The sequence below is a fragment of the Novosphingobium piscinae genome (assembly GCF_014230355.1).
Classification (GTDB): Bacteria; Pseudomonadota; Alphaproteobacteria; order Sphingomonadales; family Sphingomonadaceae; genus Novosphingobium; species Novosphingobium piscinae.
Window position 1 is genome coordinate 1 of record NZ_JACLAX010000009.1, and the last position, 57,671, is coordinate 57,671.

The 57,671-nt window shown below is 63.5% G+C and carries 48 protein-coding genes and 1 pseudogene (1 of these 49 running past the window's edge); 29 read left to right on the forward strand and 20 right to left on the reverse strand.

Annotated elements, in window-relative coordinates; all coding sequences use genetic code 11:
* Positions 1-455 precede the first annotated feature (455 nt).
* From H7F53_RS10225 to H7F53_RS10260, 8 genes are all read left to right on the forward strand, one after another.
* Positions 456-917 (forward strand): transcriptional regulator, encoded by a 462-nt coding sequence (locus tag H7F53_RS10225; protein ID WP_185679388.1) that lies wholly within the window; start codon positions 456-458, stop codon positions 915-917.
* Between the two features lie 45 nt (positions 918-962).
* Positions 963-1,205, forward strand: a complete 243-nt coding sequence (locus tag H7F53_RS10230; RefSeq protein WP_185679389.1) for an AlpA family phage regulatory protein — start codon at positions 963-965, stop codon at positions 1,203-1,205.
* A gap of 191 nt (positions 1,206-1,396) precedes the next feature.
* Positions 1,397-1,822, forward strand: a complete 426-nt coding sequence (locus H7F53_RS10235; protein ID WP_185679390.1) for a VOC family protein — start codon at positions 1,397-1,399, stop codon at positions 1,820-1,822.
* Between the two features lie 408 nt (positions 1,823-2,230).
* Positions 2,231-3,385, forward strand: a complete 1,155-nt coding sequence (locus H7F53_RS10240; RefSeq protein WP_185679391.1) for an LLM class flavin-dependent oxidoreductase — start codon at positions 2,231-2,233, stop codon at positions 3,383-3,385.
* 50 nt (positions 3,386-3,435) lie between these two features.
* Positions 3,436-4,530, forward strand: a complete 1,095-nt coding sequence (locus H7F53_RS10245; RefSeq protein ID WP_185679392.1) for an LLM class flavin-dependent oxidoreductase — start codon at positions 3,436-3,438, stop codon at positions 4,528-4,530.
* 76 nt (positions 4,531-4,606) lie between these two features.
* The gene (locus H7F53_RS10250; protein WP_185679393.1) at positions 4,607-5,692 is read left to right on the forward strand and encodes a zinc-binding dehydrogenase; all 1,086 of its coding nucleotides are present in this window, start codon (positions 4,607-4,609) and stop codon (positions 5,690-5,692) included.
* Between the two features lie 16 nt (positions 5,693-5,708).
* Entirely contained in the window at positions 5,709-6,953 is a 1,245-nt protein-coding gene (locus H7F53_RS10255; protein WP_246438816.1) for a cytochrome P450, read from the forward strand.
* A 33-nt stretch (positions 6,954-6,986) separates the two neighbouring features.
* Positions 6,987-7,787: an SDR family NAD(P)-dependent oxidoreductase gene (locus tag H7F53_RS10260; protein ID WP_185679394.1), complete on the forward strand. Its 801-nt coding sequence runs from the start codon at positions 6,987-6,989 to the stop codon at positions 7,785-7,787.
* Here the strand turns inward: H7F53_RS10260 and H7F53_RS10265 are convergent, their stop codons facing one another.
* Positions 7,788-8,447 (reverse strand): carboxymuconolactone decarboxylase family protein, encoded by a 660-nt coding sequence (locus H7F53_RS10265; RefSeq protein ID WP_185679395.1) that lies wholly within the window; start codon positions 8,445-8,447, stop codon positions 7,788-7,790. It abuts the gene before it with no gap.
* A gap of 98 nt (positions 8,448-8,545) precedes the next feature.
* Here H7F53_RS10265 and H7F53_RS10270 point away from each other — a divergent pair, with 98 nt between their 5' ends.
* The 9 genes from H7F53_RS10270 (at position 8,546) to H7F53_RS10310 (ending at position 16,904) form a co-directional block, all read left to right on the forward strand.
* Positions 8,546-9,052, forward strand: a complete 507-nt coding sequence (locus H7F53_RS10270) for a nuclear transport factor 2 family protein (RefSeq protein WP_185679396.1) — start codon at positions 8,546-8,548, stop codon at positions 9,050-9,052.
* 84 nt (positions 9,053-9,136) lie between these two features.
* Positions 9,137-11,608 carry a TonB-dependent receptor gene (locus tag H7F53_RS10275; RefSeq protein WP_185679397.1) on the forward strand — a complete coding sequence of 824 codons (2,472 nt, stop codon included), beginning with the start codon at positions 9,137-9,139 and terminating at the stop codon, positions 11,606-11,608.
* An 87-nt stretch (positions 11,609-11,695) separates the two neighbouring features.
* Complete coding sequence (locus tag H7F53_RS10280) at positions 11,696-12,148, forward strand: nuclear transport factor 2 family protein (RefSeq protein ID WP_379542785.1); 453 nt, start codon at positions 11,696-11,698, stop codon at positions 12,146-12,148.
* A gap of 6 nt (positions 12,149-12,154) precedes the next feature.
* Entirely contained in the window at positions 12,155-12,991 is an 837-nt protein-coding gene (locus tag H7F53_RS10285) for an enoyl-CoA hydratase/isomerase family protein (RefSeq protein WP_185679398.1), read from the forward strand.
* Positions 12,992-12,994: 3 nt separating this feature from the next.
* Positions 12,995-13,765 (forward strand): enoyl-CoA hydratase-related protein, encoded by a 771-nt coding sequence (locus H7F53_RS10290; protein ID WP_185679399.1) that lies wholly within the window; start codon positions 12,995-12,997, stop codon positions 13,763-13,765.
* A 1-nt stretch (position 13,766) separates the two neighbouring features.
* The gene (locus H7F53_RS10295; protein WP_185679400.1) at positions 13,767-14,297 is read left to right on the forward strand and encodes a flavin reductase family protein; all 531 of its coding nucleotides are present in this window, start codon (positions 13,767-13,769) and stop codon (positions 14,295-14,297) included.
* 6 nt (positions 14,298-14,303) lie between these two features.
* Positions 14,304-15,101, forward strand: coding sequence for a DUF2889 domain-containing protein (locus H7F53_RS10300; RefSeq protein ID WP_185679401.1), 798 nt, complete (start codon positions 14,304-14,306; stop codon positions 15,099-15,101).
* A complete protein-coding gene (ribB, locus tag H7F53_RS10305) occupies positions 15,098-16,198 on the forward strand; it encodes a 3,4-dihydroxy-2-butanone-4-phosphate synthase (protein ID WP_185679402.1) in 1,101 nt (366 codons plus the stop codon). Before H7F53_RS10300 ends, ribB begins: the two co-directional genes overlap by 4 nt.
* Before the next feature lie 55 nt (positions 16,199-16,253).
* Positions 16,254-16,904 carry a TetR/AcrR family transcriptional regulator gene (locus tag H7F53_RS10310; protein ID WP_185679403.1) on the forward strand — a complete coding sequence of 217 codons (651 nt, stop codon included), beginning with the start codon at positions 16,254-16,256 and terminating at the stop codon, positions 16,902-16,904.
* A gap of 1 nt (position 16,905) precedes the next feature.
* On the opposite strand, the gene H7F53_RS10315 is transcribed toward H7F53_RS10310, so the two are convergent.
* From H7F53_RS10315 to H7F53_RS10325, 3 genes are all read right to left on the reverse strand, one after another.
* Positions 16,906-18,543 (reverse strand): class I adenylate-forming enzyme family protein, encoded by a 1,638-nt coding sequence (locus H7F53_RS10315; protein WP_185679404.1) that lies wholly within the window; start codon positions 18,541-18,543, stop codon positions 16,906-16,908.
* A 92-nt stretch (positions 18,544-18,635) separates the two neighbouring features.
* A complete protein-coding gene (locus tag H7F53_RS10320; protein WP_185679405.1) occupies positions 18,636-20,273 on the reverse strand; it encodes a flavin-containing monooxygenase in 1,638 nt (545 codons plus the stop codon).
* A 207-nt stretch (positions 20,274-20,480) separates the two neighbouring features.
* The gene (locus tag H7F53_RS10325; protein WP_185679406.1) at positions 20,481-21,239 is read right to left on the reverse strand and encodes a TetR/AcrR family transcriptional regulator; all 759 of its coding nucleotides are present in this window, start codon (positions 21,237-21,239) and stop codon (positions 20,481-20,483) included.
* Positions 21,240-21,738: 499 nt separating this feature from the next.
* Between H7F53_RS10325 and H7F53_RS10330 the strand changes: the two genes are divergently transcribed.
* The 5 genes from H7F53_RS10330 (at position 21,739) to H7F53_RS10350 (ending at position 27,204) form a co-directional block, all read left to right on the forward strand.
* Positions 21,739-22,821, forward strand: coding sequence for a 3-hydroxyisobutyryl-CoA hydrolase (locus tag H7F53_RS10330; protein WP_185679407.1), 1,083 nt, complete (start codon positions 21,739-21,741; stop codon positions 22,819-22,821).
* Positions 22,818-23,600, forward strand: coding sequence for an enoyl-CoA hydratase-related protein (locus H7F53_RS10335; RefSeq protein WP_185679518.1), 783 nt, complete (start codon positions 22,818-22,820; stop codon positions 23,598-23,600). Before H7F53_RS10330 ends, H7F53_RS10335 begins: the two co-directional genes overlap by 4 nt.
* 302 nt (positions 23,601-23,902) lie before the next feature.
* The gene (locus H7F53_RS10340) at positions 23,903-25,132 is read left to right on the forward strand and encodes an NAD(P)/FAD-dependent oxidoreductase (RefSeq protein ID WP_185679408.1); all 1,230 of its coding nucleotides are present in this window, start codon (positions 23,903-23,905) and stop codon (positions 25,130-25,132) included.
* Between the two features lie 647 nt (positions 25,133-25,779).
* The gene (gene tnpA / locus H7F53_RS10345; protein WP_185679409.1) at positions 25,780-26,073 is read left to right on the forward strand and encodes an IS66-like element accessory protein TnpA; all 294 of its coding nucleotides are present in this window, start codon (positions 25,780-25,782) and stop codon (positions 26,071-26,073) included.
* 67 nt (positions 26,074-26,140) lie between these two features.
* Positions 26,141-27,204, forward strand: a protein-coding gene (locus H7F53_RS10350) for an IS630 family transposase (RefSeq protein WP_185679410.1) whose coding sequence is annotated in 2 segments (ribosomal slippage) — positions 26,141-26,632 and positions 26,635-27,204 — 1,062 coding nt in all. Because the reading frame shifts where the segments join, the coding sequence is not laid out codon by codon here.
* Positions 27,205-27,547: 343 nt separating this feature from the next.
* On the opposite strand, the pseudogene H7F53_RS10355 reads toward H7F53_RS10350, so the two are convergent.
* Positions 27,548-27,724 (reverse strand): annotated as a pseudogene (locus tag H7F53_RS10355) (transposase); the annotation flags it as partial.
* Positions 27,725-28,330: 606 nt separating this feature from the next.
* On the opposite strand from H7F53_RS10355, the gene H7F53_RS10360 reads away from it, so the two are divergent.
* A complete protein-coding gene (locus H7F53_RS10360) occupies positions 28,331-29,467 on the forward strand; it encodes a helix-turn-helix domain-containing protein (protein WP_185679411.1) in 1,137 nt (378 codons plus the stop codon).
* 133 nt (positions 29,468-29,600) lie between these two features.
* Entirely contained in the window at positions 29,601-31,529 is a 1,929-nt protein-coding gene (locus H7F53_RS10365; protein WP_185679412.1) for a S41 family peptidase, read from the forward strand.
* Between the two features lie 84 nt (positions 31,530-31,613).
* Here H7F53_RS10365 and H7F53_RS10370 read toward each other — a convergent pair whose 3' ends face one another.
* From H7F53_RS10370 to H7F53_RS10395, 6 genes are all read right to left on the reverse strand, one after another.
* Entirely contained in the window at positions 31,614-32,441 is an 828-nt protein-coding gene (locus tag H7F53_RS10370) for an SDR family NAD(P)-dependent oxidoreductase (protein WP_185679413.1), read from the reverse strand.
* On the reverse strand, positions 32,438-33,274 hold the full coding sequence (locus H7F53_RS10375; RefSeq protein ID WP_185679414.1) for a sugar phosphate isomerase/epimerase family protein: 837 nt from the start codon (positions 33,272-33,274) through the stop codon (positions 32,438-32,440). The genes H7F53_RS10370 and H7F53_RS10375 overlap by 4 nt, the downstream gene beginning before the upstream one ends.
* A gap of 49 nt (positions 33,275-33,323) precedes the next feature.
* Positions 33,324-34,349: a zinc-dependent alcohol dehydrogenase gene (locus H7F53_RS10380; RefSeq protein ID WP_185679415.1), complete on the reverse strand. Its 1,026-nt coding sequence runs from the start codon at positions 34,347-34,349 to the stop codon at positions 33,324-33,326.
* Positions 34,350-34,494: 145 nt separating this feature from the next.
* Complete coding sequence (locus H7F53_RS10385; protein ID WP_185679416.1) at positions 34,495-35,355, reverse strand: helix-turn-helix transcriptional regulator; 861 nt, start codon at positions 35,353-35,355, stop codon at positions 34,495-34,497.
* A 90-nt stretch (positions 35,356-35,445) separates the two neighbouring features.
* Positions 35,446-37,746, reverse strand: coding sequence for a serine/threonine-protein kinase (locus tag H7F53_RS10390; RefSeq protein WP_185679417.1), 2,301 nt, complete (start codon positions 37,744-37,746; stop codon positions 35,446-35,448).
* Positions 37,747-37,776: 30 nt separating this feature from the next.
* The gene (locus H7F53_RS10395) at positions 37,777-38,352 is read right to left on the reverse strand and encodes an ECF-type sigma factor (protein WP_185679418.1); all 576 of its coding nucleotides are present in this window, start codon (positions 38,350-38,352) and stop codon (positions 37,777-37,779) included.
* 300 nt (positions 38,353-38,652) lie between these two features.
* On the opposite strand from H7F53_RS10395, the gene H7F53_RS10400 reads away from it, so the two are divergent.
* Positions 38,653-39,381 (forward strand): PEPxxWA-CTERM sorting domain-containing protein, encoded by a 729-nt coding sequence (locus H7F53_RS10400; protein ID WP_185679419.1) that lies wholly within the window; start codon positions 38,653-38,655, stop codon positions 39,379-39,381.
* A gap of 90 nt (positions 39,382-39,471) precedes the next feature.
* On the opposite strand, the gene H7F53_RS10405 is transcribed toward H7F53_RS10400, so the two are convergent.
* The 4 genes from H7F53_RS10405 to H7F53_RS10420 all read right to left on the reverse strand — a co-directional run bounded on the left by H7F53_RS10405 (position 39,472) and on the right by H7F53_RS10420 (position 46,541).
* A complete protein-coding gene (locus tag H7F53_RS10405; RefSeq protein WP_185679420.1) occupies positions 39,472-41,958 on the reverse strand; it encodes a TonB-dependent receptor domain-containing protein in 2,487 nt (828 codons plus the stop codon).
* A gap of 504 nt (positions 41,959-42,462) precedes the next feature.
* The gene (locus tag H7F53_RS10410) at positions 42,463-43,929 is read right to left on the reverse strand and encodes an aldehyde dehydrogenase family protein (RefSeq protein ID WP_185679421.1); all 1,467 of its coding nucleotides are present in this window, start codon (positions 43,927-43,929) and stop codon (positions 42,463-42,465) included.
* Between the two features lie 11 nt (positions 43,930-43,940).
* Positions 43,941-45,266 (reverse strand): type I glutamate--ammonia ligase, encoded by a 1,326-nt coding sequence (locus H7F53_RS10415; protein WP_221773686.1) that lies wholly within the window; start codon positions 45,264-45,266, stop codon positions 43,941-43,943.
* 9 nt (positions 45,267-45,275) lie between these two features.
* Positions 45,276-46,541 carry a cytochrome P450 gene (locus H7F53_RS10420; RefSeq protein WP_185679422.1) on the reverse strand — a complete coding sequence of 422 codons (1,266 nt, stop codon included), beginning with the start codon at positions 46,539-46,541 and terminating at the stop codon, positions 45,276-45,278.
* 146 nt (positions 46,542-46,687) lie between these two features.
* Here H7F53_RS10420 and H7F53_RS10425 point away from each other — a divergent pair, with 146 nt between their 5' ends.
* Entirely contained in the window at positions 46,688-47,560 is an 873-nt protein-coding gene (locus tag H7F53_RS10425; protein WP_185679423.1) for a 3,4-dihydroxyphenylacetate 2,3-dioxygenase, read from the forward strand.
* A 95-nt stretch (positions 47,561-47,655) separates the two neighbouring features.
* Here the strand turns inward: H7F53_RS10425 and H7F53_RS10430 are convergent, their stop codons facing one another.
* Positions 47,656-48,504 (reverse strand): type 1 glutamine amidotransferase, encoded by an 849-nt coding sequence (locus H7F53_RS10430; RefSeq protein WP_185679424.1) that lies wholly within the window; start codon positions 48,502-48,504, stop codon positions 47,656-47,658.
* A gap of 17 nt (positions 48,505-48,521) precedes the next feature.
* Positions 48,522-49,529, reverse strand: coding sequence for an AraC-like transcriptional regulator QhpR (gene qhpR / locus H7F53_RS10435; protein WP_185679425.1), 1,008 nt, complete (start codon positions 49,527-49,529; stop codon positions 48,522-48,524).
* Between the two features lie 205 nt (positions 49,530-49,734).
* Here qhpR and H7F53_RS10440 point away from each other — a divergent pair, with 205 nt between their 5' ends.
* Positions 49,735-50,922, forward strand: a complete 1,188-nt coding sequence (locus H7F53_RS10440) for an MFS transporter (RefSeq protein ID WP_185679426.1) — start codon at positions 49,735-49,737, stop codon at positions 50,920-50,922.
* A gap of 255 nt (positions 50,923-51,177) precedes the next feature.
* Positions 51,178-53,496: a TonB-dependent receptor gene (locus tag H7F53_RS10445; protein ID WP_343062018.1), complete on the forward strand. Its 2,319-nt coding sequence runs from the start codon at positions 51,178-51,180 to the stop codon at positions 53,494-53,496.
* 54 nt (positions 53,497-53,550) lie between these two features.
* On the opposite strand, the gene H7F53_RS10450 is transcribed toward H7F53_RS10445, so the two are convergent.
* Genes H7F53_RS10450 through H7F53_RS10460 form a run of 3 tightly spaced genes read right to left on the reverse strand, consistent with a single transcriptional unit; the run spans position 53,551 to position 56,912 of the window.
* Positions 53,551-54,558, reverse strand: coding sequence for an AraC family transcriptional regulator (locus H7F53_RS10450; RefSeq protein ID WP_185679428.1), 1,008 nt, complete (start codon positions 54,556-54,558; stop codon positions 53,551-53,553).
* A gap of 30 nt (positions 54,559-54,588) precedes the next feature.
* On the reverse strand, positions 54,589-56,016 hold the full coding sequence (locus H7F53_RS10455) for an aldehyde dehydrogenase family protein (RefSeq protein ID WP_185679429.1): 1,428 nt from the start codon (positions 56,014-56,016) through the stop codon (positions 54,589-54,591).
* 5 nt (positions 56,017-56,021) lie between these two features.
* A complete protein-coding gene (locus tag H7F53_RS10460; protein ID WP_185679430.1) occupies positions 56,022-56,912 on the reverse strand; it encodes a fumarylacetoacetate hydrolase family protein in 891 nt (296 codons plus the stop codon).
* Between the two features lie 129 nt (positions 56,913-57,041).
* On the opposite strand from H7F53_RS10460, the gene H7F53_RS10465 reads away from it, so the two are divergent.
* A protein-coding gene (locus H7F53_RS10465; protein ID WP_185679431.1) for an acetoacetate decarboxylase family protein crosses the window boundary here: on the forward strand, positions 57,042-57,671 show its 5' portion. It continues 177 nt past the right edge of the window; the window shows 630 of its 807 coding nt (coding positions 1-630); its start codon is at positions 57,042-57,044; the stop codon falls past the right edge of the window.

Below are 57,671 nucleotides of genomic sequence, written 5' to 3' on the forward strand. Positions count from 1 at the left end.
TGGGCGGCGCTGGCGGCGAGCGCCGCGATCGTCAGCGGCACGACAATGTCGAGGGCCTTGCCGAGGGGCAGGGCGGATCGCCGGGGGAGGGTGAGAGAGGTCATGGGGATGCTCCAGCTGGAGGGTGTTCACAGCGCCTTGCTGTCGCTGCGAGATCCACATGAATCTAGGAAACGAGTGTAGGAAATAGTATGCTGCTATCGAGCGTGCCAGGCGGATCGATGCGGACTTATCCTTTGTCCCTTGTCGCACCTCATCAGCGCATAAGCTGGTAAAATCGTTCCAAAGAGACGACGTCCGCCATGCTCGGCGACGGTATTCTCCGTCGACTCGCAGGTAGGACGTGATTCGTTTTTTACCGAGATGTTCCGTTATTGTTCTTTCTTGTTTCCTACGCACCGCCGCCTGCGATATTCTCTCGACTCGAACCGGATCAGCCGACGAGGAGCACAGACATGACCGCAGCATCTCCCCCTGCAGACCTGGCGAACCAGGCCCTGGCCCGCGTGTTGACCCACGCGATTGCGGCCTCGGGCCGGCCCCGCCACATCATCGCGACCGAGTGTGGCATGCACCGCGAAACCCTGCTGCGTGTTGCGCGCGGCGACCGCGCGATCGGCCTCGACGAAGCGGCCCGCGTGCTTGGCGCCTGCGGCGCCTGGCCGCGCGCCAGCCTGATCCTGCTCCTCGCGGGCGAAGAGGACCTTGCGCGCGAATGGATGCACGGAGCGATGGGCGAATTTCTCGAGGAGTTCCTCGCTGGCCTTGCAGGTCAACTACAGCGGGTGCTTGGTCGGCGCGTCGAGGAAATCCGGCCCAAGTGGGCAGGGGGCACCGCGCAACTAGTATCTAGGTTGCTTGCCAAACACATCGACGATGTCGGTAGCCGCGATATCACCACGTTCTTGAATCGCTAGGCCACTGAGTTCGGAGGTATCGTATCTTCTGAATCGAGGATCAAAATGCAAGAGATCAACCACCTAAACAGTTCGAATGCAGCGGCAGGCGGCGGGCTCGGGCCCGCGCGTCTCCTCCGACTCCCCGAAGTCATTTCGCGTGTGGGTCTGGGGCGTTCCGCTATTTATCAGCGCATGAGCGAAGGGCGCTTCCCGAAATCACGATCACTTGGACCCAAATGCGCGGTCTGGGTTGAGTCGGAGATCGATGACTGCATACGCTCGGTCGCTTCGTCAAACCGTTCATAAAGGCACACTGAATCAGAGGGATTGGTGTGCACATTAAAATGGGTGGAATCTGCGGTCGTTCCGAAAGCGACTTTGAATAAATCAAAACAAAAATTTGCATAAAAATGAATTATAATGTCAATATTTGGAAAAGTTGTAATGAAAAAGTACAATTTTGTAAATAAAAATCAAATATATTGAGTAATATATTTATGACTAAACACAATATACCATTTAGTGTGACTGGATTAGACCATGTTGTGCTTCGAGCGCAGGATGCGCCAGGGCTGGTTGCATTCTACATCAATTGCATAGGCTGTAAGCTGGTCTGGGAACGCCCCGATCTGGGGCTGTGGCATCTCGGCATTGGCAATGCGATGCTCGATATAGTCAGTTTTGCAGGTCCTCTCGGTCAGTCTGGAGTTTCTGCTCCCGCCGGTCTTGGAAGGAATGTAGATCACATCTGCGTGACAATCGACAAATTTGATTTTGATAAAATTAGTAAACACTTCGCATGCTTCGGTATAGAGATTGACTATCCAAAATCACGTTATGGGGCCAAGGGCTACGGTGATTCAATTTATATACGAGATCCTGAGGGGAACGGAGTGGAGCTAAAGCGGGACACATTTGTTTGAATGTTTATTTGCAAAAGTCACCTCGAAATAATACGGCTGTAATATATAAATATGCAATAAGATCTATAATCTGATAAAATGTTTGGTTACGATCTATGTGATTTATGTGAATGGGGGATTCTGAAATATTAGCATACGGCGTGTGTTCGAGCGATAGATCTACGCGCTTCGATGATGTTCTGCCCATGCACTTTGCCTCTGGAAACCGCGATTATTTCGGCGTTGTCCTGACTTGCGCCGCGGTACGCGTCGGGAAGGCTGTCGCGCGTTTCGGCGATCTGGGCTCGAGCGAAGTCTACATCTTGCTGCGCTGGTAAGCCCGGTTCGCTTGCGCGATCGGCATTGACAAAGGTCGATGCGCCCCCCTATCAACGTCGGTGTTGATAAAAGAGTCTGGGGATCGAGGCGATGAAGTTTCACCTGATGCAGACGGGCGTTGTCGGGCGCCGCCACGAAATCGAAGCGGGCATGGCTGGCCAGCGCAACGACCTCTATCAGCGTTTTCTGGAGGAGGTTCGAGGGTATGTCCGGCTCGCAGATGATCTCGGATACTATGGCTATTGCCAGCCTGAGCATCATCTCCAGATCGAAGGCTTCGAGGCCAACAATCACCCCGGCATGTTCAGCCTTTTCGTGGGTCAGAACAGCAAGCGGTTAAAGGCCGGGATCATGGGCTACACCATGACAACGCACAACCCGGTCCGTGTCGCCGAGGAAATCGCCACTCTCGACCACATGCTTCAGGGCAGGTTGTATTGTGGCTTCACGCGCGGATACCATGCACGCTGGGTTGACAGTTATGCGGCGAAGGAAGGCGTGAGCGCCACTACCCCGGATAACGTCAAGGCCCGGGATGAGCAGGATGCGCGCAATCGCTCGATGTTCGAAGAAGGTGTCCGGGTCGTCAAGAAGGCCTGGACCAACGACGTGTTCAGTCACAAGGGTGAGAACTGGGAGTTTCCGCCGAACGGGGGCTCTGCTGGTCATCCCGCTTACGCCAAGTTCGGGAAAGGGCAGGACGCCGACGGCGTCGTTCGGGAGATCGGCATCGCCCCCCGGTGCTTCCAGGATCCCCATCCACCCATCTACGGCGGCTTTGCAGCGTCGGGGCGGACGATCGATTTCTGGGCAGAAGAGGGGGGCAAGCTGATCGTGCTCTCGGACAACCTCGATTTCTGCGAGTCGCTTAACAACCGCTACATCGCGTCAGCGGCCAAGGTTGGTCGCGAGGTGACCAACACTCAGGCGTCCGCCTGGGGAGGGTTCCTCATGCTGACCAGCGACAAGGACCGTGCAGCCAAATTGATGGAAGAGCACATGTGGTTCTGGGATGAGTGGTTCATCCCGATGGGGCAGCGGCCGCCGAACGTTCTGATCGGATCGGCTGACGAGATCGCCGACCGGATCGGCCAGGCTCACGATCGCCTTGGCTTCGACGAACTCTTTCTGATGTTTGGTCAGGGTCATCTTGAACCTGAGGAAAACCAAGAAGAATTGGAAAAGTTTATCAGCAAGGTCGCACCCCGCTTTTCGACGAAAAACGACGAAGGCGTGTTCGTATGATATCGCGTTGATAATTTGAAATATCTTTCGTTGGGAGAAATAGAATGTCCATGCAGTGCGGAATCTTCATGACCCCTTACAATCCGCCGAGCCGCACGCCGCGGCAGGTGTTTGATTGGGCTGTCGATATTGCGCGCATCGCCGATGAAGCCGGCTACGCAGACTTCATGATCGGCGAGCATTACACCCTCGGCTGGGAAAACATTCCCATGCCGGAGGCGATCATCGCGGCCTGCGCTCAGACCACCAAGCAAATCCGTTTCGCGCCGATGGCCCACCTCCTGCCGTACCACGATCCTGCCACTCTGGCCGTCCGTATCGGCTGGCTCAGCCAGGTCATGGAAGGCCGTTATTTCCTTGGCGTCGCGCCCGGGGGACATCATACGGATGCGATCCTGCATGGATTTGACGGGATCGCAGAACTCCCGCCACGCCAGCTCGAGGCTTTGGCGCTCATGGAACGTGTCTGGGAGGGCAAGCCGTTCCTCGAGAAGGGCAAGTATTTCCAGGCTGGTTTTCCGGGTCCGGACACCATGCCCGAGTACAACGTCGAGATTGCGAACAACGGCCCCTATGGCGGGCGCGCAGCGCTCGAGTTGGCGGTGACCGGCCTGTCGCAGAAGTCATCGTCGATGAAGTTTGCCGGAGAGCGCGACTATTCACCCATCTCGTTCTTTGGTGGCACGCCCCAGATGAAGGCGCACTGGGACACCTGGGCCGAGGCCATGGAGTCCAAAGGGCATACCCCGGACCGCAAGCGCTACCGGGTCTGCCGCGATGTTTTCATCGCAGACACCGATGCCGAAGCACAGCGCCTTGTTCGCAAGACTGGGATGATGAACACCTGGCACCTGTATCTCAAGGAAATCTACGTCAAGTTCGGCCTGTTCGACGGCATCATTCACGACAGCGGCGTGGACATCACGCCCGATGGCATCGATGAGCAGTTCCTGATCGATCACGTCATCCTGTGCGGCTCGCCCGAGACGGTCATTGAAAAGCTTGAAAAGCTGGCCGACCAGGTCGGCGGCTGGGGGCAGATCGTGGCCAACCAGCACGACAGCATCGAAGATCCCAAGCCCTGGGAAGAATCGCTCCGTCGGCTTGCAACGGAAGTCTGCCCGAAGGTGCGGATGCCCAACTGACCCTGCCGGACTGCCGGTGCTGGCGCGAACTATCGTGCCAGCACCGGATTTTTGCCCGAAGGGCAGAGGAGGCCTTATGAGCACTGCACGTGCCTGCGTTCTTGTTGAACCCAATCGCGTGGAGATCTGGGATGTCCCCGTGTTCGACCCGGAGCCGGGCGGAGCACTCGTCCGCATTGTGGCTGGCGGTGTATGCGGCAGCGATGTTCACATCATGTCCGGTGAAGCAGGCACCATGCCGTTTCCTATCATCCTCGGCCATGAAGGCGTCGGGCGGATCGAAAAGCTGGGCGCTGGTGTAACCACGGATTACGCTGGCGTAGATGTCAAGCCTGGAGACCTGGTGTACTGGGCGCCCATAGCACTCTGCCACAGGTGTCATAGTTGCACGGTGCTCGACGAGACGCCCTGCGATAACTCGCAATTCTTCGAAGACGCGAAGAAGCCAAATTGGGGCAGCTATGCTGACTTCGCCTGGCTTCCCAATGGACTGGCCTTCTTTCGTTTGCCTGACGGAGCCTCGGTCGATGCAGTGATCTCTCTTGGCTGCGCCTTGCCGACGGTACTGCGAGGCTTCGAACGGTGCGGTTCCGTCCGGATGGGCGATACGGTCGTGGTGCAGGGGGCGGGACCAGTAGGTCTTTCGGCAATCCTGGTTGCCAAGCTTGCTGGCGCACGCGAGATTATCGCCGTCGACATGCATGACAACCGTCTTGCCATCGCACGTGCGCTCGGGGCAACCGCTACCATATCGCTAAAGGACAGTCCGGGAGAGCGGCGTCGACAGGTTTATGACCGGGTTGCCGTCAATGGTCCCGACATTGTCGTCGAAGCAGCCGGCGTGCTGCCTGCTTTTCCCGAGGGCGTCGATCTTGCCGGAAACCATGGGCGCTATATCATTCTCGGTCTTTGGGGAGCCATAGGAACGCAGCCAATTTCGCCTCGCGACCTCACCATCAAGAATCTTACGATTGCCGGCGCAACATTCCCCAAGCCCAAGCACTACCATCAGGCGCTGCATCTGGCTGCAAGGATGCAGGCCGACTATCCGCTCGCCGCGATCGTCAGTCACCGCTTTGGAGTCAGTCAGGCACGTGACGCACTGACCGCGACAGCGTCCGGCTCGGTGATCAAGGCCGTTATCGATCCCGACCTTAATTGAATACGGAGTACAGACCATGACCAGCACGGCTGTTCCTGACGCACGCGTTCGCGCCGTTCGCCCGGCGCATGTACCGCAGGAGCTCGAGCGCGATATCGACATGTATGCTCTGGATGGCATCGCCAACGGTTATCACGAAGCGTGGAAAGCCCTTCAGACAGTCGACATGCCTGAACTCGTGTGGACACCGCTAACCGGCGGCCATTGGATTGCCACGCGCGGAGACGTGGTAAAGGAAGTCTACAGTGATCCAACGCGGTTCTCCAGCGAAGTCATCTTCTTGCCAAAAGAGGCGGGTGAAAAGTATGCCATGGTTCCAACTCGCATGGATCCTCCTGAGCATACGCCTTATCGCAAACTGCTCGATAGCGGGCTGAACCTTGCACAAATCCGCAAGGTCGAAGAACAAGTCCGACAGGCAGCTATCGATTTGATTGAACCGCTCGTCGCTAAGGGTCAGTGTGATTTTGCTGCTGACTACGCTAATGTTTTCCCGGTTAAGGTCTTCATGGCAATGGCAGATCTGCCAATGTCGGATGTTCCCAAGCTTTCCGCTCTGGCCAAGGACATGACCCGTCCGGCGGGAAATTCACCGGAAGAAATGGCGGCCACGCTCGAAGCGGCAAACGAGGGGTTCTTTGCCTATGTCGATCCGATCATTCGCGAGCGTCGCGGTAAGGATGGCACAGACCTGATATCGGTGATGGTCAACGGCCGCATCAATGATGAGCCGATGCCACACGATAAAGCGCTGGGTTTGATTTCGCTTCTGCTGCTTGGCGGCCTTGACACTGTGGTCAACTTCCTCAGTTTTTCGATGATCTACCTGGCACGGCACCCGGAGAAAATTGAAGAAATCCGGTTTGATGAGTTGAAGCTCCGCCGCGGCGTAGAAGAGCTATTCCGGCGATTCCCGGTGGTATCTGAGGCGCGCATGGTCGCGGTAGACCAAGTTTACCGCGGAGTGGAGCTTAAGCGCGGCGATATGATCCTGCTCCCAACCGCTTTGCACGGTCTGGACGAATCCGCCAACGCCGACCCGTGGGATCTGGATTGGGAGCGCAAAGCTCCGCAGCACAGCACATTTGGTGGCGGTCCGCACCGCTGTGCTGGGCTGCACCTGGCCAGACTGGAAGCGACAGTCACACTGCAGGAATGGATCAAGCGCATTCCAACCTTCCGCCTCGCAGAAGGTGCGAACCCCGTTTATCATTCGGGCATTGTCGCAGCGGTCGAGAACGTCCCGCTGGTATGGCCCTGACCCCCAAAAAAGTCACAGAATGAGGATAGTGTAATGGCCAAGCGGCTCGAAGAACGCGTCTGTGTTGTCACCGGCGCTGCACAAGGTATGGGCCGCGCAAGTGCCCGTGAGATGGCCCGTGAAGGCGCCAAGGTCATCGTCGCGGATATCAATGAGGCGGCAGGGCGGGACGCTGTTGACTTGATCATCAGTGAGGGAGGTACCGCTCAGTTCATCAAGGTCGATCTGCGCAGCAGCGAGTCCATTCGCAACCTAATGGACCAGACAGCCAAGCTGTACGGTGGGATCGATGTGGTGCACGCGAATGCAGCGATACATGAGACTGATCTCACCCCCAACACCTCTATCGAGGAACTTCCCGAGGAAATTTGGGATGTCGTGAACGACATCAATCTGAAAGCTGTTTGGCTCTGTACCAAGTATGCTGTCCCCTACCTCAAAAACTCGGAGGCGGCGGCAATCGTTAATGTAGCGTCGACCGGTGCAACCGTGGCCTATCCCATGGCAGCAGCATACTGTGCGACGAAGGGCGGTGTCGAAATGCTGACCAAGGCAAGTGCAACCGACCTCGCGAAGTTCGGCATCAGGGTCAATTGCTACTGTCCTGCAGCGATCCGGACGCCGATGCTGGAAAAGTACATCAGCGCGGCCGATGATCCTTCTGCAGTGGAGGCATTCCTGCGGGGCGCGCACCTGCTGCCACGTTTGGGCGAACCTGAAGAGGTTGCAAAACTCGCAGTGTTTTTGGCGTGCAGCGACAGCTCGTTTATTACAGGTGCCGCCTATCTGATCGACGGCGGCGCACTAGCTTGGCGTGGCCTCAACGCAGCGTGATCAATCGGTGCCGCGGTGCTCTGGTGCCGCGGCAGCGATATCCATAGCCTGCATGATCGCCAGACGGCCAACACCGAGCCCGACCGCATTCTTAAGGTGGACTCGAAAGCCAGGACGAAACCGGTGACTTGGCGCCGCATCGCAGGCCAAGGCAGATAGCTCCTTGATCCGGGCACGGACCGTACCGCTACGCCAAGGGATGGCACAGTATTCGAAAAAGCCCGTGAACATGTCCGGCGACAACCTCAGCAGCGATTCAAGGAACCCGGGCAATTCGCTCGAAAACCCCTCCCAAAACGGATCGTCGCCGACATATTGGTTCCATAGGTCCTGGCTTTCCGGTTCCAGAGGCGCTTGAGGGTCGAGCAGTCCCCGCTCTGCTGCCGCATCAAGTACCGCTGTCGCTGTCACCATAAGGGAATGCACACCTAAACCAGAGGTTAGCGCGATAATCTCTTGGACCTGCGCGACCGACGCGCCAGCATCGAGGCAGCGTTCGATTGCTGCGCCGACTTCGGCACGGTCAAGCGCTGTAACAGACGAACTGACTGCAAGGGTAACGAGGGCGGCAGATAGGGCGTCTAGCGGCTCTCCATCGGCGAGGTCCCGCGTGTAGCGCTCAGCTTCATCGCGCAATGCGGCAATGGTTACATCGGTCATGAGGTAACTTTGGTACCGGCTACGCATTCTGTCAACTTAGGTGTTGACCGTCACGGCCTGCTCGTCATACACACGATCTGGGAAGAGGAGAGTCGGCTGTGGCGTCGCTTGAAGAGCGTATCAAGAGGCTGGAAGATCGCGCTGAAATCCAGGATTTGGTTGCAGGATACTTCCGTGCTTCCGACGATGACGACTTCGATGTCCTTGCGACCTGCTTCACCCATGACGCCCGTTTCGAAGCTTCTGGTTTCGACGATGCTTCTGGCCCTGCGGCAATTGTTGGTCTGATCAGAGCCGCGAGATCTGGCATGGGCCAGACCGTGCATACGCCCAATTACGTGCACATCAGCTTTACGGGGCCAGATTCTGCCGACGGGACTGCCTGCGCCCATCTTGAATTAGGCCTTGGTGCCGAAACCTATTTTGGCGCCGTGCGGTACCTCGACAAGTACGTCCGCGAGGATGGCGTGTGGCGTATCGCTGTACGAGCCATGAAGGTGGTGCACATAGGGCCATGGTCTGAGGCGGGACAGTCGTTGACCTCCGAGCTTAATGTCCGTTGGCCTGGGGCTGAGCCTGCACGCAGTGATTTTCCAAGGCTGTAAGGGCGGCAGATTTTTTTTGCCCAACCAGTCAACGTTAATGTTGAACCACAAGGTGCCGATGAGCGCCAAGACGGGAGAAAAGTGATGAAATTCACCAACCAGCGTGCGCGTTCGTCTGTGTTGTTTGCTGGGGCCTCCTTGGCTGCCTTGTTGGCCGCTCAGCCTGCAGTGGCCGCAGAGGCGCCGGAGCAGCCTGCCACGCCGCAGGCAAGCGACAGTGCTGATCAAGGTAGTGCCGACGCGATCGTGGTGACCGCCCGCCGTAAGGCGGAAAAGCTGGCCGATGTCCCAGTCTCGGTAGCCGCGCTCGGTGCCGGTGAGCTGACCGAGCGTCGGATTTTCTCTGAATCGGATCTGCAGACCGCTACTCCTGGCCTTACTGTTCGGCAGACCAACTCGTCGAACCAGATCAGTTTTTCGCTGCGTGGTCAGTCGCTGGATGCGTTCTCGTTCGCCTCGCCTGCGGTGCTGAACTATATCAATGAGTTCAATGCCCAGTCGACGTCTTCCAGCGCGTTCTACGACCTGCAGTCGATCCAGGTCCTGAAGGGCCCGCAGGGCACACTGTTCGGCCGGAACGCGACTGGTGGCGCGGTGCTCTATGAAACACGCAAGCCCGACGCGAATTTCGGTGGCTATGCCCGTCTCAGCTACGGCAACTACAATAACGTAGTCGCGGAAGGTGCTATCAATGTGCCTGGCGAGGTCATTTCCGGGCGTGTAGCGGCGCAGTACCAGAAGCGCGACGGCTATCAGCGGAACCTTCTGCTCGGTACGCGCAACGCGTCGATCGATAACTTCTCGGTGCGTCCTACAATTCAGATCAAGTCCGGTGGATTCACCAATACTACAGTCTACCAATATGCCTTCACAGGGGGCGTCAGTGCCGGCCTGCGTGCTACCAACTACTATGGCGTGAACGGCAGTTCGGGCGCCAACACCGATGCCAAGAACAACTTTGTGAATGGTCAGCCTTACGCTGGGCAACTCGGCTTCGGTCTTCCTTCGGCCACGCTCTATCCTGACGGAATCGCACCCAATCTTGAATATGGAGCACAATTTGCGAAGTTTGGTTTCAGCGGACTGCCGAGCTTCATCAATGCGCAGAAAAACTTCGGCTTTTACGATATTTTCAACAATCAGACCGGAGCCCATCAGGGGCGCCAGCACCTTCTGACCAACACCACAACATACGAGTGGGACAACAATCTTCAGTTGAAGAACGTGTTCGGCTTCAACCACTCGAAATCGCGAGATCGAACTGACGTGGATGGTACGCCGTTCGAGCCGCTCAACATCGGGTTTGATGGCGGCACGTCGGCGACCAATTTCGGCAATCCCAAGATCGGTGGTCCGGGTGCTGAAGGCTATACTTATGTTCAAAGGCAGCTGTCCGATGAGCTTCAGCTGTCAGGCAAGTCCGGTAGGCTGACCTACATCGGTGGCCTATACTACTTTGAAGGCAAAGATGCCCAGCGCCTTCCTCTCGTGTTTGCTCCAGACTACGTCGCTGCTCTTGGCGACAACTTGGGCAGCTTTCTCCGTGAATACCAGGTCGTATCAAAATCCAAGGCGGTTTACGCCCAGATGACCTACGCGCTGAGTGATCAGCTGAATGTCACGGGTGGTGCTCGCTACACTTGGGAGCAGACCAACTACACGCCCGCAAGGCGTACTGCAGGCTTCAATCCTTTCCTCGATGACTTCAACGTTGGGCAGGGAGTCGGGCCGGAGGAGCTGAAGGCCAGCAAGCCAAGCTGGACGGTTTCTCTGGATTACAAGCCGACCAGCAGTCTCCTCCTGTATATCACGCACCGTGGCTCGTGGCGCACTGGAGGGTTCAACGGCACCGCGACGTCGGTGAACTCAGCCGGCAAGACGGTTGGTAATCGCTTCCTGCCTGAGACCACCTACGACTTTGAAGTCGGTGCGAAGTTCAATGGCGAAATCGGTACCATGCCAGCTACGCTCAACATCGCTGCCTACGACCAACATATCAGCAATGTCATTCGCGCCGTCTATCTGGGTGTCGCCGCCGTCAGTGGTAACGTCGAGAAGGCTCGCGTCACCGGGCTCGAGGCGGATGCATCTCTGCGGGTGTCGCCATGGTTCCAGATTGGCGGGACGCTGGCTTACACCAACGCGCGCTATACGAAAAACACGGCTATCGTGGGTAACACCGTGGTCAAGTTCGGTCCCTATGGCGACGTGCCTGAATGGACTGGTTCGGCCTACGCCAAGGTGGAGCACGAAATTGCCTCGGTTGGTACAGTGTCACTGCGTGGCGATATGTATAGCCAGTCGGCATTCTACTACTCGAATGCCGCGGCAACCATTTTGCCTGGTACGCGGATCGACGGATACACTCTGTTCGATCTTCGCGCCGAACTCAGCAATGCTTTCGGAACCGGCGCCACCGTCTCCGCCTATGTCAAAAACCTGACGGACAAGAAGTACAATGTGGGCGGTTTCGCACTCGGTGCGGTCAACGCTATCAATTCGGTCCTGCCGGGTCTGCCGCGCATGTACGGCGTGGAAATCAAGTACGACTTCTGATCGGCGACCAAGCTGCCCCGTGAGCATCGCGTGACCGCATCAAAGATGCTGCACGGGGCAGGCGTTCAACTGCCAAGGAGAATGACTGTGGACCCTGTTATTAGGATCGCCGAGGAGCGCGAAATCGAGCGCATCGTATTTGACTACGCCTACTACCTCGACATGAACATGCCGGAAAAAATGATCGAGCTTTTTACCGAGGAGTGTGAAGTCAGCTATGCCCCAAACTTCGGGGCAACTGGCATTGAGGCCTATGCCAAGACGCTTGACGGGATCGGAACATTCTTCCGCGCAACGTCGCACCACGTCTCAAACATCGTGATCGACTGGGTGAGCGACACCGAAGTTGTGCTTCGGGCCGCCGTTCTGGCCATTCACCGCTATACCAAGGATCGTCCAGATGGCATCCTCTATGGTCAATACCACGATGTCATCGTCAAGCGTGATGGCCAGTGGAAGTTCAAGCGGCGGATTCTCAAGACTACGATGACCACCGACTACCACGTCAAGGCGTCGAACCCGATCGGCCGTCTGGAGTAAATTCACATGCGAGGCGACTACACCAGCATCCGGATCGAGCATGAGGAGGCACTCAGCTGGATCGTGCTGGATCGCCCTGAGGCGGCGAACGCGCTCTCGCCCCAGCTGCTCGACGAGTTTGCAGATGCGCTGGAGCGGCTCAAGCGAGAGGGCGGTCCCGTCATCGCCATCCGCGGCGAGGGCAGGGGCTTCTGTGCCGGGATGGACCTGTCCAGCTATGGAGCGGGCGACAATGGCCCGGCCGATCCAATGCTGGACCATGAACGTCTTCGGTCGAACGTCGCGCGCTGGCTGATGATGTGGGACCATCCCAAGCCCGTCATCGCCGCGGTTCATGGCTTCTGCCTTGCTGCCGCAGCGCAGATGTGCGTCTTCGCGGATATCACTGTCGTCGCGGACGACGTGCGCATTGGCGAGCCGACCATCCCGATCGGCGGCGGCTTCATCGCCCCCACCTGGGTCAGTCTGGTAGGACCGAAGCGCGCCAAGGAGTTCGCCTTTGTGCCCGGTAACTGGATCGATGGCCCGACAGCCGTCGCCTGGGGATGGGCCAATCATTGTGTTCCCGCAGCGGACCTGATTCCCGCGGTTCGCTCGCTCGCCCAGCGCGTCGCCATGACCCCGCCCGACGTGCTGCGGCTGAAGAAGCTATCCATCAATCGCGCAACCGAGGCAGCAGGTTTCCGCCAGGCGCTGTCCGGGATCGCCGATATCGATGCGCTGCTCCATCTCGCACCCGCAGTGCTCGAGGTCAGGCAACGCATGAAGGACCAGGGCCTCAAGGCCGTGATCCAGCAATTCAAGGTTGCGCCGACGAGCCCGCTCGTGGCGCCGAAGGAGTAGTTCATGGCAGACGTAGAGTTTTCAATCAAAGGGCATGTCGCCCATGTTCGGCTGAACCGCCCGCAGGGTCTCAACGCAATCACCCAGGAGATGGACGACCTGCTGTTCGATGCGTGGTCGACGATCAACACCAACCCCGACATCTGGTGCGCCGTCCTGTCCGCCGAAGGCGAGAAGGGCTTTTGTATCGGGGCGGATGTGTCTGGCGGCGCCGAGCGCAAGGTGCGTATGGCGCTGGGCGGCGGACTTACCGGGATCGGGGGGCCGTTGGTGACACTGCGCAAGCCGCTCATTGCTGCAGTGCAAGGCTTCTGCGTCGGGGGCGGCTTCGAACTCGCGATGTGCGCGGATATCATCGTCGCTGCTGAAACCGCACAATTCGGCCTGCCCGAAACCAAAGTCGGCATTATCGGGGAATGCGGAGTCGTTCACCGTGCGATGCGGCAGTTGCCTCACCACATTGCCATGGGCATGATCCTTACCGGAGAGCGGATCAAAGCTGACGTCGCCGAAAGGTTCGGGCTGGTCAACGAAGTCGTGCCCTTCGCAGATCTGTCCCAGGCCGCGCAGAAATGGGCGGACAAGATCAACGCCGCATCCCCGCTGGCCAACCAGGCGGCAAAGGCTGCCGCGCTCGGCCGCCTGGGCCACCCACTCGAAGTCGCTTTGATGACGCGCTTCGAGGAGATCGAGCAGTACGCGGAAAGCCAAGACAAGCGGGAGGGCGAACTGGCGGGGGCCGAGCGGCGCAAGCCGGTCTGGACCGGTCGCTGAGATGGCGGTCGATGGCGCGCCCGGATCCGTAGAAACCGATATCCGGGTGGAGATCGATCCGGGCCATTTCCGCTCGGTGCTCGGCAACTATCCGACCGGTGTCTGCGTAATCACGGGCATCAACCAGGATGGAGAAGCTGCCGGCCTGGTGGTTGGATCGTTCACTTCGGTGTCGCTCAACCCGCCGCTCGTCGCGTTCTTCCCCGACCGCTCGTCCAGCAGCTGGCCGCTGGTCAGGGCCGGTGGGTACTTCTGTGTAAACGTGCTCGCCGAAGACCAGCTGGAGCTTTGCCGCCGGTTCGCTTCACGCGGCGGAGACAAGTTCGCCGGCACGTCGCACCGCTTGTCCGCCCGCGGCATCCCGCTGCTCGACGATGTCGTTGCCCATATCGAATGCGTTATAGCCGACGAGATCGAAGCAGGCGACCACACGATCGTGCTGGGCCGGGTGGAACACCTGGTCGTGGAACGCGCGGCCGGCCCCTTACTGTTTCTGAAGGGCGCCTACGGCCGGTTCACCGAATCAAGCTGACAGACATTGTCTGCCGATCTGCACCACTATCCGCCCAATCCCGACTACGGGGGGGGCGTGTTCCGGCGGCGGATAGCCTATGAGCGCAAGGCGTGCGGGGCACAGATCTCCCTTCTCGACGAGTATCACGACATGGCCATGGCCATCGTCCTGGCGGAGGGTGTCATCTCTGACGTGCGAGCCAGAATGGACCGGTACCCCAAGACTAGCTGCCAAGGCGCCATGGCTGCGCTTGGAATGCTGAAGGCGCAGCCGGCGGCAGCCGCTCTCGGTTCGCTTTCAGCTTTAGATCGCAGCAGCCATTGCACCCACCTTGTGGACCTCGCCCGGCTCTGTCTCGGTTGGCTACTTCGCGACGAACCCGACGCGGTGATCGAGGTGGCCCTGACCGATCGTGACCCGGGTGGCTGCCAGCGGCTTGACGTCAGGAAGAACGGAACGGTTGTTGTCGCCTGGGTGCTTCAGGACGAGATCTTGGCAGAGCCTAGAGCGTATCAGGGGCAAAGCCTCTTTGGTGGGTTCTCGCGGTGGGTCACGGAGCAGTTCGATGCAGCCGAAGCGGAGCTGTGGCGGATCGCCCAGATGGCGGTCTTCGTCGCGCGCGGACGAGCCTATATCGTCGACAGCCCGGTGCCGCGCCGGGTGTCAGAGGAGCCTCTGCGGCGCGGTGCCTGCTACAGCTTCAGCGGAGCCCGGTTCGAGACCGCTTACGACAACATGGACTACGTGCGCGACATGAGCGACGGGCTGCCGCCGCTGGAGGCGGCGACGTCGCCCTGTGCGAGAGAAGGGGAAGCGCAATGACCGCAATCGCCAGCATCGACGACATCATCGACGAGGCGCGCAATGCGCGACCGTTCATTCTGGTCGATGCCGACGACCGTGAGAACGAAGGCGACATCATCGTTCCCGCCCAGTTCGCAACGCCCGACCGGATCAACCAGATGGCCATCCACGCGCGGGGCCTCATCTGCCTGGCGATAACGGCACAGCGCGCAAGCGAGCTGGAACTGCCCTTCATGTCGAGCGACAACCGGTCTGGGCATGGAACGGCGTTCACGGTGTCGATCGAAGCTCGGGAAGGGGTGACTACCGGGATCTCGGCCTATGATCGTGCGCGGACGATTTCTGTCGCGGTGAATGCCGCTTGCGGACCACAGGATCTCGTTTCACCCGGCCATGTGTTCCCGCTGGTTGCCCGCGACGGCGGCGTGCTGGTAAGAGCCGGGCATACCGAGGCAGCCGTGGACATCGCCCGCTTGGCGGGGCTGATCCCGGCGGGGGTGATCTGCGAAGTCATGAACCCTGACGGGACAATGGCCCGCTTGTCCGATCTTGTTCCGTTTGCCGAAAAGCACGAGATGAAGATCGGCACGATTGCCGACCTAATCGCGTGGCGCCGGCGGACCGAATCCCTTGTCGAACGGGTCGCCAGTGGCCCTTTCGAAAGCCACTATGGCGATAGCTGGACCATTCACGTTTACCGCGACCGGGTCGACCAGGCAGAACACGTCGCTCTGGTGCGCGGCGCGATCAGTCCGGGGTGCGACACACTCGTCCGCGTTCACCAGTTCGATCTCACCGCGGACTTGCTGGGCTATCGCAACGCGCACCCCGATTATGTTCCTTCAGCGCTTCGCCAAATGGCCCAGCATCACGGTCCTGCAGTGGCGGTTTTTGTCCAGGACCCCGACCGCTCGTCAATCTCGCGCCGCGTGCTTGGCGGGCGGGGCGAATATGCGCGCGTGTCCAGCGAACGCGATTACGGCATCGGTGCGCAGATTCTAAAGGATCTCGGCGTCGGCCGGATGGCTCTACTCACCTCCAGTCGCCGCAAGATGGCGGCGCTGGAAGGATTCGGGCTGGAGGTGGTCGACCGCCGGGCGATAATCGGGAGCTGACGTTCTGTCTGGACCTGCCTTGTCATCGCTGCCCGAGATGGATAGGCCACAGCACATGGCAACGACCAGCAACATATCCAAACGCCGCAAGTCTGCACTTGAAGAAGGCAGTGCCGACTATCTGGCCAAACGCGCGGAACTGGTCGAGATCGCGGGCCGGCAGTTCAAAGTTCACGGCTTCAAGGCAACAACGCTGGCCGAAATTGGCCACAAGGCAGGACTCGATCGCGCCACTGTGTATTACTACTTTGGCAGCAAGGAAGAACTGTTCCGCGAGTGCCTCAGGGTCGGCGTGGAAGCGAATATTGCCGCATGCGAGGCCATTTTTGCGGACAAAACGCTCGAGCCGGCACAGAAGCTGAGGTCAGTGATAACCCAGCTGATGTCCGCCTACGACCAATACTATCCCCACATGTACGTCTACATTCAGGAGGAAATGAGCCGGATCACGAGCGAAAAGAGTGCCTGGGCTCAACGCATCGTGACCAAGACCCGCACCTTTGAACGAATTGTGTTAAGCCTGATCAGCGAATTGATCAGCAGTGGGGAGATGCGTAGCGACATCGCAGTTTCGGTGGCGGCCAATGCCGTGTTCGGCATGCTCAATTGGACGCATCGATGGTATCAACCCGGCGGTGCGCATTCGGCGCCCGAGATATCCGACGCTTTCTGCGAGATATTCTTCAGCGGGATGCAAAAGCGGTAACTCAGCCGCCCGATTGAAGCCGCGCCCGCAAGACCCGTTTGTCCACCTTGGTCGCCGACATCGGCCATTCGCCGTCGGAAACAAAGAGCACCGCTCTAGGCACCTTGTAGCTCGCGATCTGGCCTTGGCAAAATGCGATGAGTTCAGCTTCGCTGGCATTACATCCAGGACGCAGTTCTACAAATGCCACGGGGACCTCATCGAGACGGGGATCGGGACGACCAACCACCTCGGCCAGCTTTACAGCGGGATGGCCGCAAAGATAGGCCTCGACCTCGATTGCTGCCACGTTCTCGCCGCCTACTTTCAGCATATCTTTGGCGCGGCCATGGAATGACAGTTGGCCATCGGGGGCGCGAGCATAGAGGTCGCCGGTGTGCAGCCACCCCTCGCCATCGAGCGCCTCCGCGGTCTTTTCAGGTGACCGGTGGTAACCGTCCATCACGCAGTATCCGCGAACCAGAATCTCACCCACTTGATTGGCAGCGAGTTCCACGCCGCTGTCGGGATCGACTATCTTCACCTCGACACCCGGCACGGCTTTTCCCTGGCTGACGGTGCGCTGCTCGGGTGTTTCATCGGGCGAACACAAGGCGAAGATGCCCGCGGTCTCGGTCATGCCGCAAGCTTGCATGAACTCGGCCTTTGGGAATGTGCGTTGCGCGCGGTCGACCAAGGCTGGGGGAGCGATGAGGAGCACCTTGCGCAGCGCCGCCAAGCGGCCAGGATGAAACTCCGGATGGTCGAGCAAGGGCTGCAGGATGGCAGGAAACCACGGCCATGCCACGCTGACCCGCTCACGCTCCATCAACTCGAGGGCGCGGCCCGCATCGAACATCACATCGGTCACGTAGGTCCCGCCCGTACCGATTACGCCGATGAACGGCGCAAGCGAGCCGATGTGGAAAAGCGGGCCGCCTCCCCAGGTCACATCGTGCTCCCGGGCGCGGAAGCGTCGCCCGGCTCGCTCTACCGGCCCACGCGTTACGGCTTCATGGCTGAGTAGGCAGCCCTTCGGATTTGCAGTTGTACCAGAAGTATAGATGATCAGAGCCGTGTCGCGCAGCCGTGTCGCGCGGCGTGCTGCATCGACTCGGGCGAAAGGCACGCTGTGGGCCGCCTCGATCAGCGCCGATCGGGTCATGAACCCCGCCGGCGCATCGCCTTCTAGCACTACGATGGCGCGCAGCAGGGGAGCTTCTGCAAGCGACAGCGGAGCATCTGCGCTGCTCGCAGCCAACGATGGCAACGCATTCGTCAGGACTTCGCGGAAGTCGACGTACCGCGTATCTGCTGCTGTCGTAAGGATCAGCGCAAGGTCGGCATTCTCGATGATGTAGCCGAGTTCTAGGCTCTTGTGTCTGGCATTGAGCGGTACCGCCACGCAGTTGGCGAGGGCGGTCCCGAAAAGGGCTGTCACGAGTTCCCGGCTGTTGTTCGCTAGGATACCGACCTTGGCCCGAGCGCTGAGACCCAGGCCGAGGATGCCGCGCGCGATCTCCGTCGAGGCCTCGTACAGTTCGGCATACGTCAAGGCCAGCCCGGGCATGACGAGCGCACTGCGGTCGGGGTGCGTGGCTGCGCTGCGAACAAGCAGGTCCGCTAGCGGCGAAACCTCAGACCACTCGGTTGCTAACAAGGCGAAACTCTCCCGCGCGATCGCTTGTTGGTTTCAACATGTAGATTGATGCCCACGCTGTCAACGGTAATGTTGATTGTATATGTGGAGGCTCACGCCAGTTCGAAGCCCGCATAGTCATGATAGGCAACCTGCTCACAGCGCTTGCGGTATTCTGGCCCGCCGCCCACGTGGACCAGCGTGCGCCTGACGACGGTACCGTCCGGTTTGGTCGTGGTCCTGACCCACCAAGCATTCGCTTCGGCCAGCAATGTCCGCGAGAACTCTTGGTAAATAGACTCGGTCCACTCTTCCTCGGCAGCCTGCGAGGGTTCGGAGAAAGTGAGCCCTTTGGCTGAAAGATAGATGAGCATTTGCGTGACCCATTCCGCCTGCAGTCCCCCGCAGACGCCGACGTTGCAGAACGCCGATCCGTTGTGCGGCCCGACCAACGTGAAGAAATTGGGGAAGCCGCGCGCCTGCAGGCCAAGGTAGGTGGAGGGTCCCTCCGCCCAGGCCTCCTTCAGGGGGCGGCCACTCTTACCGCGAATGTCAATGCGGTCGAGCGAGCCTGTCACCGCGTCAAAGCCGGTCGCGAAGATGATGACATCAAGCTCATAGAACCCGTCGGCGGTCTGAATGCCAGTCTCCGTGATCCGCTCGATCGGTGCCTCCCGGATATCGACGAGGCGCACGTTGTCCTTGTTGAAGGCCTCGTAGTAGTTGGTCTCCATCGGCACGCGCTTGCCGCCAAACGGATGGTCCTTGGGGATCAGCTTCTCGGCGACTGTTTGGTCCTTAACCCGTTGGCGGATCTTGCCGGCGATGAAGTCAGCGAGGAACTTGTTTGACTCCTTGCTGACGAGAAGGTCACGGAAGCCGCTGAGCCAGATGCCGTAGCCAGGCTGGTTGTAGAGTTCCTCGAAGAACGCTTCTCGCTCCTCGGCAGGCACGTCGATCGCCTTGCGGCGGTCGCGGTGATACGGAAAGGCCGTGTCGGTGATCTTCACGTATTCGAGGATGCTGGGGAACCGCGCCTTGATCACCGACATCTCTTCCGCGCTGATCGGCGTGTTACCAAGCGGCGTGCACCAGTTGGGCGACCGCTGGAACACGAAAAGTTCGCCCGCGCTCTCTGCCACGATCGGGATGATTTGCACCCCGGTGGCTCCGGTCCCGATGATCCCGACGCGCTTCCCGGCAAAGTCGATGTCTCGCGGCAGGCCAGCATCATCGACCGGCCAGCGCGATGAGTGGAAGGACTCGCCCTTGAACAAATCGATCCCGACGATGTCGGGCATGCGCGTCGCCGAGAGGGGCCCCGTCGCGGAGATCAGGAAGCGGCAAGTGATGACTTCCGACGTGTCGAGGTTCACGGTCCAGACGTTGGCCTCATCCTGATAGTGAGCGGCCACAACCTTGGTATTGAAGCGGTACAGTCTACGCACATCCATGGCATCAGCTGCGCGATTGGCATAGCGCAGCATCTCAGGCTGGGCGGCGAACCGCTCCCGCCAATCCCAGTCGGGGATGATGCCCTTCAGGGCGAAGTAGCCATAGGCATAGCTCTCGGTGTCGAGCCTGCAGCCCGGATAGCGGTTCCAGAACCAAGTTCCTCCCACGTCTGCGCCAGCTTCAATTCCGCAAACGGAAAGGCCGGCCTGCTCCAGCAGGTAAGTCTGGTAGATGCCGGTGACCCCGGCGCCGATGACAACAACATCGAACTGAGGCTTCTGCTCACCGCTTACCATTGGACCACCTTCGCGATTCCGTCAGCGGAACGGCCCGCTGCGTCAAAAATACTCTAACGAATATGGATATTCGGTCAAGAATAAAATTCCGCGCGTCATGCCCGCCGCAGCACCGCATGGCGCGGGCTAGGTGTACTCAGCGTGAGGAGTCAGCCAGACGACCTCAGGCAGGTTAGCAGAAAAATAAGGTGACCCTGGCGCCCTGGGTCAGGGAGAACCCGCAGCGTGCACTGCCGAGGGATCGCTGACGCCTACTGTTCTGAGCGCCAATACCGCCAGTTCAGCCGCTACCGCTTCGGCATCCCAACGGCCGTCCGGTTGAAACCAAGTGAACGCCCAGGACGCCATCCCCCCCAGTGCAGAGGCTGCAAGCGAGGGATCGGAAAGCGCAAATTGTCCGCTGCTTGCGCCCTCGGTCAGCAACCCTCGCAGCATGCGGTGGAAATGGTGTTTAGACTCGTTGATGGCATCGCCTTCCGCAGCAGGTAGACTTTTGGCCTCCCTAAAATATAGTGCGACTTCACGGCGATGCTCGATCTGTAGCTTCACGAAATAGCGTATGACTTGCGCCAGACGAGCTGCAGGGTCGCCGATGAGCGTCGTGCTGTAGGCAACGGTCTTGTCTGCAGCCGTAGCTCCTGCCCGGCACACGTGCACGAGCAATTCCGCTTTGTTGCGGAATCGCGAATAAATGAACTGTTTCGTGACACCGAGCTCTTCTGCGATCGACTCAAGTGAGGTTGCGTCATAGCCCTTCTCAAAGAACTGTCGCACAGCCTCCTCGAGGATCCGGCGTCGCTTGATCTCGTCGACTTCCGCCTTGATAGGATTAATCTCAACTGTGGGCATGGGAAGGCTTCTCGACATTGGGCCCAGCGCAAACCAGTTTGCGTGTTTAGATTGGCGCAGACCAGTAGGGCTTATCCAGGGCAGCTGACAACTGCCGAGGATCGTCTTGGCGGTCAAGCGACTCAGCGAAGCGCGACAAGTTTGTTCCGTGCAAGGGCTGGGCTTTCGCTGAAAAAGGCAGGAGCGCGTCTTCAAGGCAATTCATGGAAACAAGTGGACGGCCTACCATTCCAGCCGGCCGGTACCGCGGCTGCTAACCGAGACAGGTCTCTGCCGGCCAGGTAGACAGCCCGAGACCTGCGTTGCTGTTCGTAGCTTTAGGCTGTTGACGCTCGCTGTATCGCTGGGGACTTCGGCGTAAATCCAGGCGCAAGCTGATGGCTATGCTAAGCAGGCCATATCTCGCGCAAGCCCGCAGACAATGGTATTCTTGACAGAATATATTTATTCTCGTACGAATTTTATCTGATTGGATGCGATGTGGCTGAAACGGACCCCGGCGCGCTACGGAAGCCGGAAGCCGGAAGCCGGAAGCCGGAAGCCGGAAGCCGGAAGCCGGAAGACGGCAGCCGGCAGCGGGCTGGCTGGTCGGTTGAGATTTGCAAGGGCTAGCAAAGTGAGCGAAGAGGTTCTTGCGCTTGTTGACGGAGCTGTTGGGCGAATATCTCTAAACCGACCCCGTGCTCTTCACGCGCTAACAACCCGTATGGTGAAAACGATCACGAACGCCCTGCTGTGCTGGCGAGGGCGCACAGATATTCAGGCGGTGCTGATAGACCATTCCGCGGAGCCCGATGATGACGCGAAGCGCTCACGCGGGTTCTGTGCCGGCGGCGATATCAATCTGCTCCGTCGCAGCGCGATCGAGGACAACGGCAGGGAAGGTCGTCGATTCTTCTTTGACGAATATCGTCTGAACCATCTCCTTTACATGTACGAGTCCGGCTTTGGTGGGCAGCCCATCGTCGCGTTCATGGACGGTGTCACCATGGGTGGCGGCGTGGGTATCTCGCAGCCGGCCCGGTTCCGCGTGGCTACGGAGAATACGCGCCTTGCCATGCCGGAAAGTGGCATCGGTTTATTCCCTGATGTCGGCGGCGGATGGTATCTGTCTCGCCTGGCGGGCCGGCTTGGACAATACCTTGCGCTGACCGGAGCTCGCCTCGATGGCGCCGAATGTATGTGGGCAGGGCTTGCCAGCCACTACCTCCCGGCCGAGCAGATCGAAGTAGCTAAGGCACGTCTAGTCTTTGGTGAAACGCCGGAAAACGTGCTCGGGGATCTGTCAGTAAACCCGCCTGAGCCTGCGCTGGCGCGCTATGCCGGTGACATTGAACGCCTATTTGCCAGCGACCAACTTGATGAGATCATCGCTACGACTGCAGCTGAAGGTGGAGCCTTTGCCGCGAGCATTCTCGACAAGCTTAGGGCCAAGAGTCCGACGTCGTGCAAAGTCGCGCTGAGGCAGCTGGCGACCAGTCTGAAGCTCCCAGACTTCGCTGCAAACATGGCCATGGAATATCGGTTAGCTGCGCGCGTGCTCGTCATGCCGGATTTTGCCGAAGGGGTCCGCGCGATGATTGTCGACAAGGACAACGCTCCACTTTGGTCGCCCTCGACCTCAGAAGCGGTGAGCCCCGCCACGCTTGATGCAATCTTCAATCACCTGCCACAACATGAAGAATGGACTCCGCTGTGACTTATGAAACTATCTTGGTTGAGACATTTGGCGCAGTGACGCTTATCACGATCAATCGCCCCAAGGCCCTGAACGCGCTCAATTCCCAAGTCTGTGCCGAGCTCGTGAGAGCGTTTGCGACATTTGAGGCTGACGAAGCCCAAGGGTGCGCTGTGCTGACCGGCAGTGGCGATAAGGCATTCGCTGCGGGCGCGGATATCAAGGAAATGGCGGACAAGCGCGCGGCGGAATTCTTTCTCGCAGACTTCTTCGCCGATTGGCAGTCGCGTTTAGTCAAGTCGACGCGCAAGCCATGGATCGCCGCAGTGAATGGCTTCGCGCTCGGTGGCGGATGCGAGCTCGCCATGATGGCCGACTTTATCATTGCGGCCGATTGCGCCAAATTTGGTCAACCCGAGATCAAGCTAGGTGTTGCTCCGGGAATGGGCGGGTCCCAGCGGCTCACTCGCGCCGTTGGTAAAGCTAAGGCGATGGAGATGTGCTTGACGGGTCGGATGATGGACGCCGCAGAAGCCGAGCGGAGTGGCCTAGTAACGCGGGTCGTGCCCCTGAAGGAGCTTGCAGAAGATGCACTTCGCACCGCAAATCTTATCGCCAGTATGCCGCGCATGGCTGCGATGGTGAATAAGGAAATGGTCAACACCGCGTTCGAGACCACTCTGGAACAGGCCTTGGTTAGCGAACGGCGCCTGTTCCAGATACTGACCGCTACACAAGACAAGGCGGAAGGCATGGAAGCATTCATCAAGAAGCGTCCAGCAGTTTGGCAAGGCCGCTGAGCGTCGCGAGCCTTTATCGATTGTCACGTGCGCACCGGAAACAAAGTGCCCCTAGGCTGCTCCCAAAGCATGACAGCGTCGGATGCTTACACCAGGCAAGCGTTACCTGACGCCTGCCTGGTGGTGAAAATTTGGGCTGCTGGACGCATCAGTGGCCGCATGCAGACTCTAGAGAACGGGTTCGAGTTTGCTTCCGAGAAACAAGTCATTCTCGAGCTGTGAACCACCAGCCCAAGCTTCAAACGGCAGCGAGTTACGCCGGTGCATACATGTTGGTACCGAACCGAAAAGAGGGTCGAATCATGAGCGGAGCGGAAGTGGTCATCGTCGGGGCCGGCCATGCCGGCGCCCAGGCGGCGCTGGTGCTGCGCCAGGCGGGCTTCACCGGCTCGGTAACCATGATCGGGCGCGAGAGCGAGCCGCCCTATGAGCGCCCGCCGCTGTCGAAGGAATACTTCGCCCGCGAGAAGACCTTCGACCGGCTCTACATCCGCCCGCCGCAGTTCTGGGGCGAGAAGGACGTGGCGCTGAAGCTGGGGGTCGAGGTCACCGCGGTCGATCCCGCGGGCAAGGTCCTGACCCTGTCCGACGGCACCGCCTTCACCTATGGCACGCTGATCTGGGCCACCGGCGGCGATCCGCGCAAGCTGACTTGCGCCGGGGCGGACCTCGCCGGGGTCCACGCGGTGCGCACCCGCGCCGACTGCGACCAGCTGATGGGCGAGATCGACGGCGGGGTGAAGCGCATCGTGGTGATCGGCGGCGGCTACATCGGGCTCGAGGCGGCCGCCGTGCTGACCAAGCTCGGCTGCCATGTCACCCTGCTGGAAGCCTTGCCCCGCGTGCTCGCCCGCGTCGCGGGGCCCGAGCTCTCGGCTTTCTACGAGGCTGAGCACCGCGCCCACGGGGTCGACCTGCGCACCGGCGTGGCGGTGGACTGCCTCGTCGGAGAGGGCCGCGTCACGGGCGTGAAGCTCGCCGACGGCAGCGTGATCCCGGCCGAGGCGGTGATCGTGGGGATCGGCATCGTCCCAGCGGTGAGCCCGCTGATCGCGGCCGGTGCCGCGGGCGGCAACGGAGTGGAGATCGACGAGTACTGCCGCACCTCGCTGCCCGATGTCTACGCCGTGGGCGACTGCGCGAGCTTCGCCTGCGACTATGCCGGCGGCATGGTGATGCGGGTGGAATCGGTCCAGAACGCCAACGACCAGGCCGCCTGCGTGGCCAGGGCGATCTGCGGCGAGGCCAAGCCCTACCGGGCACTGCCGTGGTTTTGGTCGAACCAGTACGACCTCAAGCTGCAGACCGCGGGCATCTCGGCGGGCTACGACCAGGCCGTACTGCGCGGCAACCCCGACGACCGCTCGTTCTCGGTCGCCTACCTCAAGCAGGGCAAGTTCATCGCGATGGACTGCGTCAACGCGGTCAAGGACTATGTCCAGGCGCGCAAGCTGGTCGAGCTGGGAGCGGTGGTCGATCCGGCGGCTCTGGCCGATGCCACGGTGGCACTGAAAGAACTCGCGGCGATGTAAACGAAAGGTTTTTGGCAAATTAGCCCAAGCGCTTCGGCAAAATGCAGCCACAGTCGATCGTTCAGAACAGTAATAGAAAAATTCACTATTCTAAAAACGCTGCGAATATAATCTGAAAAATCCGTCCATACTTCAACCGAGACGGATGATTCAAGACGTAGCGAGCCACCAACCATATGATGACTGACGCCGCAAGGACTTGGTGATCAAACTTTTTGTGGAGCGCCGATGTGGTCGCCAAGGCAAGCAGCTAATCCGAAACGCCTGCGAGATACCTGGGGATCATAAACGGGAAGGGGCCAGCCAGATAGCGTCGGATGAAGGCTCCGCAGCAGGTGACTGTCTATTCCGCGCGCCAACCGCATGCGCCCGAAGCTGCGTCAAGAGCCTGACCATAAGGATCATCGCGTCGACTAGTGCATGGTCTTGTCTTGAGAACGATGTAAGCTGACCTGCTGCCGATCAATGCCGAGGATCGTTGCCGGCAGTAGGGAGTTGGGTAGGTGCACATCGGTCCACGCTCATCCACGTTTTTTTTGGGGCATTGCTGGGGGGCTAATACGTACCCATCCGGTGAGCCCCGCCTTGTCCGGCCCCTGAGTGAGCGCTGTTAAGCGTACTCTTGTGCGTGCGCTTAGGAGCGGTGGATGAGCCAGATCACGGTGTTTCCGGGGCCGGAACGGCGCCGGCGGTGGAGCGAGGAGGAACGGCTGCGCGTGCTGGCCGAGGCGTTTTCGCCGGGAGCCTGCGTGGCTGAGGTCTGCCGGCGGCACGATATCTCGACCTCGCTGATCTACACCTGGCGCAACAAGCTGCGGCAGGCTCATGCCGAGGCGGAGGCCAGCGAACCGGCCGTGCCCGCCTTTGCCGAGGCCGTGGTCGTCGATGAGGATACAGGGTCGTGCGCCAGGGCAGCTCCAGCCAACCTGCATGGTGTTTGACTCACGGGGGATTCCCAAGTCGGCGAAAATCTGAATCTATGGCGCTCTGGCATTGGAGTACGGGACCATGGGTTCAGCGATCGGCTTGCGGGAGGATTTCGACGGGCCTGCCCTACGGCGATTGTCAAGAACGACGAAAAGCGCGAACCAAGCGCGTCGGCTGTTGGCTTTGGCCGAGATTTACGACGGCGGTAGCCGGAGTGCGGCGGCCCGGATCGGCGGCGTCGGGCTTCAGATCGTGCGGGACTGGGTTATCCGGTTCAATGCCCGTGGTCCCGATGGACTTCTGGATGGCAAGGCGCCCGGCCCCCGTTCGCGGTTGAACGATGTGCAGCGGCAGGCACTGGTCGATGTTGTCGAACGCGGTCCGATCCCGGCGATCCACGGGGTGGTGCGCTGGCGGCTGATCGACGTGGCCCAGTGGCTCCATGACGAATTTGCCGTCTCGCTCGACGAGACCAAAATCAGCCGCGAGTTGAAGAAGCAGGGCTACGTGAAGCTGACCGCGCGGCCTCGACATCATGCCCAGAACGAGCATGCGATGGAGGCCTTCAAAAAGGGGGCTTCGCTGCCGAGCTGGCAATGGTCCGAGCAAGCCTCCCGAGGGGGACGCCCGTAGAAATCTGGTTCCAGGATGAAGCCCGCGTCGGCCAGAAGAACAAGATCACGCGGCGCTGGGCGAGGCGCGGGACAAGGCCCTCGGCGCCGAAGGACCAGCGGACGAAATCGGCCTACATCTTCGGCGCGATCTGCCCGGAACTTGGCAAGGGCGCCGGGCTCGTCCTACCCTTCTGCAATACCGAAACCATGGCTTTGCACCTCGCCGAAATATCCCTTGCCGTCGCGCCGGGTGCCCATGCCGTTGTCCTGATGGATCAGGCCGGATGGCACACGACCGGCAAGCTCGAGGTGCCCGCCAGCATCAGCATCATCCCGCTGCCGGCCAAGTGCCCCGAGCTCAACCCGGTCGAGAACGTCTGGCAGTTCATGCGCGACAACTGGCCGTCAAACCGGGTCTTCACATCCTACGACAACATCATTGACCGCTGCTGCGAGGCTTGGAACAAGCTCATCGATCAGCCATGGCGCATCTTGACAATCGGTCGCCGGAAATGGGCGCGTGGGTCATGATCAATGCAGGTTGGTATAAGCGGTTTTGCTTCAGAGAAAATGATTGAAAAGCATATTTATTGGCGACTCTTCCGACTCCTGCTTTCGTTGCCGCTTTCCCGTTTGAGCTCGCCGATCAGCCCGCTGCTTTCCATGATCAGCCTGCTGCGCTCCCGGCGGCGGAGCCCGAAGCCGTCTGCCCCGACCACGGCATCGCAGCGGCCGGTCTCGCCGGTGTTGAGGTCACCGTCACGCCATCGTTCTCTTGCGCCAGGTCCGTGACCTTGCCCCCGAGGCGAACCCTGTCGGTCGCCGGCGTCATGACTTGCTGGCGCTAGGCGCCATCGCTGCGATAGTCCTTTTAGCGGAACGTGACCCTGGTCTCGTCGAGGGCAATACGCCGCCGGTTGGAGATCGCGATATTGTGGGTGTAGCGCGACAGATAGGCTAGCAACGCCTGAGGCCCAGCGAACGGAGGCTTGGCGTAGATCACCCAAGACTTCATCCGGATCCAAGATAGCTGCCGCAGGAAAGCTTTGCGCTTTGCTCAGCATCGCGTCCGCCGCCGCGCGGAAATGGAGGTCAACCGCCAAGGATTAAGCCTATTCACGAAGGCTTAAGCGCCCGCCCTTCTATCGACGTTCGGTTTGCCGCACGGGAAGTGCACTTCGTCTCGAAGGGGCGAAATGTGGGGGTACTTTTGGGGGTATCGCTATGCTTTGGCTGCAGCAAGCAAGCTAAAACAACGTTTTAGTGCGATTTTCTCGATCCCTCCTCCGCTACCACCATGGCAGGCACCTGAAAAAGCGGTGCAAAATCCGAGAGCGGAACCCCAGGATATCGAGGTTCGCCTTTCAAGGCAGCGGGTGACCCGCTGGAATCACACGATTATCAGTCACTGGAGTTGGTCGCCGGCAGCGTCGGGCGTCAGCCAGGGTGAATGCCTTGGTGGGCTTCGGGGGCTATCGCGGACCGGCTGCGACAGTCTTGTCGTCGGGAAGGGTAGGGCGCGCATCCGCCATCGGCAGTGGCCCCGCGCGGCGCATCCTCGGTCGTTGCGGGAACGCCGGCAAGGCATCCGGATGCCGACCGGGCCGCGCCTTGTCCGCAGGTTCCGTCAGCGCATTTAATCAGCCATAATGCGGCCATGATCGCTTTTGGCCCGATGAGTGTGACGCTGCTGCTGTGTTCGGTGCAGGGCCTCATGCTGGCGGCGCTCTTGTGGCGGTCCCGGTTCAATCGAGCCGCTGGCCGGTGGTTGGCGCTGCTGATCATCGCGGTGGCCGCGCTGATCACGCCTTACACCATCGGCTATGCCGGGTTTTATGACAGGTGGCCGTGGCTCAGCTTTGCGCCGCTGTCCTTCACGCTGGCATTCGGGCCGCTGCTCTATGGCTATACCGCGGCGCTGATCGGCCTGCCCGTGCCCCGCGCCTGGCCCCATTTCGTGCCGGTTACGGTGCAGTTCCTGGCCTATGCGCTGGTGTTTCCCTTCCCGCTGTCGACCAAGAACTGGTGGAACACCATCATTCACGCGCCGATCATCGATCCCGCGTTCGATATCGCCGCGCTGGTCAGCATTGCCGCTTACAGCGCGGCGGCCTGGCGCGCCTATCGCGGGTATCGCCGGTGGCTTGATCAGAATCGCACCGACGGTGTCGATTTCGATCCCGTCTGGATCCGCAACTTTCTGGCTGCGCTCTTGCTGGCCCTGTTGGTCTGGGCAGGATTCCTGATCGCCAAGCAAATCGATCCGACCCGCGATTACTTCGACCAGTTTCCGCTGTACGTCGGGTTTTCTGGGCTGGTGATCTATCTCGGGATCGGGGGCTGGCGACATTCGGCAACGCCGTTCCCGTCCATGGAGGCTGGCCCGTTGCCCGAGGAGGCCGAGCCGCCCGACATGGCCGCAGCCGCCACGCCGTCCCGCGATTGGGCGCAGCAGGGCCAGGCATGGCTGGCCCGGATCGATAACGAAGCCTTGTGGCGCGATCCGGCTCTGACGCTTGCGGGGCTGGCGCGGATACTCGGGACGAACACCACCTATCTGTCGCGCGGGCTTGGCGCGGCGGCGGGCGAGAACTTCAACGCGGTCATCAACCGTCGCCGCGTGGCAGAGCTGCAAACCCTGCTCCAAGCGCCGGGCGAAGCCCGCGATCTGCTTGCGCTCGCGTTCGCGGTTGGCTTCAATTCCAAGGCCAGTTTCAACCGCGCGTTCAAGGAGTTTGCCGGAATGAGCCCGAGCTCATGGCGGCTCAAATCACAAAAATTGCAGATGGCCTGACCATTGAGGCGCGCATGACGCGTGCCTCGTCCAGACCGAGGTGGTGACCGATCCAACCGGAGCCATCCCGATGAAACGCTTCACCCTCAGAGCCGCGGCAGCGCTAGTCGCCATTTTGTTTGCACCGCTTGCCGTGTCCGCAGCGCCCACCGCGGCCGAGGCTGACGGGCCGGCCTCGCCGCGCTATGCCCCGCGCATCCTTTCGGCCGAGCAGGCCACCCGCGATGTGGCCCTGTTGCGGCGCGCTCTGGAAACCGTGCACCCCGGGCTCTACCGCTACGCCGCCAAGACCGAGCTCGACGCGGCCTTCGCCCGGCTCGAGGCCGTTGCCGCCGCGCCCGTCAGCGAACTTGCCCTCCACGCCGGAATCGCCCGTCTGCTCGCCGCGATCCACTGCGATCACACCAAGGCGGAAATGTCGGAAGGATTGACCGCCTATCGCACCGGCAACCCCACCCACCTGCCGCTCCGCTTCCAGCTGATCGAGGGGCGCATGATCGTGCTGTCGAACGATGGGCAGGCCGGCGCTCCGCCGGTCGGCAGCGAGATCCTCGCCATCAACGGCATGGCGGTGCCTGTGCTGCTGCTCAAGCTGGCGCCGCTGGTATCCTATGATGGCACCACCGACCAGGCGATCGCCGCCAAGCTGGCAGACGACAGCGACCTGATGGGCGATGATTTCAACGAGAACTATCCCGCGCTGTTCGGCTTTCCCGATAGCTGGCGGATCGAATGGAAACCGGTTGGCGGGCAGCAGGCCGCCACTGCCACGCTGCGGCCGATCCGGTTCGCGCAGTGGACGACGCTGGCCGGCCCGGGCGCCAGGTATCGCAGCGAATTCTACAACGCGGTCACCTGGCGGATCAGCGGCAAGGCCGCGCGGCTCGGCATCGACACCTTCGTCAACTATCGCAACCCGGTGCAGGCCACCGCCTTTCTTGGCGGGTTCTTCGCCGCGATGAAGGAGGCCGGGACCGAGCACCTGATCCTCGATCTGCGCAACAACGGCGGCGGGTCGGAAGATGTCTCGGTGGCGCTGGGGCGCTACCTGATTGGCCGGCCCTTCACCTGGTCGCTGCCGGTTCGCTACAAGGCGGTGCGCTATGGGGATTTGCCCCAGTATTTCGAGACCTGGGGCAACCGCGAGGCCCGCTTCAACCCACCGCTCGCCGCTTTCACCCGAACCGCCGATGGCTGGTATGATCGCATCCCGGTGCTGAGCGGGACGCAGGTGAGCGACGGTGACACCACCTTCGAGCAGCAGCCCATCGCCGCGCTCGGCTTCACCGGGCGGATCACGATCATCAGCGGCCCGCGCAACGGATCGGGTGCAACGCGGACGATTGCCCAGTTGAGGGAGAAGGCCGGCGCTGCGGTGATCGGCGAGGATAGCGCCGGAAGCGCCGAAGGGCCGACCTCGGGCAGCATCTTTCTGATGACGCTGCCCGCCAGCGGGATCAGGGTGCGCATCCCCGAAGCCTGGAACCGCACCGCCATCGCCAACTTCGTGCCGGGCAAGGGCGTGGCGGTGGATCAGTTGGTCGTCCCCACGCTCGCAGATCTCGAGGCGGGCCGTGACCGTGCGATCAGCGTCGCGCAGGGCCTGCTGCCCGCCCGCAGCATGACGGCTGAACGTCTTTCCGGAGCATTTGCGGGCACGTGGACCGGTACGCTCGACTACCGCGACTACGGCGACGACACCCGCACAACCTTGCCCGCGGTGATGCAGGGCGATGGCTTGACGCTGTCTTGGACCTTTGCCGACGGGCTGGGCAAAACGGTCCGCTCGTCAGAGACTTGGGCCGTCGATCCTGCGGGACAGCGCGTGACGATCTCTGGCGGTGATAGCGTGCCAAGCCTGTGGCGGGTGGCCGAAGCGCGCGCCTCGGCGGATGGCTCCTCGCTGACCATCGTGCTTGACGGAACAGGGGCGGAAAATGGCCGCACGGTCATGGCCCGCAAGGTCCTCACCCGCGACGGCAACCGCCTGCGCATCACGAAACAGACCCGCGTGGCCGGAGAGCCGTTCATCATGCGCCAGAGCTACGAGTTGCACCGGTGACGCCGGCCGGGCCAACGGGTGATCCGCTCGATGCGCATTGCTCATTCGCACGCCGTTCCGGTCCGCCGTGGAGCCATCGCGCGCTCAGGCCCCGCGCGAGGTCCTCATGCCCTTGGCCATCGCCGCCAGCGCGTCGCGCCGGGGCATCGTCGTCAGCTGCTCGAACAGCCTGCGGTAGTGATCGCTGCTGATCAGGATTGGCCCGTCAGCCAGGCCGGCAAGGGCCTGCTCGGCGACCGCGTCGGGCTGGTCCATGTGCTGGACGGTCGATGGATCATAGCCGCCCCTGGCGGCGCCTTCGGTCGCGGTGGCGCCGGGGCAGAGCGTGAGCACGTCGATGCCGTCGTTGCGCAGTTCGGCCCACAAGGCTTCACCCAGCGCCTTCACCAACGCCTTGGTGGCGGAATAGGCCCCGGAGTAGGGGCAGCCGATCAGACCTTCGACCGAGCTGGTGAGGATGATGCCGCCGCGGCCCCGGGCCCGCAGCCGGGGGATGAAGGCGCGGGTGAGTTGCAGGGGTGCATGGCAGTTGACCATCAGCAGTTCGGTCAGGGCTGCGGGATCGTTGCCGGCATGGTCGCCTTTCAGGCTGAAGCCGGCATTGCTGACCACAAGGCCGATATCGAGCGCCGCCGTCGCTTCGGCGACCTGCTGCGGACCATCGGTCGCCGCCAGATCGGCCTGGAGCACGGTCACCCCCACACCGTGGACGGCGGCCAGCTGACTGGCCAGGGCCTCCAGTCGATCGCGCCGCCGGGCGACCAGCACGAGGTCCAGACCACGGGCGGCCAGCCGCTGCGCGAAGGCCGCGCCGATGCCCGAGGAGGCGCCGGTGACCAGCGCCACCGGCCCATAACGCCGGGCGCAGTCCGGCCCCGCACCCGCAGCATCGACGGCGACTGCCCCGTTCATGCTGCGGCGTCCCGGGCCGACCGCGCCGCTGCCAACAGGTCGCGCGTCGCGCGGACGCATCGGCCGAGCCGCTCCTTCGCCCCCATTCCGGCCCGGGCCTCGGCCCGCAGCGGCACCTCCAGGGCATAGATCCGCTCGGGCGGCAGCACCGCCAGCAGCTCGGCCAGTCTCAGTTCGCCCTCGCCGGGCACCATGCGCTGGAACATCGATTCCTCGAAGTAACTCGCGAAGCGCGGCTGGAGCGGCGCATCGCTGACCTGGACATAGTCGATCAGCGCCGGATCGAGCGCGGCCAGATCCGCCGCGGTCGCGCCGGCGCGGCCGAGGTGCATCGTATCGATCAGCAGCCGGAAGTCCGGCCGGCCGACGTGCGCCACGGCCGCCAGCGCCGTCGGGAGATCGGCCACGGTCAGCGAGGGGGCCAGTTCGGTGGTGGTCACCATGCCCCGTTCGGCAGACAGTTCGGCCAGTACGGCGAACTGGTCGAACGTGCGGGCGCGGTCCGGGTCCATGCTGACCGTGTTGATGCGCTGGACGCCCAACTCGCCAAACAGGTCGAGATCCGCGCGATAGTCGCGCGCGTCGACGCCGGGGCGGATGGTGCAGCCTTCACCCAGCGAGATGGAGACGCCGGTATCCCGCATCGCGGCGATCATGTCGCGGCGCAGCCGGGCATCGTCGCGCAGGGAATAGGGCGCATGGTCCTCCACCCCGAAATCGAAGCTGGTGAGCCCGGTGGAGATATGCTGGCAGCCGAGCTCCGCCGCCAGGGCGACGAAGTCCACCGGCGGCATGCCGAAGACGCTGATCGCCTCGATCCCGATGCTGGTCATGGCTGGTCCGATCCTGCTTGCGTTGGGCTTGGCCGTTGCTCCGGCGGTTCTAGAAGGACACGCAGACCTTCTGCGCTGCAAGGGCATTGCCGCCCATCGCCAGGGCCTCCGCAATCTGATCGATCTTGAACTCGTGCGTAACCAGCGAGGACAGATCCCAGCGTTGTGAGCGCATCATCGCCAGGATGTCGATCAGGGCATCCTCGGTCGACAGGGTGCCGCATCCGCCAATGCGCCAGTTGCTGTAGCACAGGCCGAGCAGATCGAGCGGGACGGGCGCGTGGTGAACCCCCACGATGGCGAGCGACGCCTCCCGGCCGGCGAGCATCGCGAAATGGTCGATCGCGGCCCTGGCCCCGATCGCGTCGACGTAGAGCTGAGCGGCGCAGCGTTCGCCGAGAAAGCTCGTGGTAGTGCCGAACTCCGCAAGGGCGCGGGCCTTGAGGTCTTCATTCGCCGGGTCGCAGGTGAGCAGGCCGAACCCGCGCGCATGGGCAAGGCGCGTGGCGGACAGGTCGACGACCATCACCTGTTCGCAGCCATACCAGCGCAGCATGATCGCCGTGGCCATGCCGATGATGCCAGCCCCGAACACGATCGCCGACTTGCCGGCACCGGGCGCCAGGCTGTGCGCGGCCCGGGTGCCGATGACGAAGGGCTCCACCAGAACCGCGGTGCGCACCGGAATGGCCTTGTCGATCGGCAGCACGCTGTAGCCCACCTCGCACTGCGGGATGCGGACGTACTCGGAAAAGCCGCCCACCGTGGCCATGCGTCGCATGTCGCGCAGGGCCTTGCCCTGGTTGACGAAGACATGGTCGCCGATCGCCAGGCCGCTGACCTTGGCGCCGATCTCGACCACCTCGCTCAGGGCTTCGTGGCCGAACTCGTGATCCGCCCAGATCATGTTGGCATCGCCGCCCTGGCGAAAGGCCGATACGTCCGACCCGCAGACCCCGGTCAGCAGGTTGCGGACGATCACGTCGTGCTCGCCGCACTGCGGGTAGGGCAGGTCGACCACATCAACCCGGCCGATGCCGCGGTAGATCGCGGCTTTGTAGGTTCGCTGGCCCAAGGCATTCTCCCGCAAGCGCGCTGGCGGGCGGTCGTGGTGCCACCCGCTGCCATGCCGGTGGTGGGGCAGCGACGATGCTGCGGGCAAGCGTGATCGCGTAGGAGATCCGGCCGTCGCTATCGAAAAGCGGACCCGGCACCTGGCGCTAGGCGTTGCTCCGGCGGAACAGGCTGGGGGGCATCCCGTGCGCGCGGCGGAAGGCGAAGGAGAAGCTGGACGGTGAGCCGAAGCCGAGCGCGTAGGCCACCGCCTTGACGCTCTGGCCCTGGGCCAGCGCCGCCCGCGCAGCCTGCATCCGCACCGCGGCCACGTGGTCGCCCAGGGTCGTGCCAGTGCTGGCGCGGAAGGCGCGGGACAGGTGCCGGACCGAAAGCCCGCACAGCCGCGCAAGCTCCACCAGCGTCGGGGGTGGCCCGGCCTGGCGGATGCGGTCCTCGATCAGCCGCAGCCGCCGGGGCGAAAGCGGATCGGTCCCGGCCGGCGCGGCGAGCTGCCGGTAATGGCGCTCGAGCAGCACGGCGATCTCCACTGCCAGCGCCTCGATGATCAGGGCCGTGCCGAACCCGGGGGCGCGCGCCTCGCGGGCGGCACGCATCAGCAGCTCGCCCACCGGCCCGCTCGGCACGTCGAGGCTGGCTTCGAGGCGGCGGTCGGACCACTCGACCGGCGCGTCGAGCCAGGCCTCCATGCGACCGACCGGGAGCTGGCAGATCACCGCGTCCTGATGGCCCAGCCCGTTACGCACCAGCATGGTCTCGTCCGGCGGCAGGACGAAGAGGCGTCCGACGGGCTCGTAGCGATGCGCGGCCCACCGGTCGGTGAACCGCACGGCGGTGCCCGGCAAGCGCGGATCGAGGCTGAGGTCGAGCCGGTACGCGCCTGCTTCGCGGAGCTGCCGATAGCCCGACCGCACCAGATCGAGCGACAGAAGCCGGACCGAGGCCGACGGCAGGCACAGTTCCGCCGTGACGGCCGCGCGTCCAATCGGGGCGGGTGAACCTTGCATGACCTCACCATAACCGAACTTGCCGCGGCTGTTGACTGCCGATGTGCGGCGCCGGGGCCCATGGTTGGTGGTGCGGGCAGGGCGCTCCGATCAGGGGCAGGACAGCAACGCCTTGTCCAGCGGATCGACGATGTCGGCCCGGTCGGAGGCGGTCAGCCCGAACTGCCGGCCGTAGGCCTGCCACGCCGCCAGCGCGGCCCTCGTGCCCTGGCAGCCGGCCGCCTTGCCCGAGGTGCGGGCGAGCAGCTCCACGCGTGTGGCTAGGGCTCGGGCGCGGTTCCGTGCGATCGTCAGATCATCGGGATAGCGCCGCGCCAGGTCGTCGTTCATGCGCGTGATGTCGGCGGACAGGGCCAGAGCGTCGGCGCCGCGTCCTGCCGCGGCGAGGACCATGGCACGATCCCCCTCGAGCGAGAGCAGATTGACGAAGGTTCCGGTATCCTCCGGATCGCGCTGGACCATGCGGCGGTAGAGGCGGCTGCCTTCCGTCAGCAAGGCCAGGGCGCGCCCATAGTCCCTGGGCACGTTGGTGCTGGCTTGTGCAGTGATCATCAGCGCGGCGACATAAGCCCTGACGAAGGTCAAGGTATCGGGATGCTTGACGATCAGCGGCCTTAGCACCCCGACGGCAGTTGTCCCATGGGCGGCTGACTGCGCGAAATCATTGTCGTAGAAGGCCGCCTCGGCAAGCAGGCGATAGGCCAGCCCCAGTTCGCGGACGAGATCGTCGGTCATCTGCCGATGCTCCATCCGCGCTCTGGCCGCGGCGATCTCCGAAGTCAGCAGCGCGATCGCCTGCTTCGGCTGGTTCAGCCAGGTATAGGCGTCGGCGCGGCAATCGCGCGCCGTCCAGACCACATCGCGCGCCGCTGCGCCGGGCATGGCGGCCAGCAGGTCCTCGGCAGACTGGGCGAAGCGGATCGCGGCTTCGACGCCGTGCTCGGTGTAGATGCTGCGGGCACAGCGCTGGGCGCGCAGCGCGGCGAGTGCCATGCGGATATCGGCGCGGTCGGGAAACCGCTGCAGCGCGTCGCCCAGAACGGCATCGGCGCGCGCGAGGTTCTGGCCCGCCAGCTTGCTGAGTTGCAGGTTGGGTCCGCCGCGCCGGCCCGCCTGGACAACGGCGAGCCGGGTAAAGCCCTGTCCGATATCGAGGGCCAGGTCCGCTGACGGGGTGCGGTCGGCGGCCAGGCTGTTGAGATAGGCCTGGCTCTTGTCGAGCAGGGCCAGCCTGACCTTGAGGGTGCCGGGAACCCGGGCGAGACCGTCGAACTGGTCATAGAGCATGTACCGCGCCAGACTGCGCACCTCGGCGAAGCGGTGTTCGGCCTGGGCCTGGGCCTGTTCGGCGCGGATGTAGAGGACGCTGGTCACGCTGGCGGTCAGCGCCAGCAGGGCAATGCCCACGGCAAGTGCGCGGTTGCGGCGCAGGACCATCGCGCCCGCGCGCAAACGTCCCGGCGGCCGCGCCTGCACCGGCTCGTGCCGCTGCCAGCGATCGAGTTCCGCGATCAACTCGCTGACCGCGCCGTACCGCGCGGACGGTTCGGGGGCTGCGGCCCGGCTTGCTACCGCGCGGAGATCCTCGTTCACCCCGTCCACGCCCGCAATCAGCTGCCCGAGCAACACGCCGAGCGCATAGACATCATCGCTGGGCGTCGCCCGGGCGCCAGACTGCCGGGCCGGGCTGGAATAGCCGGGGGTATGCGCCATGCCGGGCAGGGTGCTCTCGTCGCCCACCAGCCGGGCAATGCCGAAGTCGAGCAGTTTGACCCCGAACCCCTCGGCCACGACGACGTTGCTGGGCTTGACGTCGGCATGCACCACCAGCTCGCGGTGGGCATGCTCCAGCGCGGTGCAGGCATCGCGGAACAACGCGAGCCGCTCGGCCAGGGCCAGCCCGCGCCGCGTGGCATGGTCGGTGATCGGCGCGCCCCGGATCAGTTCCATGATGATATAGGGCGAGCCGTCCGCGCTCACCCCGCCATCGAGCAGATGGGCGATATGCGGATGATGCAACCGCGCCAGGATCCGCCGCTCGGTGGCGAACTGCGCCAGGGTCGCGTCCGAGAAGATCGTGCGGCGGATCACCTTGATCGCCACTTCCTGATCGAACAGCCCATCGTCGCGGGCGGCGCGATAGACCAGCCCCATGCCGCCCCGGCCGATCTCCTCGATGATCCGGTAGCTGCCGATGCGGGTGGGAGACGGGGCATCATCGACCAGCGCGATCGGTGCGGGTGGCAGCGTCGGCAGCAGGGCCGCGGCGGCGTCGGCCTCGAGCATGGCCAGGACCGCGGCAAGGACCTCGGGTTCGCTGGCCAGCAGCGCGCTCAGCCGCTCGCGTCGGGCCGGAGGCGGCCAGTCGAGCGCCGTTTCGAAGAGCTTCATCACCCGCTGTTCGGTGGGGATGTCCACCGGTCAGTCGCTGCCGTTCAGTTCTTTGATCAGCCAGGCCCGGGCGGTCCGCCAGCGGCGCTGCACGGTGCTCTCCGACAGGTCGAGCGCCGCGGCGATCTCGGGCAGGGTCATGCCGGCGAAGAAGCGCAGCTCGACGATCCGGGCCCCCTCGGGCTCGATCCGCGCCAGCCGTTCGAGCGACAGGTCGAACAGCTCCAGGTCGAAGCTCCCCGCCAGACCTTCAGCCTCGGGCCACAAGGTCACCACGGTGCCGCGCTTGGCGGCGTGGTGCTTGCGGACCTCGTCGATCAGCGTGTTCCGCATGACCCGGGCGGCCAGCGACAGCAGATGCGTCCGGTCGGTCACGGCAATGGCGGATCCGCCGAGGAGGCGCACGATGGCCTCGTGGACCAGATCGGTCGGTTGCAGGCGCAAGCGATGGCTGTCGCCGCTGAGGATGCGCCGCGCCACGCGCCGGAACTCGGTGTAGTAGAGCCCCAGCAGCCGGTCGCGGGCGGCGATGTCGCCGCGCGAGAAGTCGGTCCAGAGCCGGGCCAGCTCGGACATCGGCAGGGACTGGTCCGTGCTAGCGCTCATGCTGGGGGTCCATGCCGTGAGAAAGCCGCAAAGCGCGGTGCGATGCAACCGGAATGGATGATACTTTGGCAGATCGCCCGCGCCATCTGTCCAAACGCCGACTGTCCCGCTTCGGGGCAGGTTCTCGCGGTCGGCAACTTTTTCGCCGGGCCGTGACCGGATTCGCGGAGCAATTCCGCTCCTCCCAATGACGGCACAGTTCTGCCGTTAGTGGGCATCGCCCCGCCGCGCACCCCGAAGCCGTCCCCCTGCCGAAGGTTTCGGCAGGCACCGGGCCCGGCCAGCAGAAAAGGATTGGTGATGAAGATGACCAAAGTGACGAGAGCGACCCTCGCGGTGTTCGCCACGTTGATGTCGGGAGCGGCGCAGGCCGCCACGGTGTTCGAATCGTTTCCAAACTATGCGGCATCGGGCGACACCCCGCTCAACTTCTGCTCGAGCTGCACTGGCGCTGGCGCGATTTTCGTCAGTTTCAACCTTGCCGCGGCGCAGACGCTCGACAAGTCGTTCGTCCTGGTCTCGACCCTGGCCAGCCAGGCGGACCAGGCCGCCAATCCGATGACGATCAGCATTTTCACCGATGGCGGCGATGATCTGCCCAGCGGGGGTTCCAGCGGCGCGATCGTCAATCCGTTCCTGTCGCAGGGCTTTACCAACCCGACCAGCGTGGTTCCTGGTGGAGCCCGCACCGACGGCTATGCGAACTATGTCGCCGAGTTCGCCCTGCCGAACTGGAACCTGGCAGCCGGAAAGTACTGGATCCGCTTTGCCGGCTTTTCCAATCTGATCCCGCTGTTTCCGACGGCCACTCCGGCGAACAGTCGCGCGGTGGGGACCGACTTTCTGCTGGAAGGCCGGGCGATCACCTTGAACCCGCCTGCTCTCAGCGCGGGTTTCTCGCTCAATGGCGTCTCCAGCAGCGTAGCCGGTGCGGTGCCCGAGCCGTCCACCTGGTTGACCATGATCGGCGGCTTCGCGCTGATCGGCATGGCCATGCGGCGCCAGCGCATGGCTCTGGCCTGCGGGTGAGGTCGAGGCCGTACCGGGGCCGCCGGTCCCGGTGCGGATCGGCGGCCGCAGGACCCGGCGGGCAGGGGCCGCGCGGCCGGGCGGACCGGCCTAGAAGTCGAACCGGAGCGAGCCGGACACCGTGCGGCCATTGGCGGCGCGGGCGAAGCCGATGCCATTGGCCGGCACGGCCGACTGGTTGACCTCGAAGATTCCCAGCGTGTTGAACAGGTTCTGGGCGTTCAGGGTCAGCCGCAGGCGGTCGGTGGCAGCGAACTGCAGGAACGAACCCACCGTGGTGAAGCCCGGCATGCGCAGGAGGTTGTTGTCCTGCGCATAGCTGCCGGTGATCGTCACGATGCTGGCACCGGCCGACAGGCGGCCGAGATCGAGCTGCGGTACGGCCACCAGCGTCCAATCCGGCTGATGACGCGGTTCCTTGCCGGTAAGGGTCGGGTCAAGCCGGTCGAGCGTGATCTTGGCGCGGGTGTAGGTGGCGCCCACCATCATGCTGAACGGACCACGCTGGATGGTGCCTTCCAGTTCCACGCCGTGGGCCTCGTAGGAGCGATCGGTGCGGTTGGCGGCGCCGTTGAGCACGTTGTGATCGTCCGCCGTCACCCGGAAGACCGTGCCGTTGAGGGTGATCCCGTCCTTGCGGAACTTGAAGCCCCCTTCGATCTGGGTCACCCCGTCCGCCTTGTCGCGCTCGTTGGCGATCGCGCCGGTGGCATTGTTGATCAACGGCGTGAACAGCACCTTGTCGGCATTGGCGCGGGCGCCGTGGCTGTAGCGGGCGAAGACCGAGAAGGGTTCGGCCACGCGGTAGTTCACCCCGGCCGAATAGTTGAGATAGCCATAGTTGTAGCTGACTGCGCCGGGGCGATCGAACGGCAGGAAGGCAACGCGGGTTTCCGCGGCGCTGATCACGCCGTCGCGGTTGATGTCCTGCGAGGTCAGGCCGACCCGGCCTTCGCCGAGGTCGGCGCCGACCAGCTGTCCGCGCACGCGGCCCATGTCGTAGCGCAGGCTGCCGCCGATCGCGATCTTGCCGAAGTGGTAGTTGATCGAGCCATAGGGCGCGACCACCCGGTAGTCGACGTCGAAGGCCCGCCGGAACAGGCTGCTGGCCCGGGCGAAGGCGAAGTAGCCGTTGACCGTCTGCTGGACGCCCGCGGCATTGGCGATGTTGACCATGGCCGTGTTCCCGCCGCCGTTCGCATCGACGTTCATCGCGGTGTGAAGCCAGGTGGTGCTGAGCGCCTGGGTGGCCACGTAGAGCCCGCCGGTGGTCGTCAGCTTGCCGCCCGGCAGTTCCCAGACCCGGCTGGCACGCAGATCGTTGGTGAAGTTGTCCAGATTGCGCGCCCGGACGAAGGACACGAAATAGAGCTGGAGCAGCCCGTTGCCGTTGATCAGGCTGCCGCCCGGAATAGGCTGGCCGGTGAGCGGACCCGAGGCATAGCTGGCCGTGGCCCCGGCGCCGCTCTGCCCGGCGGCAAAAGCGCTCACGGTGTTGGCGCTGTTCGGGAAGGCACGGCTGAAGTCGCCGCCGTTCGCGGCGAAGCGGGCCCGTTCGGTGATCGTCCAGCCGGCGATGTCGAACTGGGTCTCGAAACCGAATGATTTCGACACGGCATGCTGGCCGGTATCGATCGGCAGCGCCGCCAGGTTGTTGGCCTGATCGAGCGTGATCACGGGGCCAAGATAGCGCGAGAGCACCGAATCGCGCCGCAGGTCGAAACCGGGGAAGCTCTGGAACGTCGGATTGTCGTTGGTGCCGGTGATGTTGACGACATAGGGCGCGAAGGTCGGCGAGCGATCGTCGAGATACTTCAGATAGACGCGCACATAGCCGCCATCGTCGAACTCGCGTGTGACGTTGAGCTTGACCTGGCCGCCGCGCCATCCGTCGAAGCCGATCCGCCGCGGTCCTTCGCCCTGGCGGTAGAAGCCGCCGATGTGGAAGCGCGTGTTGCGGTTCAACCGGCCGCCCATGGCGAAATCGAGCCGCTTCTCGTCATAGTCGAGCCCGGTGGAGAGCTGGACCGAGCCGCCCTCGACATCGCCGGTGCGCGAGATCAGGTTGATCAGCCCGCCCGGCGAGTTGGAGGCGAAGGTCGAGGCCGACCCGCCGCGGATCGTCTCGATCTGGTTCACGGTGAAATCGTTGCGCAGGTAGACGTCGGTGCCGACGTTGAAGAGATCGCCGAACTCCAGTACCGGCAGGCCGTCTTCCTGGAACTGCATGTACTTCGAACCGCCGGCAGCCAGCGGCAGGCCGCGCACGGTGTAGTTGTTGTTGCCTTCGCCGATGCCGCTCGCCACGCGCAGGCCGGCCATGGTCCGCAGCACGTCGCCGAGCGCACGCGGGCCGAACTTCTGGATCTCGTCACCGCGCAGCGCGCTGGTCGAGGTTGCGCTGTCGAGCCGGTCGCGGCCCTTGGCCACGCCGGTCGAGAACACCTCCTTGGGCGGTGCCGCTGGCGCCTCGGCCTTTTCGGCGCTGTTCGCCGGTGCGTCTCTCTCGGCCTCGGCGAGGGCAGGTGACGAGATCGCGGCCGGAGCCGCCATGAGCAGAAACAGGGCCTTCCTCATATCGCTCTCCGAATGGCGCAGTCTTGTCGGGGTCATGCTGTGCGGGTGATTGGGCACAATATGCCGCGGAGCGATGGCGGTCCCGTAAAGCCGGGCGTTGTGGCGACTACCCAGTTGCCGACAAGCCACGGCGCGGCGCTGCGGGGGTGGATCGGAGCCGGGCGCTGCCGTTCTGGCAGGACCACTACCCGACGCGATCGCCGGTCCCTGCGGTCTTGGGGGCATGCAAGATGCGGAGTTCGGCCACGGCGCGCCGCTTGCTCTCCCCGCCGGAGCAGCATGTTCCCGCCCCGGCTGGCGGCAGGGTCAGGTTGAGCAGGTCGTCCTGATGCCTGTCACGACCGCTGGCCCGCGCCGCAAGGCTTGCCAGCCGGATGCCGCCGGCAAGCGCAGGCGATGGTTTTCCGGGTCCGGCAAGGCGGCGCGGCCGATCTGTCGCAGGGACCGCGCAGGCGAGGGAGGCCGCTGCTCCGCGTCTTGTGCCGACCGCTTCCGCGGTTGACCCTAGGCGACACTGCCCTCGAGGATCTGCAGGGTCTTGAGGTCGGAGTGGAAGTCCAGCGCGTAGTCTCCGCCTTCGCGGCCGATCCCGGATATGCCGATCCCTCCGAATGGCGCGGTCAGATCGCGGACCAGGAAGGTGTTGACCCACACCGTCCCGCCCCGAACGGCCCGGCCGACGCGTTCGGCGCGCTGGGCGCAGCCTGTGTAGACGATCCCCGACAGCCCATAGGGCGTCGAATTGGCAAGCGCGATTCCCTCGGCTTCCGTCCTGAAGGTCTGAAAGGTCAGGACCGGCCCGAACACCTCGTTCTGCACCACCTCGCTGTCGTTGCTGCGGGGCAGGATCAGGGTGGGTTCGATCCAGTTCGCCCCGGCCTGGTGCAGCTGACCGCCGCGGACGATCGTATCGCCTGCAGCCCGCGCGCGCGCGATGAAGCCAAGCACCCGCTCGACGTGGACCGGATGGATCAGGGCGGACATGGTCGTGGCCGGGTCGCGGCTGTCGCCCATCACATGCTGGTCGACATGGCGGTGGAAGCGCGCGAGAAACGCCTCGGCCACGCTCTCCTCGACGATGATGCGGGTCCCGGCCATGCACACTTGCCCGCTGTCGTCGAACTGGCCGGCAGCCTTCTTCGCTGCGGCATCGAGGTCGGCGTCGGCGAAGACCAGCAGGGCGCTCTTGCCGCCGAGTTCCGCGGTGAAGGGCACGATGTTCTCGGCTGCCGCCCTGCCGATGATGCGTGCCGTGGGGACGCTGCCGGTAAAGCTGATCCGCTTGATCCTGGGGTCGCTGACCAGGGCATTGCCGAGATCGGCGCCGAGCCCCTGCACGATGTTGAACACGCCGGCCGGAAAGCCGGCTTCGTCGATCAGGTCGGCAAGCAGCGAGGCCGACAGGGGGGACCAGTCGGCGGGCTTGAGGATCACCGTGTTGCCCGCGGCCAGCGCGGGGGCGCACTTCCAGGTGGACAGCATGAACGGCGCGTTCCACGGCGTGATGATCAGCGCCGGGCCGGCGGGCATGCGGATCACCCGGTTCAGGGTCCCGCGCGATGACCAGACGCGCTCCTCATGGCCGCTCGCCAGATCCGCGTAGTTGCGAAAGTTCGCGGCGCCGCGGAGAATCACGCGCAGGCGCAGGCTTTCCAGCAGCATCCCCATGTCGAGGCATTCGATCAGCGCCAGCTTCTCGACATTCGCCTCGATCAGATCGGCCAGCCGGTGCATGCAGGCGGCGCGTTCGGAGGCGGAGAGGGCGGCCCAGGCGGGAAAGGCGGCGGTGGCCGCCCGGGCCGCGAGATCGGCGGTGGAGGCATCTCCCCGCGCCATGTCGGCCAGCTTGCGCGACCAGTCAAACGGGCAGCGCGTCTCGAAGGTGTCCGGCGAGGACACTCGCTGTCCGCCGATGTAGTGGTCGGGCGATACCGAAATGCCTTCGATGTCGATGCGCGCGCGGGTGGTCATGGCTTCGTGTCTCAGACGTAGTAAAGGTAATAGGCGATCTGCTCGGCAGCGGTTTTCGCGCTGAGCTGGCGAACCTCCTCGCGCTTGATCGCCACGAAGTTCGCGACCAGGTCCGCTCCGATTGTCTCGGTCAGCAGCGTGTCGGCCTCCAGCGCGTCGAGCGCGGCGCCAAGGTCGTGCGGGGTGTGGCGATCGGTGTTGATGGTCTCCAGACCGTCGTTCGTTTCCGGTTCCGGCAGGTCATAGCCGCGCTCGAGCCCGAGCAGCGCGGCCCGGAGCAGCGCGGCAAGCGCGAAGTAGGGGCTGGCGGCACAGTCGGCGAGACGGTGCTCGATCCGGGCGGCCGGCCCGGTCTCGGCCGAAACCCGGACCGTCACGCTGCGATGGTCGATCCCCCAGTTTGCCCAGTAGCCCGAGAGGCTGGCGGGCTGCAGGCGGGTATAGGAGTTGGTGGTGGGGGCGAGGATCGCCGCCAGGGCCTCATGGTGCTGGAGCAGGCCCGCAATGGCGCCCTTCATCACGTCCGAGAGAACGCCGGTCGCCACGTCGTCGGCAAAGACATTCGTCCCATCCGCCGCGTTGAAGCTGAGGTTGAAGTGCAGCCCGCTCCCACTCTTGTCGGCAAAGGGCTTGGGCAGGAACGAGAGCAGGTAACCGCGCTTGTACAGGATTTCGCGCGCCATCTGGCGGAACAGGAAGGCGTCGTCGGCCGCCTTCATGGCATCGGCAAAGCGCAGCGTCAGCTCGAACTGGGGCGCGTCAAACTCGGCATTGATCGATTCGATCGGGATCCCGCACGCGCGCGCCATGTCCCAGATCTCGTCGACCAGTCCCGCCGGGTCCGTGAACGGACCGGTCCCGTAGACGAAAGCACCTGGCGTGTCGTAGGGGACCCACGCCCCATCCGGACCACGCTGATAGACGTAGGCTTCCATCTCGACGCCCACCATCGGTTCGAGTCCGCGCGCGCGCCACGCCGCAATGGCATTCTTGAGCGCCGTGCGGCCGCACAGGGCAAAGGGTTCGCCCTTGAACCACAGCTCGCCCAGCGCGACCTGCGTGTCGGCCTCCCAGGACGGGCGCAGGGCGGCCGGGTCGAACCGGACCTCCATGTCGGGCAGACCATCGAGCATCCCGCCCCCTGGCGCCGCCACCAGCTGCTTGTCATAGGTCACCGCGAAAGTGCCGACACACATCCGGGCGTGCCCTTTGCGGGCCTCCGACATCGGGATGTACTTGCCGCGGGCCAGGTTGAGCTGGTCGGCAAAGAGGAGGCGGCAGCGCTGCGCCGTGGCGGCCTGCACCTCGAGGCCAGGGATGGTCGTCATGGTGTTCATCGGTTTCCCTCAGCGCGCCCGGACGCGCACCGGCAGATGTTTGATGCCGTGGATGAAGTTCGACCGCAGGTAGCTGTGATCGGCGACTTGTTCGATGGCGGTCAGCCGCTTGGCGAGCTCCTGCATCACAATCGCGACCTCCAGCTTGGCCAGCCACATGCCCAGGCAGATATGCGGGCCGCCCTGGCCAAACGACAGGAACGGATTGCGTTCACGCATCAGATCGATCTCGTAGGGGCGGTCGATCGCATTCTCGTCGCGATTGCCGGAAATGAACCACAGCAGGACCTTGTCGCCGGCTTTCACCTGCCTGCCATGAAGCTCGAAATCCCGGGTCGCGGTGCGGCGAAAGTGCGTGGTCGGAGACGCGTAGCGGATCATCTCGTCCGCTGCCGCCTCCCAGCTGTGGAAGGCGCCTTGCTGGAGTTGCGTCAGCAGGGCGGGATTGTTGGCGAGGGCATGGATCGTGGCCGAGATCGAATAGCGGGTGGTATCATTCCCCGCCGCTACCAGCAGGCAGAAGAAGTTGCGGAATTCGTCGCGGCTCATCCGTTCGCCGCTACTGGTCGGCTCGCGCACCAGATTGAGCACGCCGATCTGTTCGCCGGCATCCATGCGGTCGAGCAGGTCATTGGCATAGTCGAATAGCTCCATCGCCGCGGGCGAGCGGAACGGGAGCATGCGGTAGGCGTCGGTATTGACCTGATCGACCACGAAGTCGGTATAGTCCGGGTCGGAGTTGGAGATGAGCGCATCGCCCTTCTCGACCAGCCAGGGACCGTCCGCCTGCGGTACGCCCATGATCTGGGCCAGCATCTGCATCGGCAGGCGGCGCGCAATGCGGTCCACCGCGTCGAACTCTCCTTCGTCGAGCGCCACGTCGAGAAGCTCGGTCACGATCGCGCGGATCTGGTCCTCGAAGGTGGCCACGGTGCTCTTGGCAAAGGCCTTGGCGACCAAGGCCCGGAAGCCCCGGTGATGCGGGGCGTCGGTTTCCTGGAAGGTCTTGCGCGCCTCGAATTCCTCCGCGGTCTGGTCCTCCATGCGGATACCCTTGGCGGACGAGAGCAGGTCGGCCTGCCGATTGAGCGCAAGCAGGTCGGCATGGCGGGTCACCGACCAGAAGCCCTTGTCGCCGTTCAGCATCTCGCTCCAGGCCAGCGGGTCCTCGCGGCGCAGTCGCGCAAAGGTGGCAAAGGGCGCGCCGTCGTTGAACGCGTCGAGCGATGACAGGTCGACGTGAGCGTCCTGTGAGCGCGAAAAGGGATACTGCATCAGGGCCTCCTGTCCTGATCCCGTGCTAGTCCGGTCGGCGACCCGCGCACTTGGCATAACCGGACAGACTGGGGCCGGACTATTCAGCTTGCCGGCCAACCCCCGTAATGAACGCCGCCATCCAGTTGTTCTAGGGAGTGCTTGCCATGGGCGAGATCATCGGAGCCGGCCTTGTCGCTCATGCGCCGACCATCATGTTGCCGGCCGAAACCCGGTATGAATTGAACGAAGGCAAGGAGATCTCGCTGGTCCCCGGCCTGCATCGGCTGAAAACCGAGGTCCTAGACGTCCTCAAGCCGGATACGATCGTGCTGTTCGATTCGCACTGGTTCACGATCGTCGAGTTTTGTGTGGCAGCCCACGAACGCCGCACGGGACGTTACACCTCCGACGAGTTGCCGCGCGGCATGTCGCAGATTCCCTACGATCTGAAGGGCAGTCCCGCACTGGCCAGAGCGATGGCCGATTGCGCCACCGAAGCGGGGGTGCGCACCACCGCGGTCGACGACCCCTATCTCCCGATCCACTATCCGACCGTCAATCTCTCGACCTACCTGCATGGCGGCGAGGAATGGGTTTCGGTGAGCCATGCCTACTCCGGCGAACCCGACGATTTCCTCAAGGTGGGCGAGGGGATCGGCCAGGCCATCGCCCAGTCCGACAAGCGCGTAGTGCTGATCGCGAGCGGCTCGATGAGCCACCGGTTCTGGCCGTTCAAACAGATTCCGCTGCATGAAGCCTCGGACCCGATCCATATCTCCTCGCCCGAGGCACGCGAGGCCGATTATGAACGTCTGAGGTGGTTTGCCGAGGGCAACCACGCCGCGGTGATCGACACCATGCCCGATTACCTGCGCCACGCCCCCGAGGCGCGCTTCGGCCATTACCTGATGATGGCTGCGGCTTGCGGCGGAAGGGAGTGGCGCGCGCGGGGTCGACAGTTTTCCGACTACGAGAACGCCACCGGGACCAGCCAGGTGCACGTCTGGTTCGACAAGCCGGATGATGGCTGGAACTGAGGCCGGGGCCGCGGCCCGCTGCTATCCGGGTCGGGCGGCGGTCGCGTCAGGCCAGGGGCTGGCCCCTGCGCCGCCGGACCTCCGGCGGCGCAGGCTCAGTCCGAGCGCGCGGGGAGGACGCAGGCCTCGATCCAGGCGATGATCTCGGCGCGGCGCACCCGGTCATCCGTCACGTCCGCGTCGATGCCGAGTTGCCAGGCCAGCCCCATGCGGTCGGGATCAGCGGCCAGCGCCGCGATCTTGTCGCAATAGGCGCGAAGCTCGGCCTGATCGGCGAAAAAGCCCTGGGCGACCATGTCGTCCGCATAGAGGGTGTAGATCTGGACAAGCTGTTGCAGGTCGAACTCGGGGTGGTACTGCACCGCCCAGACCTCGCTCCGGCCGAGGGGAATGATCGCGGCCTGCACCGCGCTATGGGCATTCGAGGCCAGCAGTGTGGCGCCGTCGGGCAGCCGGACAACTTCGTCGTAGTGGATGCAGGGCGCGTCGAACACCGGGGGTTTCCCCATGAACATCGGGTGGTTGCGGTGCGTCGCGGCCACCGTGATCTTGCGCGCGAAGCCGACTTCCCGGCCCTTGGGGTTGTAGGCCACCTGCCCGCCCGCGGCCATGGCCGCGATCTGCAAGCCCCAGCAGGAGCCGAAAATCGGCAGGGCGTGCCCGGCAGCCTCGGCCACCAGCGCGATCTGGTTGGTCACCGCGAACTCCTGATCGTAGGCGTGGAGCGACGAGCCGGTGATGACAAGGCCGGCGTAGTCGGTCCAGGTGCGGTTACCGGGGATCACCTCGCCGGGATCGGCACCATTGAGCACGTCGAGGACAATGTCGGGGAAATGGGCCGAAATCGCCTCGGCATAGATCTCGCTGGAACTGCGCACGCCCAGCGCGCGCGCGCGGGCGCGCTTTTCGGCGGTGTTTCCTTCGAGCAGAAGCAAGCGGGTCATGGCGGAACGTCCTGCGATCACTGAGCGTTGCGGGCAAGATCGGCCCGCCACGCCTGGGGCGACATGCCGGTCCAGCGATGAAAGGCGCGGGTGAAGTTGCTGTGCTCGGCATAGCCCAGCCGCAACGCGATCTGGGCAATCGAGAGGTCCGGGCGGGTGCGGAACTCGAACAGTGCTTGCCGCATGCGGCACTCGTCGAGCACCTGCTGGAACGATGAACCCTCCTCGGCCAGCTTGCGCCGCATCGTCCGGCTCGACATGCCGATTTCGCGCGCAATCCGCTCCTGCTCGATGCCGTGGCTGTTGAGGTCGCGATAGACGACCTGGGCCAGCCGCTCGACCAGCGGGGTGCGTCGACGTTGATCCACCAGGGTCCGGCTCAGCGCCCGGACATCAGCAGCGGCCGCAGTGGCCTTGCAGTCGGTTTCAGGCAGGGCCAGATCCAGCATAGCCGCCGGAAAACGGATCTGGTTGATGTCGGCCCCGAAGCTGCAGGGAGCGCAGACCACCTTGCCGATATCGCCGCGCATCTCGTATTGCTTGGCCTCGAACGAAAACTCCACCTTCTCCCACACTCCGCGGGTCCCGCGGCGAATGATCTGGCCAACGATGCCGAGACTGAACATCGCATCATGGTGGCGCGGCCAGATCTCCGGATCGAGAATGCGGTAGCTCACCGAGGCCATGTCGTCTTCGCGGTCGAGCCGGATGTCGGTGCAGTCCTGGAGCAGGGAAAAGTACTCGACCAGGCGGCGCAGCGCCGTGCCGACCTTGCCGGCGGCGTTGATCGCATCGCCGACCTGGCCAAGGGATGCGAGGTCGTAGTGCACGCCCACCAGCCAGGGGATCGCCACGTCGCGGGTGCGATTGACCACGCTTTCCGAGAAATGGACGAACTCCGCCAGCGAGATAGCACCCGGAGCCCGCTCGCAGGGCAGCGAGCCGATCGTTTCCAGGCCGGGCGCAAGCGTGCAGAAGTTGTCCCAGCCGTTCAGCGCAGCCGCGCGCACCGTCGCTTCGGTCATGGATTCTCCCCTTTTCGATCTTGTGGGATGGAACGTATCGCGCCGCGTGGGATCCAGATTGATCGTTTTCGTCATTAAGTGACCGAATGGGACGCATACGCGAAACCGCGCAGCGCGCCTCGCCGCCGAATAATTGACCGCTCCGGCCAAGCCGGTCCCGCACGCGTCGGACCAGATCGGCGCCCGACCCCAAGAAGGCGCGCCGATGCCCGATTCGACCCCACCTGCATCCCGTGACGTCGATGTGAATGGCTGGCCGGCCGTGCTGAGCGCGATCGTGTTGGGTACGATCGGGGTTCTTTCGTTCATCATCCAGCCCGGGATCGTGCAAGCCTACGTTACCCAGCTCGGGCTGGATGAGGCCGGCGCAGTGAACCTGGCTGGCATCGAGATGCTGGGTGTCGCCCTGGCGACGATCCTGGTCGCGATCTGGGGCAACCGGATCAGCTGGCGCACGATCGTGATCGGCGGGCTGGCGGTGGCGGCGCTGGGGGATATCGCATCGAGCATCGCGCCGCAGGGACGGTGGCTCGACATCGCGCGCTTCTTCACCGGTCTGGGTGAGGGGGCAATCACCTCGATCAGCTTCACCTTTGTCGGCCTCACCATCCGCGCCGAGCGGAACGTCGCGCTCTATCTGACCTTGCTATTGACCTACGGCGCCTTCGGATTGTGGTACCTCCCCACCTTTCTGGCGGCCTTCGGGTTGGCCGGGCTGTTCGGGACCTTCGCCGTCCTCAGCCTGGCGGCGCTTGTCACCGTGCCCTTCGTGCCGAAAGCCTATGACGCCCAGGCGATGAGCAACCCCGAGGCGCGCCAGCTTGCGCCGGCAATGTTGCTGGTCGCGCTGCTTGGGGTGCTGACCTACAATCTCGCCCAGGGGATCGCCTGGGCTGTCCTGTTCCTTGTCGGAGTGGGCGCCGGCATGGCCGAGCAGGCGGTCGCCGACGCGCTGTTCCTTTCGCAGATCCTCGCCATCGGCGGGGCTCTCGCCTCGGTGTTCCTGGCCGGCCGGGTAAGCCGCAACGGGGCCATTGCGTTTGGCATTCTCGCCGGCGCCGGCAGTATCGCACTGCTGCTCGGCCAACCGGCGCCAGCGGTCTTCACTCTTGGCGTCTGCGGCTTCAATGTGCTGTGGAACTTCGTCCTTCCGTTCATTCTCGGCCGGGTCTGCGATTTCGACGAAACCGGCCGGATGATGTCCTTTGCCATCGCCATGCAGATGGTCGGACTGGGATTGGGGCCGATCATCGCGTCGCACCTGCTGGATGGCTCGGGCCACCGTTCGGCCGAGTTGCTCTGCATCGCGCTTTTCCTGGCGAGCTACCTCCTGCTGCTGATGCCGATGCGGCGTCACCGCGCGCTCATGGGGCAGGTGCGCGCGCCAATCTGAGGCACGGCCGCCCAGCGACTGATTGCGCTTGCCCCGCACCCATGGAGTCCCGGAGCGCCTGGCCGGGCGGCGATTTGGCCAGTTCTGGCAAGCCGACGATCCGCACCGACTGCACATAAACCCTGCCCAATCAAACGAACTTCGCGCTCGCCGTTGTCCCGGGGGACCCGGCGTGCAGTGCGATACATGGGGGGAATTGGCATGTCGTTGATCCGTTTGTCGCTTGCTTCGGTTTCTTTGCTGGCACTCGGTGCCGTGACCGCTCCGGCGCTGGCGCAGGAGGCGGCAAGCCAGGCCGAGACGGCCGATGTCACCGCGACCGGCACGTTTGGCGACATCGTCGTGACCGCCAACAAGCGGAGCGAAAATGCGCAGCGCGTGCCGATCGCGATGACGGCCTATTCGGGCGATCAGCTCAAAGCGCTGGGGGTGACCGATGCCACGCAGATCACCCAGCAGGTGCCCGGGCTGCAGTTGAACGCCTGGTCGCCGAACGTGACGATCTTCAACCTGCGCGGCATTTCGCAGAACAACTTCACCGACTATCTTGAGGCGCCGATCGCGGTCTACGTCGACGATGCCTACATGGGGTCGATGAACGGGCTGTCGGGGCAGTTGTTCGACATCCAGCGAGTGGAGGTGCTGCGCGGGCCGCAGGGGACCCTGTTCGGTCGCAATGCGACAGGTGGCCTGATCCAGTATGTCAGCACGGAGGCGAGCCGGGCGGAGTTCAACGGCTATGTCAACGCTGGCTATGAGCGCTTCAACCGCCGGGCCGTCGAGGGCGCCGTGGGTGGCAGCCTGACGCCAGGACTGCGCTTCCGGGTCGCCGGCAGGGTGACCAAGGCCGATGGCTACATCAAGTCGGCCGCAGCGCTGCCCGGCGTGTTCGACGGCAACGGGCAGGATCTGGGCGCAGAGAATGGCTGGGCGCTGCGCGGCACGGTCCAGGCCGACCTTGGTCCCGATGGTACGCTCGACCTGTGGGTCAAGCACAGCGAGGACAACAACGTGGCGACCGGCGGCTACGTGTTCGACAACTGCAACCTTCAGGACAATGGCTACTGCACCACCGATGCCGCCGGCCTCGGCAATGGTTCGGGTGGTGTGATCAATGGCATCACCGGGGAACGGGCCAGCCCCTTTGCCAACTTCAGCAACACGCCCGGCCTCTTCAACCGGACGACCGATATCCTCCAGGGCAAGCTGCAGTATGATCTGGGCGGGGTGAAGCTGACCTCGATCACCAACTACACCGCGCTCAACAAGTCCTATCAGGAAGACGGTGATGCGCTGCCGGTCACCGTGATCGTGTTCCAGACCCAGGCGCGGTACAAGCAGTTCAGCGAGGAACTCCGCCTGTCCGGCGAGGCGGATCGCTTCCGCTGGCAGACCGGTGCCTATTTCCTCGACATGAAGATCAAGGGCACCATGGCGACGATTGGGGCGCCGGCGGTCGGGGCAGCGCTGGCCGCGGGGCTGCCCGGGGTCAATTCCGCGATCAACGAGGTCTATGATCTTCATTCGCGCAACTGGTCGGTCTTTGGTCAGGCCGAGTACGACCTGTCGGACAAGCTGACCCTGATCGGTGGTCTGCGCTACTCCAAGGACACCAAGTCGGTCGATTACTCATCCTCGGTCGTGGAAGGCAGCCAGTCGGCGCCGATTGCCTCGGACGAGAGCTTTTCGGCAACCCTGCCGGGCGCCAGCCGGATCTCGCACGGCGACATCGCGGCGCGGGTGACGCTGAACTACAAGCCCAACAACGACACGCTGCTGTTCGCGTCGTGGAACCGCGGGATCAAGGGCGGCAATTTCACGCTCAATGGCTACGTCACGGCCGACACCTTCCAGCACCGCCCCGAGACGCTCAATTCCTTCGAGGGCGGCATCAAGTGGTCCAATCCCGCGCGCAGCCTGCGTGTGAACGCGACTGCCTACCACTACATCTACGATGATTATCAGACGTTCGCGCTGATCGGCGGCGTGCCGCAGGTGGGCAACAGCAATGCCCACGCCACGGGGGCTGAACTGGAAACCTATTTCCAGCCGAACAAGCACATCAACATCAACCTTGGGGCCACCTGGGAGGTATCGCGGGTCGATACGGTGCAGGCGGCTGGTTCGCAGTTCCTGTCGGTGCTGGTGCCCGGGGCTTCGGTACCGCAGTATTGCACCGATCAGAATGACGGCACGTACTTCTGCAACTATCCGGCCAAGACCGTCAGCGGGGCCCGTTTTCCGAACCAGCCCCGGTTCAGCCTCAACTATGTCGTTCGCTACAACTTCGATGCGCTGGCGGGCAACATCTCGGCGCAGGTGGACGGGGTCTGGTACGACAAGCAGTTCCTCGAGGTCACCAATGGCCAGTCCTCGTTGCAGCCGGCCTACAACGTGACCAACACCTCGCTGACCTGGACGTCCGACAATGACCGGTTCTCGCTGCAGGTCTTCGGCCGCAATGTGCTGAACCAGGCCTACCGGGCCTACACTCTCAACCTCGGCCCGCTCGGGACGACGTCGGTCTATGCCCGGCCAGCCACCTACGGCGTGGGCGCCACCATCAAGTGGTGAGCCGATCCGGCGCCGGCCCGGCTGTGGCCGGCGCCGGTTCCGGGGCTGCTGGAGCTATCGCGGCGGAGTGATCCGGAACCGGTGCGGGGATTGGCCGAAGTGTCGCGAGAAGCTGCGGATGAAGCTCGCGCTTTCGGAAAACCCGACCGCCAGGGCAATCGCGCTGATGCTGCGGCGACTGTCCCGCAGCAATCGCGCCGCCGCTACCATCCGATGCTCGTGCAGCAGTTCCCGCCAGGTTGTGCCCGCAGCCCGCAAGCGGCGCCCCAGCGTTGGCACGGAGAGCCCGAGGTGCGCGGCGGCATCGGCGATGCTGGGCGGATCGTCCAGCGGGCGGGCGGCAATGTAGGCCGTCACCCGATCCGCGTAGGTCAGCCCGCCTGGATCGCCCGCTTTGCGGCGGAGGTGATCCTCGAGAATGGGATGAAGGCTTGAACTCAGGACCCGCCCGGGCAGGTCGAGGTAGTGCGCGTCGATGCTGAATGCGTTGCAGTCCTGCTCGAAGAACACGTCACAGCCGAAGTACTCCCGATAGCGGGCGTAGTCCCCGACCCGCTCATGTTCGAAGCGGACTTCGCGCAGTTCAATCTCTCCACCGGTGAACTGCCGGGCGAGACTGAACATCGCGCCAAGCGAATACTCGGCATCCTGCCGGCGATGGGGCAGCGATTGATCAAGCACGCCATAGCTGAAGGTCGCGCCGCCTGGCCCGTCCACGAACTGGTTGGTCGAAGCCTGCTGCATGGCCGAAAGGTAGCGGGTGAAACTGAGGAAAGCTTGCCGCAAGGTGGGAGCGCTGAGGAACAGGAAGCTGAGCGGGCCGAGACTGTCCGACCCTGCCAGCCGGCCCGCATGAAGCCCGAAATGGGGATTGCGGACAAGATTGGCCGCTTGCTCGAAGAACGCCAGGAAGCTGGCTAGCGGGATCATGCCGTCGGGATCGTCCAGCAGTTCGCGGCCCACCCCGATCCCGTCCAGCAGCCCTGCCGCCGGGTGGCCGGTCAGCTCCATGCAGTTGGCAACGTGGCGCAGGAACTGCGCCGAGATCATGGCCTCACCCATGGCGCCAGCTTATCCGGCAACCGTCCGTGATCAAGCCTCGGCGCCGCCGTAGATGGACTTGATCTCGAGGAATTCCTCCAGCCCGAACCGCCCCCATTCGCGCCCGTTGCCCGACATCTTGTAGCCACCGAACGGCGCGGCGCTGTCCAGCGGCGCGCCGTTGAGGTGGACCATGCCGGTGCGCAGCTGCCGCGCCACGGCGCGGGCGGCATCCCGTGTTTCCGCCCAGACATAGCCCGACAGGCCATAGGGGCTGTCATTGGCCAGGGCCACGGCCTCCTCGACGCTGTCATAGGCCATGATCGCCAGGACCGGGCCGAACACCTCCTCGCGGGCGATGGTCATGTCCGGGGTGACGCCGCAGAACACGGTCGGCCGCACGAACAGACCGCGCTCGAGCCCTGCCGGGGGCGCGCTGCCGCCAGTCAGCAGGGTGGCGCCTTCGCTGATGGCCTGATCGATCATCGCGATGACCCGGCCGTACTGGGCCTCGTTCGCCACCGGACCCATATCCGGATCGTCAATCGGCATTCCCAGGCGGATCGCTTCGGCCGCGTGCTTCGCCAGGTGGCAGGCGTCATCCAGCCTGGCGCGCGGCACCATCAGGCGGGTCGGGGCGTTGCAGCTCTGGCCGGTATTCAGCATGCAACCCTGCACGGTGGCCGGGATCGCCTTCGCAAAATCGGCATCGGGCAGGACAATGCAGGCACTTTTCCCGCCAAGTTCAAGAGCTACGCGCTTGATCGTCGGCGCCGCATTGGCGGCGATCGCCACACCGGCGCGGGTCGATCCGGTGAAGCTCACCATGTCGACATCCGGATGGCCAGTCAGGGCATCGCCGATCGCGGCGCCAGAACCGTGCACCAGGTTGAACACGCCTGCGGGTAAGCCGACCGAGTCGATGATCTCGGCGAGGATGACGGCATCGAGCGGTGCCAGCTCGCTGGGCTTGAGCACCATGGTGCACCCTGCCGCCAGCGCCGGGGCCACCTTGGTCGCGATCTGGTTCATCGGCCAGTTCCATGGCGTGATCAGCACGCAGACCCCGATCGCCTCGCGCTGCAGCAGGGTTGAGCCGAGCGGGGTTTCGAACGGGTAGTCGCGCAGGACCCGGATCACCTCGCCAAAGTGCTGCGGTCCGGACCCAGCCTGGGCCCGGCGGGCCAGCCGACGGGGGGCGCCCATCTCGCGCATGATCGCATTGCCGATCTCGTCCGAGCGGGCGATGAGCGCGAGGTTGATGGCTTCGAGGTACTCCAGCCGCTGTTCCCTCGTGGTGGCCGACCAACCGGGAAAGGCCGCTCTGGCTGCGGCGATCGCCGCCTCGGCGTCGGCCGGTCCGCCAAGGGCCACCTCGCCGATCACCGAGCGGTCGGCCGGATCGACGACGGCAGCTCGCGCGTCGTCAGCCGGCGCAACCCAGCGGCCGTCGATATAGAAGCGGGTCGCGTCGACCATGGTTGTCATTTCGGGGCGTCGAGGGCGGATTCATAGAACGCCGCGCCCTGTCCACCGGCCGCCCGCTTCCCGCGGAACTCCCAGTCGCCGCCCATGGCAGTGGAGATGACCTCCTCGCTCTCGGTCGGCTGAGCGCCGCAATCCTCGCGGATCGGGGTCGGGCCATGGACGATGGTGTTCGACAGGCGCCCAAGCCCGTCCACCTCGACTTCGACAACGTCCCCGATCTGCACCGGACGGCTGTTGGCCGGCGTCCCCGACAGCAGCACGTCGCCCGGTTCGAGCGTGATCGTTCGCGCAATGTCGGCGACCAGGTAATGCATGTCCCATTCCATGTTGCTGGTGTTGTCTTCCTGCTTCAACACCCCGTTGACATAGGTCCGGATCATCTTGTCGCGGAAGTCCCAGCCGGTGACCAGACCGGGACCGATCGGACAGAGCGTGTCCGAACCCTTCACGCGCAGCATCGATCCGGCATCCGTATCGCGGAAGTCGTGAAGCCCATAGTCATTGGCTACGGCATAGCCGAGAATGTAGTCACCCGCTTCGGCTGGTGAGACGTTGCGGCAGGTCTTGCCGATGACGATGGCAATCTCGCCTTCGTAGTTCAGCCAGTTGCACCGCTCCGGGCGGACAACCGCTCCCTTGTGGGTGTTCAGCGCGGTCAGCGGCTTGTGGAAGTAGGTGGGCGCCGGCGGCAGCTTGGTGATGAATTCCTGCACGCGGCTGTGATAGTTCAGATGAACGCAGATGATCTTGCTGGGCTGGCAGGGGGCCAGGTGCACCGCCTCGTCCACACCGATCGAACGTCCGTCCCGGGTAACGAGCTCGTCACCGTGGCGCGTGGTGAGGATCGGGTAACCATCGAGCAGAATGCGGCGGTATTCGGTGGTCATCAGACGGCCTTCTCGTGAATGGGACGGCACGGTCTAGCGCTGATTGGCCACGGGGGCTTTGGCCGTTGCGGCCAAGCTGCGGCCATGGCTTTCGCGCACAAGCGCCGGTGTTCAACCGTCGAGGGAAGCATGACCGAACTTAAGGGGCTGTTCTATCCGCGTACGCCGACCGGCAAGGCCAGCATCGTTCCGCCGGTGCCATGGCACTATTCGGGCGAGCTGATCACGCTGGAGTATCGCACCGATCCCGCCAAGATCGCCGCCCTGCTCCCCGCGGGCTTCAGTCTGGCCGATGAGGACCCCGGTGCAGTCGCCGCAATCTGGGCCGACTGGCAGTCAACCGGCGACGACCCGGCCCAGCTTCTTGACCCCATCCGTGTGCAGTACAAGGAGATGTTCATCGTCGTCCGCTGCAAGTTCCAGGGCCAGACCTATTCGCGCTGCGTCTACATCTGGGTCGACAAGGAATTCGCGATGCTCCGCGGCCAGCACCAGGGCTATCCCAAGAAGCTCGGTTCGATCCACATGAGCCGGCCGGTCTATGTCGGCAAGGCCGGGCCGCGGCTGGAGCCGGGTGGAACCTTCGGCGTCACCCTGGCCGCGTTCGACCGTCGCCTGGCCGAGGGACGGTTCACGATCGCCGAGGCCTGCGACAAGCCCGGCTTCGTCAACGGCCATCCGATGGCGCATAGCCGGTGGCTGCCGGCGATCGAGACCGATGGTCGGCAGAGCCTCGACGAGGTTGTGACGATGTCCAGC

Coding starts and splice junctions, on each gene's coding strand:
- H7F53_RS10410 (WP_185679421.1), bottom strand. CDS start 43,929: ATGACCACCCGCGCGCGCATCGACATCGAAGGCATTTCGGTATCGCCC.
- H7F53_RS10415 (WP_221773686.1), bottom strand. CDS start 45,266: ATGAACACCATGACGACCATCCCTGGCCTCGAGGTGCAGGCCGCCACG.
- H7F53_RS10395 (WP_185679418.1), bottom strand. CDS start 38,352: ATGAGCGCTAGCACGGACCAGTCCCTGCCGATGTCCGAGCTGGCCCGG.
- H7F53_RS10225 (WP_185679388.1), top strand. CDS start 456: ATGACCGCAGCATCTCCCCCTGCAGACCTGGCGAACCAGGCCCTGGCC.
- H7F53_RS10370 (WP_185679413.1), bottom strand. CDS start 32,441: ATGAACGGGGCAGTCGCCGTCGATGCTGCGGGTGCGGGGCCGGACTGC.
- H7F53_RS10425 (WP_185679423.1), top strand. CDS start 46,688: ATGGGCGAGATCATCGGAGCCGGCCTTGTCGCTCATGCGCCGACCATC.
- qhpR (WP_185679425.1), bottom strand. CDS start 49,529: ATGACCGAAGCGACGGTGCGCGCGGCTGCGCTGAACGGCTGGGACAAC.
- H7F53_RS10430 (WP_185679424.1), bottom strand. CDS start 48,504: ATGACCCGCTTGCTTCTGCTCGAAGGAAACACCGCCGAAAAGCGCGCC.
- ribB (WP_185679402.1), top strand. CDS start 15,098: ATGACCGCAATCGCCAGCATCGACGACATCATCGACGAGGCGCGCAAT.
- H7F53_RS10405 (WP_185679420.1), bottom strand. CDS start 41,958: ATGAGGAAGGCCCTGTTTCTGCTCATGGCGGCTCCGGCCGCGATCTCG.
- H7F53_RS10245 (WP_185679392.1), top strand. CDS start 3,436: ATGCAGTGCGGAATCTTCATGACCCCTTACAATCCGCCGAGCCGCACG.
- H7F53_RS10235 (WP_185679390.1), top strand. CDS start 1,397: ATGACTAAACACAATATACCATTTAGTGTGACTGGATTAGACCATGTT.
- H7F53_RS10360 (WP_185679411.1), top strand. CDS start 28,331: ATGATCGCTTTTGGCCCGATGAGTGTGACGCTGCTGCTGTGTTCGGTG.
- H7F53_RS10455 (WP_185679429.1), bottom strand. CDS start 56,016: ATGGTCGACGCGACCCGCTTCTATATCGACGGCCGCTGGGTTGCGCCG.
- H7F53_RS10260 (WP_185679394.1), top strand. CDS start 6,987: ATGGCCAAGCGGCTCGAAGAACGCGTCTGTGTTGTCACCGGCGCTGCA.
- H7F53_RS10285 (WP_185679398.1), top strand. CDS start 12,155: ATGCGAGGCGACTACACCAGCATCCGGATCGAGCATGAGGAGGCACTC.
- H7F53_RS10230 (WP_185679389.1), top strand. CDS start 963: ATGCAAGAGATCAACCACCTAAACAGTTCGAATGCAGCGGCAGGCGGC.
- H7F53_RS10275 (WP_185679397.1), top strand. CDS start 9,137: ATGAAATTCACCAACCAGCGTGCGCGTTCGTCTGTGTTGTTTGCTGGG.
- H7F53_RS10440 (WP_185679426.1), top strand. CDS start 49,735: ATGCCCGATTCGACCCCACCTGCATCCCGTGACGTCGATGTGAATGGC.
- H7F53_RS10290 (WP_185679399.1), top strand. CDS start 12,995: ATGGCAGACGTAGAGTTTTCAATCAAAGGGCATGTCGCCCATGTTCGG.
- H7F53_RS10240 (WP_185679391.1), top strand. CDS start 2,231: ATGAAGTTTCACCTGATGCAGACGGGCGTTGTCGGGCGCCGCCACGAA.
- H7F53_RS10390 (WP_185679417.1), bottom strand. CDS start 37,746: ATGAAGCTCTTCGAAACGGCGCTCGACTGGCCGCCTCCGGCCCGACGC.
- H7F53_RS10450 (WP_185679428.1), bottom strand. CDS start 54,558: ATGGGTGAGGCCATGATCTCGGCGCAGTTCCTGCGCCACGTTGCCAAC.
- H7F53_RS10295 (WP_185679400.1), top strand. CDS start 13,767: ATGGCGGTCGATGGCGCGCCCGGATCCGTAGAAACCGATATCCGGGTG.
- H7F53_RS10250 (WP_185679393.1), top strand. CDS start 4,607: ATGAGCACTGCACGTGCCTGCGTTCTTGTTGAACCCAATCGCGTGGAG.
- H7F53_RS10420 (WP_185679422.1), bottom strand. CDS start 46,541: ATGCAGTATCCCTTTTCGCGCTCACAGGACGCTCACGTCGACCTGTCA.
- H7F53_RS10310 (WP_185679403.1), top strand. CDS start 16,254: ATGGCAACGACCAGCAACATATCCAAACGCCGCAAGTCTGCACTTGAA.
- H7F53_RS10265 (WP_185679395.1), bottom strand. CDS start 8,447: ATGACCGATGTAACCATTGCCGCATTGCGCGATGAAGCTGAGCGCTAC.
- H7F53_RS10375 (WP_185679414.1), bottom strand. CDS start 33,274: ATGACCAGCATCGGGATCGAGGCGATCAGCGTCTTCGGCATGCCGCCG.
- H7F53_RS10385 (WP_185679416.1), bottom strand. CDS start 35,355: ATGCAAGGTTCACCCGCCCCGATTGGACGCGCGGCCGTCACGGCGGAA.
- H7F53_RS10400 (WP_185679419.1), top strand. CDS start 38,653: ATGAAGATGACCAAAGTGACGAGAGCGACCCTCGCGGTGTTCGCCACG.
- H7F53_RS10460 (WP_185679430.1), bottom strand. CDS start 56,912: ATGACCACCGAATACCGCCGCATTCTGCTCGATGGTTACCCGATCCTC.
- H7F53_RS10255 (WP_246438816.1), top strand. CDS start 5,709: ATGACCAGCACGGCTGTTCCTGACGCACGCGTTCGCGCCGTTCGCCCG.
- H7F53_RS10340 (WP_185679408.1), top strand. CDS start 23,903: ATGAGCGGAGCGGAAGTGGTCATCGTCGGGGCCGGCCATGCCGGCGCC.
- tnpA (WP_185679409.1), top strand. CDS start 25,780: ATGAGCCAGATCACGGTGTTTCCGGGGCCGGAACGGCGCCGGCGGTGG.
- H7F53_RS10320 (WP_185679405.1), bottom strand. CDS start 20,273: ATGGTAAGCGGTGAGCAGAAGCCTCAGTTCGATGTTGTTGTCATCGGC.